This window comes from Singulisphaera rosea, from assembly GCF_054877945.1.
On sequence record NZ_JBTYIP020000024.1, the window covers coordinates 115,344 to 157,982 of the forward strand.

Below are 42,639 nucleotides of genomic sequence, written 5' to 3' on the forward strand. Positions count from 1 at the left end.
GGACGATCGCTCTGCGCGCCGGAGAGTTGAAGATCAGCTCGAGCGTGACGATCGAGAATGACTCGGGTCATGCCCTGACAATCCAGGCCGGGCCGAACTCGCGGATCTTCCACGTCCTGCTGAATCCGCGGACCACCTCGGTGACGATCCGAGGGCAGGATGCCGCCAGCATCCTGACGTTGACCGGCGGCCGGGTGTTGAATCAGAACGGCGGGGCGATCCTCGTCGACAACCCGTACAACGCCCTGTCGCTTTCGTATGTCAACGTGGTTGGCAACACGGCCGCCCAGGTCCGCTTCCCCAAGTCGGGCAAGAACGGCAGCGGCGGCGGCATTTATGCCCGAGGCACGGTGGCCCTCGACCACAGTTCCGTCACATCCAACGTCGCCCTCGGGCCGACCAGCGCCTCGGGCCTGGGCGGCGGCGTGTACGCGGACTGGGGCATCACGCTCAACGCCAGCCACGTCGACTCGAATTCGGCGAGGAACTACGGCGGGATCATCAACGTCTACGGGCCGATCAACATCATGAATCGCAGTACGGTCGACGGCAACTCGTCGATCGGCAACGCGCCCGCGACCGGCGACTACGGCGGCGGCGGGGTCGCCGTGATCGCCGGCAGTGTCACCGTCTCCGCCAGCGAGGTGAGCCACAACCGGGCCCTCGGGATGTTCAGCGGGGGGATCGTGCTCCTGCTCGGCGGGGCCACGATCACCGACGGCAGCCACGTCGACGACAACTCCAACAACGGCCCCGGCGGCGGGATCGCCGCCAACTTCGGCGGCGCGGTCGTCGTGACCGGTGGCAGCACGGTCAACGGCAACACCGGCGCAGGCCTGGGCGGCGGGATCGTGAACTTCTCCGAGCGGTTCTCGATCACCGTCTCCGACCACAGCCAGGTCGACAACAACACCTTGACGAACGGCGAGAACGCCGCAGTGACCAGCGGCCTCCTCGACGCGGTCGGCCCCGGGTTCCTCTCGGGAGGTCGGGGCGACGCTACCTTGCTGAGCGCCATGGTCCAATTTACCTCGGTCATCACCGAACGGACCGCGCTCATCCAGCAAGCCGATGCGGCCTTCCCGTCCGGCGGTAACACTCAGGTTGGTGGCGGCATCGCCTCGGCCCTGACCGGTCCTGTTATCATCACCGGCGGGAGCGAAGTCAGCGGCAATCGCTTCGCCCAGACCGTCCAGAACCTAGCGGCCGTCGGTGTCGGCGGTGGCGTCTTCAATAACCTCGGCTCGATCCTCATCGACGGCAGCACCGTCGCCGACAACGTCGCCACCGGCAACGGCGGCGGCCTCTGGAGCGGCCAGTCCCTCACCGTCAACAACAGCTCCATCCTCCGTAATCGCTCCGCCACCCGAGGCGGCGGCGTCTTCAACCGAGGCACGTTCTCCAACACCAATAGCAACATCGCCAACAACACCCCTGACAACGTCTATCCGGCTTCATGAGACGCCGAGACGAGGACATCCGTAAGTCACATCCCGCAAACTCGCGAGGCCCGATGCACGGTCGAGTTCCCTCCGGGACCCTCGCGGGGGCGGGATCCTGAGTTTCTGGAAAGGGTGAGATTTCCAACGACCCAACAGCGGGCTAGAATCTGCCGAGGGTGATAGACGGAAGGCATTTAGCCACGGATGAAACACGGATAATACAAGAAAGACTAGAGAATTAAATAACTTTAAGATATTGAGATATTTGGTTATTTAATTTGTTCGCTCTCTTGATTTATCTGTGTTCAGTCCGTGTTCAATCTCGCCGTGACTCTGCTGAAGCGTCATCCTGACAAGGATAGCCTCCGCGGCAAGATGAAGTCCTGCATGCTAAATACGGACTACCTTGCACAAGTCCTGTCTCCACAAGCGGTTTGATGTGCGCTGGCCTTGCCCCCTACCCCGATGAGCACGACCAGGCGGCAGCTCAATGGGACAAGGGGGCTTGGGCGGCCTGGCACGCGGCATGGAGGCTGAGATGGACCGTGAGTCGCATTGGAACAGAAAACTGGAATAGGTCAGTCGGGGAGGTTCAAGAGGCGGCGGCTTTGTCTGCTTCCAATTGATGGATCCTTGCTTCCAACACTTTGATGCGTTCTCGAGTCTGCTGGTGAGAGACGGCCGCGTAGAAGAACGCCATCGGTAGAAAACAGAGGAATGACGTCATCCCGGCGTCCGAACCTCCGGAGGCGAAACGACCGTAGACATTCGCCACTATGCTGATGACGCTGATGGCGGCGCAAAAGGCGGTGGCCATCCAAACGTCGTAAGCCTGGAGGGATTTCCTGATTTGGGTGGGTTTCATGTTCGGAGGTTTTCTCCTGTGGTCGCGCTTGGATTTGTGTTTGAAAAGTCTTTGCTCTAGCCACATCCATCGGGCAGACGCCGCAGGGCTTGGTGCCACGCAGTCTAGCTCTACGGTTTAGCGGACCCACCCGGCCGAGGCTCGCCGAAGAAGTGATGGGGCCGACTCGAGGCGAGGCACCCGAGTCGGCCCCATCGGATAATTGAACTGGCCCCCCCAGCGATTACTTCGGAATCTGGCCGAGCTCCACATCCTTCACGGTCAAGTCGCCGTAGATGACACGGTAGGTCTTGGAACCTTGAGGCCGGTACCGGAAGATCGGCGTGTCGGCTTGGCCGAACTGGACGCCCTTGCCGGTGTAGTAGGCGTCGGAGCCGGGAGGCATAGCCCAGACCAGACCGATGCCCTTGGCGACCTTGGCGATCCAGGCGTTGGTCGCCTCGTCGAGCCCAGCCTTCGTAACCTTGATGTCCTTGAGGACGTCGACGAGTGAGGGCATCTGGAGGTCGTTCGGGAACCGGCCTCCCGAGCGCTTGGAGTATTCGCCGAACAGATCCACAAGATCCTTCTCGACCGGCGGGGCTTGGTCGATGGCAAGGGGGATCGCCTGGGTCTTGTAGCCCTCCGGGGGCGTCATGCGGAACAGCGACTCGTCCAGGGGGGGGTCGAACACGAAGTCACTGTAGACCACCGTCTTCGTCCCGTCGGCGTTTAAGCGGATCTGGGACTCCATGCGCACCGGGAGGTCTGTCTTGGCGTCGACCCAGACGACGGACGTCCAGCCGCCTGCCGAGAGCCGGAATCCGCGGGCCGGCCGGCCGTCGACCAGTCGCTCCCCGAGATCCTCCTCCGGCTTGCCCCGGAAGTTCCGCAACTGGTCGATCTGGTCCTCGCCGCGTCCGGCCTGACCGTCGGCTTTATTCTCGAAGAGCGTGGCCATTTTGCCGGTCGTGTTGAGCACTAGACTCTTGCCCCGGATGCGGTCCATGATGGTGACACTACCGCCCGGCAGTTCGGTCCTGATCAGTCCGGGCTCCATCCGGGAGACGCGGAACGGTTCGGAGGTGTCGCCGATCCGCATGGTGTACGTCATCGTGCGGGCGGCCTGGACGTGTTCCAGGACCTCGGCGAAGGCGACGCCCGGACCCTTGCGGCCCGAGGTCATGACGATGCCGGTGGCGCCAGCGGCCACAAGCAGGGCGGCGGCGATGCGGAGGAACGGGGGCATGTTTCTGATCCTTCCGCGGAGTAAGGAAAGCGCGGGCCTGGACGTTTCGCGTTGCAGGGCTGCCAGGGTCCGAGACACGATCTCGGGGGGTGGACCGTCGGGGACGTCGCCGTCGCGGAAGGCGTGGAGGACTCGGTCGAGCCGTTCGTCGGGCGTCATGGCGGCACCTCAGCTTTCTTGTCCCGAGGACACGGAACTCAGGGCTTCTCGCAACCCGGCTCGGGCCCGATGGAGCAGGCTGCCCACGGCGTTGGGCGTGATTCCCAGATGATGGCCAACCTCCTGGTAGCTCCACTGGTCCAGATAATGCAGGCAGAAGGCCTCAGCCTGATGGGGCGGCAAATCGGCCAAGGCGCGGCGGATCTGCTCGTTCAGTTCCTGAGCCTCAGCCTCAAGGGACGGGCCGGGCACAGGGCATGGCACGGTCGCCTCGTCGAAGAGGTGTCCGCCCCGCCCGGATTGTCTCAGCCGGTGCCGCAGCCGGTCGAGCGCCCGGGCGGTGGCCAAACGTTGCAGGAAGCCGCCCCAGTTCTCGACCCGCTGCCTGCCTGCGGCCGACAGGGCCGAAAGGAAGGCTTCCTGGAAGCAGTCGCCCGCGTCGGCGTGATTGCCCAGGAGCCGATAGGCGGTGCGCCAGACGAGCCGGCCATGTTGTCCCACGATCGCGTCCCAGTCGGGCATGGGCCTCTTCCCTTCGAGCCTCGGGAGAGTCGTCACCCTGTATTGTCGCCGGGGCGGACCGTTTTCTTACGGAGGACCTCGGATAATGGTTGTGCTATGTGAACTAATGTATAGTATATCGCGCGAGGCGACGTCGCCTCGCCGCGTCCGCGGTCTCCGACGGAGAGCGGCCCGGGCCGGCGCGCGAACCGCCGACCCTGGCCATCTCGGGCACTTACCCTCCCGCCGAATAGCGGTTGGACGATCAACGAAGACTTGTCATCAACGAACTCGGCCAGATCCTCGCTCTGGCAAGCTCGACGACGGGCGGTGACGGAAGCCTGCTCCTTCTCTCGCCCGACGGAGTCACCGTAGTTCCGCCTGATTTTCCCGAACTCCCCATCGCACCCGTGCCGGAACCATCGACTCTCGCCGTTTTTGGCCTCCTCTCCGTCGCATTGGGCTGGGATACTTTACGAAGGCGGAATCAAGAAAGGTGACATAGAAATTGTTGATTATTTCGATAAAGTAGAGAAAGCAATTCTTAGTATCAATGGTTGCACGGGTACGTGTTATCAATGAATCTTTTGTCGATCACGGGACGAGATTTAATTCGTTGTGCCCGCCTTCTGGTCTCGCCGTCATAAGGTTGAGCCCAGCGAATCCGGCCCCATCGTCGGCCAAGGCTTTGCAGCCGGCGGTGACGGAGCGGTTCTGCGGCGTCGCCTGATTGGGGACGATCCGGTTCAGGGGAAGGTTGTTAGGGATTTGATGAAGGAGAAGATCGGCTGGAGATTCTTGACGAGTTTCTCATCCGCAGTCGCCAGGTCGCAGCCCTCCCGCTCGGCCAGTGCCACGTAGAGGCAGTCGAAGACGTTGTGGCGAGCCCGAATGGAGATCTCGACGGCTCTCGGCATGAGGGGGATGATCGGGAAATAGAGCGGCGAGTCGAGAATGTCCCTCTGGACGCCTATCTGCTCCCAGTTCTTCGGGAGCAAGAAGAGGGGGACGCAACAAATGAATGACCTCGGTTGGCCCGGTTTCCGGTGGGAGGTCACTCGGCCGTTCCGAGTTGTGGACCTCTCAAATCTTCGCGACGTCCATTGGGCCAACCGACGCCCCTCGCGATTCGGAGGACACGATCGTAGGGTGGCTGAGGATGCGTACCGTGATCTCTCACCTTCGTTCAATCCTTGAACGAGACCACGGCCTGTTGGGTGGTCGGCGGGAGTTGGTGGAACTCGCTTCGGGAGAAGCCGGCGCGGGCGAACATGGCCTGGAATTCGGCGAAGGTGTAGGCATCGCCGCGGGCGGTCGTGGCGAGCATGACCAGGGCGAAGCCGGCGGTCGGCGGCGGGGTGAGGCGGTCGGGTTCGGGGATGAAATCCAGGGTCAGGGCCCGGCCGCCCGGGGCGAGGGCCGCGTAGGCCTTGGCCGCCAGTTGTTCGCAGGTCGGGGTGTCGAAGTGGTGGAGGAAGTTCGTCAGGAGGACGACGTCGTAAGGGCCTCCCCAATCCACGTCGAAAGCGCTGCCGGGGCGCAGGGCGTATCTCTCGGAGACGCCGGCGTGGCGGGCATTTTCCTCGGCGACGGCCAGGACGTTCGGCCAGTCCAGGGCCGTGACGTGGGCCTCGGCATGACGCCGGGCGATGGCGATGCCGAATAGGCCGTGGCCCGCGGCGACGTCGAGCACGCGCAGGGGGCGACCGGCGGGTTCACCGACGAGATTGGCGAGCAACTCGGACGGCATCCGCATCAGGGGAGACATCGCGCGGGCGAACTCGACCCAGACGGGGTTGTCGTGGGAGACCGTCCCCTCGTCGGAGACGGCCGTGCCGCCCCGGCGCACGGCCTCGGGTAGCCGTTGGAAGCTCTCCCGCAATTGGGGGGAGAGCATGAAACGCGTGGCATCGCCCACGTAGGCCGGCGACGAGCGATCGAGGAACACCTTCGTGTCCTCGGGCAGCGCGTAGCGGTCGCCGTCCTTGCGGAGGAAGCCGCTGATGGTCAGGTAGTCGGCCAGGATGCGCACGCCTCGGGGCGAGGCCTGGCACGCTTCGGCCAGGGCTGTGGCCGTCTGGTGTCCCGCCGCCAATTGTGAGAACAGGTCCAGCTCGATCGCCGCTCGGAGGGCTTCCGTGCGCTGATAGGCGCTGATGGTTTCGAAGAATAAGGCGGGGGACGGTCCTTGTGTCGCCATGATCGATCTCGACTCGAAAGGGCTGGAGCTCGGCCGACGGGCCGTGGCTCGATCCCGCGTCAGGTGATACCGGGGTGGAATGCCTCCTTCGTTATCCGAAATCGCGTCGGGGGTCAATCGTCGAGGGGTGAGCGTTCGAGCGCCCGCCCTCGATTCGGGCGCAGAGTTCGAGGCAAACGTCTTCGATTTCTCCGGTGTATGATTGCGTCGGTCATCACCGTAGTCGTGTCGGGAGTTGGCCGCGTCTCCTCAACGATCGAAGGGCGAGCTCATGGCGAAGGTCGCGAGGCGAAGGCGGGTCTGGGCCGCTCCGGTTTGCGAGGCCCTGGAAGGGCGGCAGCTTCCTTCGGCCGTCGGTGTCGGCGTCGGGGGCCGCGCGGCGGAGGTCCACGTCCTTGATGCGAAAGGTCCCCGGGCCGGGACGCCGTCGCTGTTCATCGAGCCGCAGGCGGGGCGGGGGCCGATCCTCAAGGCGATCAACTCGGCGCGGTCGCAGATCCGGCTGGGGATCTGCAACCTGAGCGACCCCGTGATCGGCGACGCGCTGGCCGCCGCGGTTGCGAGGGGGGTGGATGTCCGGGTCATCGTCGACCAGGCCGACTACCACGCCAAGCCGCCCGAGCAGCAGGAGATCGCCCGGCTGATCGCCGCGGGGGTCTCGGTCCACCTGAGCAACGCGGTCTTTCCCCAGAGCTTCGAGAAGGAGCTGGTGATCGACCGGCGCAAGGTGCTCATCATGACGATGTGCCTCGTCCCTGAGACGTTCGAGGACACCCGCGACTACGGGCTCGTCGTCTCGGACCGTCGGGTGATCCGGGAGGTCACGTCGGTCTTCGACACCGACTGGGCGTATTCCGCCCCGCCGGGGGACGCGACGCCTCCTTACAACCCGACGCCTCCCCTCCACGTCGCGAGCCTGATCTGGGGCCCGACCGACGCGACGGCCAAGCTCTCGCAGTTGATCCAGTCGGCCAGGCGCACGATCGACGTGACCACCGAGTTGCTCGACGACCCGTATCTCGAAGGGCAGTTGATCGACGCGGTCAATCGAGGGGTCCGCGTCCGCCTGATCACCCCGGTCGTCCCTCGAGGGGGCCCGTCGAACGTGCCCCAGATCGCCTTCCTCGATGGCCAGGGGATCCAGGTCCGGGTGACGACCGACCAGTCGCCCCCGCCTGGGGCGATGCCATACATGCATGCGAAGACGATGGTGGTCGACGGCCGGACGGCCTACCTCGGCTCGATCGACATCGAGACCACCGAGGCCACCCAGGATCGGGAGCTCGGCATCATCTTCCGGCAGCCCGTCCCGGTCCACCAACTCCTCGGCCAGTTCCGGCAGGATTGGGCGAGGGCCCAGGGGCCCACGGCTTGAGCCGATTCCTCCCGAGCGACGCTTGATCGGGAAATACCGACTCGGCGAGATCGATTTCACAATCCCCGCGAATCGGTTCTATGGTCTCGATGGAGGGTGCGCCGGGATTCCGGCGGCCTTGACGTTGCCACGTTCGCGACAGGGCAATGGCACCCGGCCGATGGCCGGGTCTCGGTCTTCGGGGGAGCGGTTTTACGACCTGGATCGGGAGGGGCGACATCGGCGGTGTCCCCATGTCGGGCGGATCGGCGTAGGAGTTCTTCGGAGCCGGCAATCGCCCAGGGGTGTCGTCGGAGTCGGTCTCGAGGTCGGCGGATTTTCTTAATTAGCGGCCTGCCGCTCACCGGATGACGCATATCCTGTTGGCTGGGCCCTGGGCTCCGCGGATGGCCGCAGAGGCGGCCATCCTGCCCGGGCCATCGGCGTTCGGCCCAAAAGATGCTAGGATGCTTTGTTGAGGGGATGGTGCGGCGAGTTCGTTCGAGGTGGTGCCGGGAATTCCTTGAAAGGCGGGGTTTTCCGATGGGTGGACGGTGATCGTGAGGTGATCGCACGGGCCGCGGGACGATTCGCGGCCCAGGGGCGTTGCCGAATCGAGGAGGGACGCGGATCATGGCCGAAGTGGAGCTGGCGCGACGACTCGGCGATACGACCGAATGTGATCGGGAGCCGATCCACATCCCCGGGGCAATCCAACCGCACGGCGCCTTGCTCGCCCTCCGGGCCGAAGACCTGACGATCCTCCGTGCCAGTGCCAACGTACCCGATCTCCTGGGCCTCGACCTCGAGGACCTGCTGGGCCGGCCGCTTGCCGATTTCGTCGGGCCCGGCCCGATCGAGCACATCCTCGACGCCTTGCGAGGGGATGTCGAGGGGAACAACCCGATCGAGCTCGACGTCCTCGCCGTCCCGGGCGAGACGTTCGACGCGATCCTCCACCCTGGCGACGACGCGATCCTCCTGGAGCTCGAGCCGAGGTCGCGCGCCGAAGAGGATCGGAGCCGTGCGCCCTCGGCGACGCTCCGCGGGGCGCTCGCCCGACTCCAGGCCAGCCGGGGCCTCGACGAGCTCTTCGAGACCGTCGTCGGGGAGATCCGCCGGCTGACGGGTTACGACCGGGTCCTCGTCTATCGGTTCGATCCCGACTGGAATGGCCAGGTCATCGCCGAGTCGCACGCCGAGGGGATCGAGCCCTTCCTCGGCCTTCATTTCCCCGCCGCCGATATCCCGGCGCAGGCCCGTGAGCTCTACACCCGCAACCACATCCGGCACATCCCGGACGCCGCCTACGAGCCCGCCGCCCTGGTCGGGGGCGACGGCACGCTGGACATGACCGCGTGTGCCCTCCGTAGCGTCTCGCCGATCCACCGCGAATACATGCGAAATATGGGGGTCGTCGCCTCGCTGAGCATCTCCCTCGTGCGAGAAGGGAAGCTTTGGGGGCTCATCGCCTGCCACCACGCGTCTCCGCGGTTCCTCTCCTACGGGACGAGGCAGGACTGCGCGTTGCTCGGCCAACTCGCGTCGGCCCAGGTCGAGTCTCGCGAGGCCATGGATACCTCCCGCGACCACGCCGAGCGCACGGCCTTGCAGGCGAGGTTCCTCGAGGCGATCTCGACCTCGGAACATTTCGGGGAGGCCCTGGCCGGGGCCAGCCCGAACCTCCTCGACTATATCGACGCGGCCGGGGTCGCGGTCCTCTTCGACGACCGGTGTTCGACCGTCGGGCAGACACCGAATCGCGCCGCCCTGGAGAAACTCAGGCGTTGGCTCCTGGCCGAGGCCGAAACCCCGGTGTTCCACACCCAGGCGTTGGCGACGGCCTACCGGCCGGCGCGAATGCGGCGAGGGCTTGCCGGGGGGCTCCTCGCGATTGAGGTCGCGCGTGAGCGAGGCGGATACGTCCTCTGGTTCCGCCCCGAAGTCGTCCGCACGGTGACCTGGGGGGGCGACCCTTCGAAGCCGGGCCGGGGTGACGAGGCCGGGCGTGTCGGGCCCAGGGAATCGTTCGAGGCGTGGGCGCAGGTCGTGAAGGGGCACTCGCACCCCTGGACGCCCCAGGAGATCAACGCCGCCTTGTCGCTGCGGAACATCCTGGTCAGCGTCGCCGACGCGGAGATGCAGCGCCAGGGTGCCGAGGCCCGCTTGCTGCACGAGGCGACCCACGACGCCTTGACCGGCCTGCCCAATCGGCTGCTCTTCCAACTCCGCCTCGAGCAGGCGATCGCGGTGGCCTCGGCCTCGGAGCGGCCCCTGGCCTTGCTCCTGATCGACCTCGACCGATTCAAGGAGATCAACAATACCTTCGGCCACCACTACGGCGACATCGCCCTCCGGCAACTGCGGCCGAGGCTCCAGGAGGCGGTCCGCTCGACCGACACCATCGCCCGGCTCGGCGGCGACGAGTTCGGGATCCTGCTCCCCGGCCGTGGGGAGGAGGGGGCCCTCGAGGTGGCGAAGCGGGTCCAGGGATGCCTGGCCCGGCCGCTCGACGTGGACGGGTACCACCTCGACGTCAGCGGCAGCGTCGGCATCGCCCTCTTCCCGCACCACGGACCCGACGCGGTGGCGCTCGTGCAGCGTGCGGACGTGGCGATGTACGCGGCGAAGCGGGGCCGCCGGGGCCACGCCGTCTTCTCCGCCGAACAGGCCCAGTACAGCCCGCGCCGACTGGCCTTGATGGCCGACCTCCGCCAGGCGATCGAGCGGAGCCAGCTCTTCCTCCAGTTCCAACCCAAGGTCGACCTGACGACCATGCGACCCCACGGGGCGGAGGCCCTCATGCGCTGGTCGCATCCTCGGGAAGGGCTCATCCCGCCCGGCGAATTCATCCCCTGGGCCGAGCTCACGGGGCTGATCCGGCCGCTCGACCTCTGGGCCCTGGACGCCGCGCTCGCCCAGTGCCGGGCCTGGCAAAGTGCGGGGCTCAAGCTCGACGTCGCGGTGAACCTCGGCGTGGAGAGCCTGCAGGACATCGAGCTCCCCAACACGATCGGCCGTCTCCTGAACGACTCGAAGACGCCCCCCTCCTGGCTGACGGTGGAGGTCACCGAAAGCGCCATGATGGCCGAGCCCGCCCGGGCGATGGAGGTCCTGGGCCGGATCCACGAGATGGGGGTCCGGATCTCGATCGACGACTTCGGCACGGGCTACTCGTCGCTCGCCTATCTCAAGGATCTCCCCGTCGACGAGGTCAAGGTCGACCGCGCCTTCGTCAAGGGCATGGCCGTCGACCCGAAGGACGCCCAGATCGTCCGCACCGTGATCGAGCTCGGCCACAACCTCGGCCTCCGCGTCGTGGCCGAAGGCATCGAAGACCGCGCGACCGTCGACCTGCTGGCGTCCATGGGTTGCGACGACGCCCAGGGCTATTTCTTCAGCCGACCCCTCCCCCCCGAAAACATCGCGGGCTGGATGACGTCGCGATCAGTCGATTGAATAAGTGTTTGTAAGTTTTCTTATGCCCGGGGCGCGGCGAGCCGGTCCATCGTGCACCGTTCGGCGTCGTCCTCGCGTGATCAGGCGTCGGGGCGATCCAGGATCACGTCCCCGCTTCGCCGTTGGCGAAGCGGGGACGGACAGGGTGGGCTCGCATCGCGTGATCAGATCAGGCCACGTCGCCAGGTCTTCACGTCGATGTTCTCGCCATTGTTGATGGGGGCCCCTTGCGGGCTGGTCACGAGGGAGACGTCGACCATCAGCCGCTCGAGGCGAGGCAACGAGACATTCCCCCGAGGGATAAGGGTGACCTGGTTGTTCAACGCGTAGTAGACCGCCCAACAGAGCGAAATGCGATGGTCAATAATCACGACTGAGGCGTCGTGAACCCTGACCAGCCGGCCCGCGAAGACATTGTAGGCCAAGGGGTTCTGGGCTCCGGTCGTGCTCAAAGCGCCGTTGAAATGAACGACCAGGGCCAGCCTCCTTCTCAGGAAGGGCCTGGTGGAGATCACGACCGGTTGCACCTGAATCGCGGTGACGGTGGTCGGCGAGGTGGGGGGCGCCGACACGTTCAGGCTGAGAGCCGCTGAGGTCCCGTTGAGCGTGGCCACGATCGTCAACGACCCGGGCGCGACGCCGGTCGCCAGGCCAGACCCGTTGATGGTCGCGATCGCGGGGGCGCTCGAAGCCCAATGGACCTGATTGGTCAGGTTCTGGGTCGAGCCGTCGGAATACTCTCCGGTCGCGGTGAACTGGACGTTCTGGCCGGTCTCGATGCTGGAGCTCGGCGCACTGATTATGATCGACATCAGCTTCGCCGCCGTCACCGTCACGGCCGCCGAGCCGCTCACCTCGTCAAGCCTGGCGGTGATCGCCGAAGTCCCGGTGGCCAGGCCCGTCGCGACCCCGTTCGCATTGATCGAGGCGACGGACGGAGCGGCGGAGGCCCACGTCACCTTGCTCGTCAGGACGACCGTCGACTTGTCCGAGTACGTCCCGACGGCGACGTACTGCGTCGTCAGTCCCTTGGCCACGCTCGCCGAGGCGGGCGTCACCGCGATCGACATCAACACGGGGGCGGTGACGTTGAGACTGGTCGAAGCGTTCACACCCCCGAGCGTGGCGGTGATGTTGGAGGACCCGATCGCGAGCCCCGTGGCGAGGCCGCTCGCGTTGATGCCGGCGACGGCCGACGAGGCCGAGGCCCACGTGACGGACCCGGTCAGGTCCTTGGTGGACTTATCCGTATACGTCCCGACGGCGGTGAATTGCTGCGTCAGCCCGTCGGCGACGCTGGGGTTGGTCGGCGTGATGGCCAACCCGGTCAGGACGGGGGCCGTGACGTTGAGCGTGGTCGACGTGCTGACGCCGTCGAGCGATGCGCTGATGCTCGAGGAGCCAATCGCCAGGCCCGTCGCGAGTCCCGCCGCGTCGATGGTCGCGATGGACTGCAAGGCCGAGGCCCAGGTGACGGACCCGGTCAGGTCCTTGGTGGATTTATCAGAATAAGTGCCGACGACCGTAAACTGCTGGGTGAGTCCATCCGCGACGCTGGGGTTGGCGGGTGAGATCGCCAGCGCGGTGAGGACGGGTGCGGTGACGTTGAGGGTGGTGGAGGCGTCGATCCCGTCGAGCGTGGCGGTGACGTTGGACGTCCCGATATCGAGTCCCGTCGCCAGTCCCGCGGCATCGATGCTGGCGATGGAGGCCGAGGCGGACGCCCAGGTGACCGTTCCGGTGAGGTCCTTGGTGGACTTGTCGGAGTACGTCCCCGTGGCGGAGAACTGCTGGGTCAACCCGTCGGCGACGCTCGGGTTCGCCGGGGTGATGGCCAACGAGGTGAGGATGGGAGCGGTGACGTTGAGGGTGGTCGAAGCGTCCACGCCGTCAAGGGAGGCGGTGATGTTCGAGGTGCCGACCCCGAGCCCCGTCGCGAGTCCCGCCGCGTCGATGGAGGCGACCGCTGTGGCGGCCGAGGCCCACGCGACGGACCCGGTGAGATCCTTGGTGGACTTGTCCGAATACGTCCCCGTCGCGGTGAATTGCTGCGTCAGCCCGTCGGCGACGCTGGGGTTGGTCGGGGCAATCGTGAGCGAAGACAGGACGGGTGCGGTGACGTTGAGCGTGGTCGAGGCGCCGACGCCGCCGAGCATCGCCGTGATGTTGGAGGTGCCGACGTCGAGACCCGTCGCCAGACCGGTTGCGTCGATGGAGGCGACGCTCGTCGAAGAGGAAGCCCAGGTGACGGAACTGGTGAGGTCCTTGGTGGACTTATCCGAGTATGTCCCGGTGGCGGAGAACTGCTGGGTGAGTCCGTCCGCGAGATTGGGGTTGCTCGGGGTGATGTCCAGGGAGGAGAGGACGGGAGCGGTGACGTGGAGGGTGGTGGAGGCGTCAATGCCGTCGAGCGCGGCGGTGATGCTCGATGAGCCGATCGCGAGCCCCGTGGCGAGCCCGTTCGCGTCGATGCTCGCGACGGAGGTCGTGCCGGACGACCACGTGACCTGGCTCGTCAGGTCCTGGGTCGAGCCATCCGCATACGTGCCCGTGGCGGTGAATTGCTCCGTCAAACCGCTGGCGACACTGGGGTCGGCCGGGGAGACGGTGATCGACGTGGGCGAGGGTATCGTCTCGGTGAGATTATCGGCGGCGAAGTATGCGGGGGTGTTCATCCCGAACGTCGGGTCGTTCTGGGACGACTCGAGGCCGAATTGCAGGCTCTGGGCCCCCGCGAGCGAGCTCAGGTCGACGGTCTGCCAGGTGTTGACGATGTAGGCGTTCGTCCCCTGGAAATTGGCCAGGTAGAAGTCGACCTCGCCGACCTTGGTCCCCGTGCCGCTCGCCCCGGTGAACCCGTCGATCGTCAGGAGGAAGAAGTCCCCCGACCCGAACTTCGGCGTGAACAGGTCACCATTGAGCATGGTGAGATAGGTGTAAGTGGTGTTCGTCACCTGGATCGACTGGGGAGTCGCGCCGTTCGGCAGGTTGACGAAGGTGTCGGCGGGATGGAAGGGGTCGGCCGTCGCCCCGAACGTGAAGCCGACGCCGTAGGTCGAGGAGCCGTCGGCCCCCGAACCCGTGATGGCGCTATATTGGTTCGTGAATCCGGGGGTGGTGGTGTCGGTCATCGTGGACAGGGCCCACCCCGACCAGATCCCTCCGAAATCGCTGCTGAATTCGTTGAGGAACGCGTTGCCCGCGTCGTTGAAGCCGGTGGACCCCGCATTGTTGTTGAAAGAATTCGGAGGGACCCCGAGTCCTTCGAACGTCGCGACGGTCGTCGCCAGGAGTTGCCGGGCTTCGAGCGACTCGAGGTCCGCGGTCCCGAGGAATCCCCCCACCGATCGCCGGTTCCTCCGGCGATTCCCCGTGGTATTCCGCAGCGATGTCAGTCGTCGAAGCGCGTGCATGGCGAAATCCCTGGCTCATTTCGGATCAAGTAATTGGTGTCGTATCGTCGTTGAGGCGGTCGTGTGGTCTTGCGACCGACGTGGCGATGTTTGCGGCCTGGAATGAAACCCGAACACGCGGGACACTGTGGTACTTGGAGGCTGTCTCAAAACCCGGTTTTTAAGGAAATATCCAGAGAGCCGGGTGCCACGGGTTCCGTCTTCGGACCCCGTGGCACCCTCGACCTCTGCCAACTCGCCGGTTTCGCTCCATGAGCCTTAAGAAAGAGCCTGTTTTGGAACCGGTGGCAACGCGATGCCAAACGGAAGCTTGTACGTTATTATAGCGGATCACACACGCGTTGCGCACGTCGGAGGAAAACGGGGACTGGCTCCCGGCAGGATCAGGCTGGGGTTTTCGCGAATGAACATGGAGGCCGGGTGCCTGTCCCCATTTTCCGGGCCGGCGTTCGGCGTGCGTGCATGACAAGCCGATCGCGACTCCGGGATTTTCTGAGCAGGCACCTACGCTTCGCTGCGGAGCCAGTCCCCGTTTCCGCCTCCGCTCTCGGGTCACAGACACGCCGTACCGTGTGCAACCCAACCGTTTGCCGCTCTAGTATTGAGAAAAGGATTAAATCCTCTTTGGGATGCGACGGACGCTGACTACAGGGGTGCACGAGTCGGTCCAGGGCAAAGACGACCAGTGCGGATCTCGGATCAAGGTCGTCCGGAAGTGAAGCACGTACGGCGACGATGGTTTGGCTGAGCCTTCTTTGAGGAAGACTCTCGCGGCCGGCCATCGCCATGATTCGTGCGCTACGAACTTCCGAAGGTCGATGCCGACCCGTAGTCAGATTCGCCGCGACTCGCTCGTCCCTCGCAGAGCGTCGCCCACAATGGTGTTGGTAGGTCTTCTGACTTTCGAGCTGGGGAGACGAGCCTTCTCATCAAGCGACCCAGGGGGCCGGCTCGACAATGGCAGATGGAGGTGCGTCGCCCGTGATCACTCGGTTACAGCGGCGGGGCCGTTCCGGATTCGCACCGGATTCCCTGTTTCCCGGTCGTGGTAGGTTGTTCACGACCGGTGACCAACACCTGTACGCAGGGACGAATTTAAACGATTGTTGAGACTGCTGTCAATCGGCCCGACCTGGATTGCTGCGAAAGGTTGGCCGTTTGAGTGAAGTCGGTCGACTGCGTGGATTTTTTGGTTATTGCATTCTCGGGGGTTGAAGATGAGCACCCCTCCCTCGATTCTCAAGGCTCGACGGAATCGTGGGCCTTCGGGACTTCCTGGTGTTCCGTCTGGCTTTCATTCGCCACGATTCGGCGGCGCGAGGAGAGCTCGGCCCAGATGCGCCGTTTGGTGTCCGGGGATGCGTCGCGCCAAGTGATGATCTCGGCGATCGTCCGCGCACAGCCGATGCACAGGCCGGAGGTGCTGTCCATCCGGCAGATCCCCACGCAGGGGCTGGCCACGAATTCGGGCATCGTCGGCGCACCTTCGCGAGGGCGGGGATCAGAGTTGGTCGGCGCTGATGATCTCGCCGCCGCGTTGGGAGAGGACCGCGGCCAGGACCTTCGGATCGAGGTTGTCTTTCAGGAACCGGGCCGATCCGTCGCCGAAGGCGAAATAGGCCCCGCCGACGTGGTAGCTGGCGAACTCCTGGCCGAACTCGCACCCGATCTTGCCGAGTAACGGCGAGGTGCTGGTCACCTGGCACGACGCCCAGATCGTCCCCGGCACGGTGCCGTTCCGGGCGCTGATGGGGGCGCTCTGGTCGAGGAAGTTCTTGTGGCCGATCCAGTAGCCGAACGAGGCCTCGTGGGCCTCGCCGACGAGGATGGTGTAGGTCGTGCCGTCGGTCATGCTGAGGACCGAGCTATTGGGGAGGGACGAGGTCAGCAAGACCCCGCGAGGCGTCCCCGAGGTATCCCCCTGGTTGGCGTAGTTGTTCTGGCAATTTGTGCCGGGGAAGCATCGCAGGGCGCGCTCGCCGTAGTTGCCCGAGTAGTCGTTGCGCCCGAACTGCAACGGCGATGACGGGGCATCGCCGTTGGGCCTCGTGAGCGACGAGTATTGACTGGTGGGGCAGAGGAAGAGGGACAGCGAGGTGGCCCCGGCCGTGGTGTTTTGGGGCTCGATGTACCACAGGCTCTGATTAATGCTGTTGTAGAGCGGTGATTGTTCGGCAAATGGGAGGATGGCCGTCCCCCAACTGGCCATGCGCCTGGCCCGGGCCGCGGGGAGGTTGGCGACCGTGACGCTGGCCATGCTCAGGCCGTAGCCGCCGGCGGGGAAGACGTTGTAGGTGCCCTGGTACGACTGGAAGGCGATGCCGATCTGCTTGAGGTTGTTCGAGCACTGGGCGCGCCGGGCGGCCTCGCGAGCGGCCTGCACGGCGGGCAGGAGCAGGGCGATCAGCACGGCGATGATGGCGATCACCACCAGCAATTCGATGAGCGTGAAGCCACGATGGGGCGTGGCCAGGGGACGAGGGCGCACGAGAGACGCAGCCTTTCCGCCGGGTCGGGCGTGAAATCCGGCTTCGGTGTCCCGGCTCGCGGCCCATCGCAGACGTCCTGCGTGCGGGCCGCCCGGAAGCTCCGGGTCCGAAGCGTCGGAACCGATCTCGACGGGCAGGTCTTCTGGCTCTCGGCTCGTGGCGGCGTCCGGATAGCCTTCCCGCCTCGCGGCAGTGGCAGAGGATCCGGAATCCTGGCCGATCACAGCGGCGGCCCCGCGACGGATTTGCACCGTCTTCCCTATTCTCCCCCGGCCCTTGGCAAAAGGCCGGCGGCACCCGTCGAGCGTCTGTATTACAGCGACACCCCGGTTTCGCTGTCAAGGACCGCCGCCATGAATTCGTTAGTCGATATGAATGCGTCACAAAGCAATAAATGAGGCAGGCCCGCATGAAGGGCCAAGCCGACGGTCCCCCTCTCCGCCTTGTCGCTCGAGTCCATTCTCGCCGGGATCTTTGCCCTGGGCCCTCCGCGTCGACGGCCAATTGCCCCGGAATCCACGCCCTTCAAAATGTCGATCTGGAAGATTTTTTTGGGATCATGTCCGGTCGGTGTGGAGTCCCTGATAACCCTGTCGAAGGGGGTCGTGAGACGGCCCCGCGAGGAACACGACGAACGAAACGATGGGGGACCCGACGATGAAGACCGTTTTGCTGAAGCTGGTGGTGGCGGGCACGGCGGTGGCGGCGATGACCTCCGCGGCGGATGCAGGGGAACGCACCTACGGTGGCTCGTCCTCGAACGCGTCGCAGTGGGGGTATCCGCAGTGCCGTCCGGAGTCGGCCCCCTGCGACTACCCGCCTCCTCCCAGCGACGGCGGCTACTGCCCGCCGAGCTATCCGCCGACCAACTGCGGGTATCCCAGCGGTGGGAATTGCTACCCCGGCGGCGGTCGTCCCGGCTACCCCGGCTCGGGCGGCTACCCGAGCGGTGGCAATGGCTATCCTGGTGGCGGTTACCCCGGCTCGAGCGGCTACCCTGGTGGCGGTTACCCCGGCTCGAGCAGCTACCCTGGCGGGGGTCGTCCCGGCGGCTATCCCGGCTCGAGCGGCTATCCTGGCGGGGGGCGCCCCGGCTATCCCGGGTCCGGCAATGCGAGTGGGTATCCCCAATCCGGCCACGGCCCCGTCTGGGGACAGTCGGGCGGCAACTACCCCCGGCCCGGCGGGAACAGCTACCCCAACAACGGCGGGTCGCTTCCCCCGAATCGTGGGCCGGTCTGGGGGCAGTCGGGCGGCTACGGCCAGCCCGTGAGCTACTCGGGCGGCGGGTACGGCGGACACGCCGGCGGGCATGGCGGGCACAACGGGGGTCGGCGATAAGGCCGATCGAGACGGCGAATCTTGATGATGGTCGCCCCGGGGGGAACCTCGGGGCGTCTTCGTTTGTTGAGGAGCCCAATCATTCGCTCGGCGGGGTGAGCGTGAAGACGCCGAACGGGCGCGACGACGTTTCGAGGCCGACTTCCCACTTGTTGAAGCGGACGAGCCAGCCGTCGGCTTCGAGGGCCTCCAGGAGGCGGAGGCTCATGGTGCGGAAGGGGTCGGAGAGGAGAACCCGTCCGCCTGCCGCCAGGTTGGTCTCGAAGATCCGGCGGAGCTGCGGGTGGAGCGACTCGCCGTAGAGGATGTCCGAGCCGAGGATCCAGTCGTAGCGTCCGGCGTCGTCCCAGGCGGTCCAGTCGGCGAGGCGAAGCTCGACCGCCGCGACGCCGTTCCGTTCGCCGTTGCGGCGGCAGAGGTGGAGCGCCAGCTCGTCGCGGTCGGTCTGAACCACCTTACCGCCGAACGACGCCGCGACGATGCCGGGGAGGCCCGTGCCGGAGCCGAGCTCCAGGACGCGCTTCCCCACGAACTCTCCCGCGAGTCCGACGATCTCGTGCACCAGCGCGATCGAAGACGGCCAGAGGGAGACGCCGTAGGGCAGGCGGTTCTCCTGCGGCTCGATGACCCGCGACTCGTCCTCGCGGGTCAGGACTGCACCCGTGTGGAGGATCGTCCACTCGCGGCCTCCTTGCCTCGTGCGGTACTCCTGGAGCCGGAAGTCGCCGCCCGTGGTGCCGAGCGTCTGCTGCGTCGTTGTGCTCTCGTCCATACCGCCACTTTACTGCTCAGGTCTCGGGCGGGTGAAGACGAGGCCTTCGCAAAAGTCCGATCGAAGCCTCGGCGCGATTTCTCGCCAGCCATTGACTTGTGTCGCAGGCTACGCAATGATGCGTATCGATCGACACGTCGGACAAATGGAGGACCAGGATGGCGGGTCGGAAGACGATCGCGATCACGGACCGGCAATTTGCGGTCCTGAAGGTGCTCTGGGCGTCCGGGCCGTTGACGGTCCGGGAGCTGATGGGGCACCTGCCTCGCGGGGACCGGCAGCCTTATACGACGGTGCTCGGGCTCTTGCAGGGGATGGAGAAGGGGGGCCTGGTCGCCCACGAGAAGGAGGCCCAGGCGCACCGCTACCGGCCCACGCTCACGGAGCGCGAGGCCACCTCGACGTTGTTGTCGGACTTCCTCGGCCGGTTCTTCCAGGGGTCGGCCGAGCGTCTGGTGCTGGGGCTGGTCGACTCCCAGCAAATCGACCCCGAGATGCTCAAGTCGATCGAAGCGAAACTCGCCGACACGTTTGAGCAAACCCCGGAGGCGGGGACCTCCGAGGCGAAAGGCCCCTCGAAGCGAGGAGGGCGGAAATCATGATCCGGTTCGTCGATGGCACGATCGACCCGTTCTTCTGGTTCCTGGCCGATTGGTCCGTTCGCTGGGGGGTGGTGATCCTCGCCCTCGCGGCGTGGTTCCGGATCCGGCCCCCGCGCCGGGCGGCGACCCGACACCTGCTCTGCGCGTCGGCACTGGCGGCGGGGCTGGTGCTGCCCCTGGCACCACGGTGGTCGATCCCCTGGCGACGGCCCGCACCGACGCCTTTGCCGGCCGCCTTGCCGACCGTCGCAAAGGGGCCGGTTGTGCTCGATACAAGACTGCTCGTCCCGAGGACGAGCGCGCCGGCCGAGACCCCGGCCTCTCAGCCGCCGACCCCGGTCGTTGTCCGTGCCGGGGTGCGTACCTCGGAGGTACCGGCACGCATTGAAAGGTCCGCGATCCCCGAGCCCGAGGTCGCCGAAGGCCTGGGACCCTGGCGCCAGGCCAGGGTCGTCCTGGGGGTAGCCTGGTTGGCGGGGATGCTCGTGTCCCTGGTCCGTCTCCTCGTGGGTGGGAGGATCCTGGCCCGGCTGCGGTCGTCGTCGAATCCCGTCTCCGGTGAGGCCCTGGTCCGATACCGGTCGGAGCTCGGCGTCCGCAGGGGTGTCGTGATGGCGACACACGAGGCGGTCGGGTCGCCGGTCCTGCTTGGCGGCCTCGCGCCGACGATCCTGGTCCCAGACGACTGGGACGCCTGGCCCGAGGCGACGAGGCGGGCCTGCCTGCTCCACGAGCTGGCCCACTTGGAGAGGTGGGACGACCTGGCGAAGCTCGCCGCCGAGCTGGCGCGGGTCCCGTTCTGGTTCCACCCGGGGCTCGCCTGGCTCCTGGCCCGGCTCGACCGCGAGGCCGAGCTGGCCTGCGACGACATGGCCGTCGGCCGAGGCGTCGCGCCGGCCGAGCTCGCGAAGTTGCTCCTCGACTTCGCCGCCCGTCCGCTCCGGCTCGATCTCCGGCGGCTTGGCGTCGGCGGCCAAACCCTGTCCTTTTTCGACCGGAACACGGTCTTGACCCGGATCACACGACTTCTGGAGGACGACATGTCTCGAGCGATCATCCCTCCGTCGAAGCTCCGCTCAATCGCCCTGGTCGTGGCTGTCGCCGCTCTGGCGTCGGCGATCGGCGGGGCCCAGGGCCGGGCGCTGGAACCCGACGCCCCGCCGCAACCGGCCGCAAAGCCGAAGGATGCCGGCCAAGGGCAGGGGACTGCCCCCAAGTCGTTCTCGGTGGTCGTCAAAGACGCGGAGGGACGACCGGTCGAAGGGGCGACCGTGGTCGCCGGACTCATCCCGACGAATCCCGGACAGGAGGGTGTGGCCACCGACGTGACCTCCTCAAGCACCGGCGTCGATGGCTCCGCCCGGTTCGATCGCGAGCCGAAGCCGGGGATCTGGGTCATCGCGTTCAAGGAGGGGCATTCCTTCATGAGCCGAAACCTGCTCGACCCGACGGGGGCGATCCCGACCTCGCTGGCCCTCCCCCGCACCCGGGTGCTTTCGGGAACGGTCGTCGACGCCGCAGGCCGGCCGATCGAAGGGGCCGAGGTACGAGTCGAGGGGGCGTATCGGACCTCCGGCCGGACGCCGGTCTTCTATTTCGCCCCCGCCCTCCAGGCACTGACGAAGGAGAAGCCGATCCAGCGGGCCTTCGTTACCCGGTCGGACGCGAGCGGGAGCTTCCGCTTGGAAGCACTCCCCGAGCAGGCCCAGGTCGCCCTGGTGGCCTCGGCGGAGGGGAAGGCGACGACACAAACCGCGTTGCGGAAAGAGGGGCCCCGCGCCGCCGACAAGGCCGAGGATCCCGTCCGCATCGTGCTCAACGACGAGGCGCGGGTGTCGGGGCGGGTCGTCTCGGCCGTGTCCGGCGTCGGGGTCTCGGGACGATCGGTGACGCTCCGAGGGATCGCCGAGGGGGCGAGCGTCTCGCTCCGAGGGAAGGCGACGACCGACGCCGAAGGGCGGTTCGAGATCCGAGGTCTCGGCGCGGGCCGGGCGAACATCCTCCTCGATGACGTGCCCGCCGACGGGCCCTGGACGTTCATCGCCGCGACCGACGTCCGCCTGACCCCGGGCTCGACCGCCGCGGCGAGGATCAAGCTGGTCGAGGGCGTGAAGGTCACCGGCTCGGTGACCTCAACCGACGGCAAGCCGATCCCCGGCGCCTCCGTCACCGTCTACGGGGCGAGGAACCCGATGAACGGCGGCTCGACGCCGGTAACGGTCCTCAGCGACCCCTCCGGCGTCTATCGCTTCCGGATGCCGCCGGGGAACGCCTATGTCATGCTGAATGGCAGCGTCCCGGGATACACGAGCCTGGGCAATACCGAGTCGAACCGGAGCGTGCTCATCCCGGACGGCCAGCCGACCTTCACCCTCCCGGTATTCGCGATGGCGCCCGGAGTCAACCTGACCGGTCGGATCGTCGACGCGACGGGCAAGCCGCTCGAGGGGGCGAAGCTCGTCGGCGTCTGCAACCAGACCTATTGCTCGCCGCTGAACCAGCCCTCGGCAACCGCCGACGCCCAGGGACATTTCCGCCTCGACATGCAGGCGGACGGGCAGCCCATCCCGCTCAATCAGGGGGTCACGTTCCAGGTCCGACTGGCAAGCGGGCAGGAGTTCGACGCCTCGCTCGTCCCGACGGGCAAAGGCGAGGTGACGATCAAGCTGCCGACCCTTCGGGACGGCGGGCCGAAAGGACCCGAAACGGTTGCCCCCGACGAGATCGCCGGGGTCGTCACCGACGTCGAGGGGAAGCCCCTCGAAGGGGTTTTGGTCCATCCTTATAGCTGGGTCCCGTTCATCAAGACGAAGAGCGACAAGGAGGGCAAGTTCCGCGTCAAGGTCCCCGAGCAAGGCAAGGTCGAGGTCCGGCTCAGCAAGGACGGATTCGAGCCTCGCGAGTTCCTGGCACATCCCACGGGTCAGCCGGGCTGGGTCGTGGTGATGGGGAGCCGGACCTACTTCGAAGGCCGGGTCCTCGGGCCCGACGGGGGACCGGTCGCAGACGCCCCGATCCGCGCCGACGCCGGTCCGAGACAGATGGCAGGGGCCCGCATGGGCGAATGTTGGACCGAGGGACTCTCGGGCAAGGACGGCCGGTATCGGCTCTATGTCGAACCCGGGATGTACGAGTTCCAGATTCGTGTCCCGGGCGTTGGCGTAATCCGCTCGCCGAAGCATGCGATCGCCACCGACGAGGCCCAGACCCTCGACCTCTCGCTCGGGTCGGGAGTTGATTTCGAGGCCCGCGTGGTCGACGCCCAGGACGGCAAACCGGTCGCGGGCCTCGTCCTGAAAGACTGGCGCAACCCGACCGTCTCGGGGACCTCCGACTCCGAGGGGATCCTCCGCATCCCCTCGATGTTGCCGGGCGACTTCAAGTTCGGCTCGATCGAGGCCGAAGGCTACGCGCGGTGGTGGTCCGACGCCTGCCTCAATGAGTGGAGCCGCTATCAGAAAGCGGACCGCTTCGGCTTCCAGCGCAACTTCGACGGGCTCGACTTCGCGATGAAGCCCGGCATGGCCCGCGTGACGATCCAGGTCGAGAAGGCCGCCACGATCCGAGGCCGGGTCATCGACCCCGACGGCAAGCCGGTCGCCGGCGCCACCGTCGCCCCCGCCCTGACCGGCTCCGGCAACTCGCTGACCGGCGACACTCGCTTCAGCGTCGAGACCAAACCGGACGGCACGTTCACCATGCGGCTGCCGGCCAGCGGCGAGATCGCCTACAACCTCGTCGCCCACGACGGCAAGTACCAGCAATGGCGGACCTGGGCCAACGGCGTCGTCGACCCGTTCCGGACGACCCCCGGCCAGGTGATCGAGGGGATGACCCTCCGACTGTCGAAACCGGCGACCGTCCGGGGCCGCCTGGTCGACGCCGAAGGCAAGCCCGTCGCCGGCCGGGAGGTCCGCGCCAGCGCCGTGGACAAGCGGGAGAACCGCTACTACGACCCGACCACCAAGTCCGGTGCCGACGGCACGTTCGAGCTCCACTTCATCCGCGCCGGCGAGCAGTTCGTCCAGGCCGCCCCGTTCTATCTCGACGCCAGCCAGGCCCCGCCCGGGACCAGCGGCAGGCTGACCCTTGCCGAGGGCGAGACCAAGGCCGGGCTCGAACTGATCGCGGACCCGGAACGCTGAATGGCGGCCGGGCGCGACGACGTTCGGATCCTCGCCGGGCGGCCGTCCCTCGGGGCGGTCGTCACGGTCGCCAATCCGCCTGCGGGCGGGGCGGTGGGCCGCGCGGATGTCTTCGGGGTCGATGAGCCGGTTGTTCCAGAACCGATAGGTGGCCTCGGTGGCGGCCCAACCGCCCGAGGCCTGCCGGCCTCCGGCGCGTCGAGCAGGTCGTTGACCCGTCTGACCAAACCTCGGTTCGAGCGTCGCTCTCCGAGGTCGACATGGCAGAGTTCGAGCGATGATCGCATGGTGCTCTCACGAACATTCAGGCAAGCAGGATTGAACTTATGGCTAATGGTTGGTAAGGGACCGTGAGAACGAGGGATTTCACGACGTGGGGGTCATTGGATCGCTTGCGATGCCGGGGGAGACTGTCCTTAGAGCCGATCCCAGTAGGCGGGCTTGAGCCTTGAAAACAAGGCGTTTTTCAGCCTGCTGGGATCAGCTCTCGGTACGGCTCACCGCAATCAAAGGTCCGGAATTCAAGGAGCGTCAGGACTTCGACGAGTCGGCTGGGCTGATCGCCTTAACTTAATGGACTGTTTGGTTTTGAATTCCGAACCATGTTTTGCGGTGAGGGGTGCTTAGGACACTCCGTCCTTGCCCTCTCCGGGCCCGACGGCCGGCCCCAGCCTCGACAGTCGGGACGACGGCGACGGATTCCCTGACCATGTTGGCCAAAGGCGACGCATCCCGGTTCTATAATAAGGGAAATGACGTTCATCCTGTCGTGGAGCCACCATGAGCCGATGCGCTCGTTGCTTCGAGTTGCCAGCACCGGTCCCCCAGACCGGGATCCTCTGCATCGCCCCCCCGCTCGCCCATACGCTCGGTACCGTGCGTGGCTTCCTCCGTCGATCCGACCTCGCGTACGCCGAGCCGGATGACAACGTGTTGGCCATCCCCTTGTCGGCCGGCGTCCTCCTGGGCCTCGCCCAGGGCCTTGGCAAGATCTTGAGCCAAGCCGAGTTGCGCGATACTCGTTCGTTCGTGACCGATGCCGAGGGGGGGCCGAGCCTGGCGGACCTGGCGTCGGTACAGCCCTTGGCCACGCTCTTCGCCCAGGTCCAGGGTGGAAGGTTCGCGACGATGATCGAGGAAGGCCGGTTGACCAGCCACTTCCAGCCGATCGTCCATGCCGTCGACCCGGAGAAGGTCTTCGGCTACGAATGTCTCCTCCGAGGCCTGGAGCTTGACGGCACCCTGGTTTACCCGGGCCTTCTCTACAAGGCCGCCCGGGACGCGGACTTCCTGTTCTCACTGGACCGGCAGGCACGCCTGACGGCGATCCGCACGGCGGTCGCGCATGGGCTTGACGCCACCCCGAATCGCCTTTTCATCAACTTTAACCCGACGTCGATTTATGACCCTACCTACTGCCTCCGCTCGACCGTTTCGGCGATCGCCGAAACCAGACTGCAACCCGATCGGATCGTTTTCGAGATCGTGGAGAGCGATCGGATCGAGGACGTGGAGAGCATGGTGAGGATCGTCGACTTCTACCGGCAAGCCGGATTTCAGGTCGCTCTCGACGACCTCGGTTCGGGCTTTGGCTCGTTGGACTTGCTGATCCGGCTCAAGCCCGATCTCGTCAAGCTCGACATGCAACTCGTGCGCAACGTGGATCAAGACTCCTACAAGGCAGGTATCCTAGCCAAGCTCCTGGAGATGGCCCGAGGGCTGGGGATCAAGACGGTCGCCGAAGGGATCGAGACGGAAGGAGAGTGGGGCTGGGTCCGCGAACATGGGGCCGACTACGTGCAGGGCTATTTGTTCGCACGACCTGACTGTCCACCGGGACGACCGCTCGTGCCCGCAGGAGCGAAGGCTTCCGGAAAGACCGGGTGATCGGGAGGGCGATCGAGCCGAGCGGCGTCGCGCTTCCCGAGCCCGACCGAAAATCGATGGGGGACGGAATTGAGCGGGAAGGGCCGACGACGTAGCCTTGGGGGGTGGGCCTCTCATCCCCCGGCGGCGTGCGGACACGGACCAATGACGATGACAAGAGCCGGATCCCTGGGCTTTTGGATGGCCTTGATCCTGGCGGGGACGACGGCCTCGGCCGATCGGCTCGCCGATTCCGTCGTGTTCGAGGTGGAGGCGGGGCCGCTAGCCAGGCGCGAGACGCCGGTGACCGCCCCGCTACCGGAGGCGTTGCGGGCCTCCGCCGGGCTCGTGCTCGAAGACCTCGAGGACCATCGGCCCGTCCCGGTTCAGCGCACGGCCGACTCCCCGGGGGGGTTGCCCGGGGTGGCCTGGATCGTCCGCGGCCCGCTCGCCGCGGGTGAGTCTCGACGTTATCGGTTGTCGGTCGCCGCAAATCCTCCAGTCGAGCGGCCCGAGGGGGGCATTCGGGCGTTTGCGGGCGGCAAACTCCTGGGTCCGGGCGGTGGCGCCCTCGACGGCCACGAGGCTGTGACGCTCCTGGTTGGCGAGACGCCCGTGCTGACTTATCAGGTCGCGATCCTCGAGCCGCCCGCAGGGATCGACCCCGTCTTCCGGCGGAGCGGGTTCATCCACCCGCTACGAACCCCCTCGGGCCTCGTCGTCACCGACGACTTCCCGCCCGACCATGCCCACCAGCACGGCCTCTTCTCGGCCTGGGTGAATACCACGTTCGAGGGCCGTCGCGTCGACTTCTGGAACCAGATCGGACGCACTGGTCGGGTCTCTTACGCTCGAGGTGTCGCGAATAAGGTGAGCGGAGGACCCGTTTTCGGCGACCTCGTCGCCGAGACCCTCCACGAGGACCTCACCGCTCCGGGAGGCCCGAAGCCGGTCCTCCGGGACCGCTGGCGTGTCCGGGTCTACGACGTCGGCGGGCCCTTCCTCCTCGACATCGACTCGACCCAACACATCGTCGACGGTGCGCTGACGATCAACAAATACCACTACGGCGGTCTCGCCCTGCGCGGGAATCGCCAGTGGTTCTCCGAGGCGTCGGAGCCCACGGACCCCGGGGCCTCGGCCGCGAAACCTCCCGGCGATTTCCTGACCGGCGAGGGGAAGGCCCGGATCGAGGGCAACCACACGCACCCGCGCTGGGTCGACCACTCGGGGCCCGTCGACGGCAAGGTCGGCGGCGTCGCGATCCTCGACAGCCCGTCCAACTTCCGATTCCCGCAGGCCGTCCGGCTCCATCCGACCAAACCGTACTTCTGCTTCGCCCCGATGGTCGACGACGCGTTCACACTGACAAAAGATCATCCCTATCGTTCGCGATACCGGATCGTCGTCCACGACGGGCCGCCCGACGCGAAGGCCCTCGAGCGGGCCTGGCGCGACTATGCGGAGCCTCCCCGAGTCCGGGTCGTCGCGGGGGCACATTGAGTTGAAGCCGGTTGGGGCCGTTACCGAGGACCGCACGAATGCGAGTGATCGACCTGTCGGCGACGATCGCGCCGACGCATCCCGAAGCGTTGCCGTTCGAAAAGGTGGAGATCCGCTACACCTCGCACCTCGAGGGGGCCGCCCAGGTGGAGGCCCTCTTGAAGGTGCCGCCGGAACTGCTCCGCGACCGCGAAGGGTGGGCCATCGAGACCTTCTCGACCCTCGGGACCCACAGCGTCACCCACGTCGACGCCCCTCGGCACTACAACAGCACGATCCAGGGCAAGGCGGCCGAGGCCATCGACGAGCTCCCGCTCGAATGGTTCTTCAACGACGGCGTCGTGCTCGACATGACCTACAAGGCCGACGGCGAGAAGGTCGAGGCCGAGGAGGTCCAGGAGGCCCTGGCGACGGTCGGTTACACGCTCAAGCCGTTCGACATCGTCCTGATGCGAACGGGCCGGGACGCCTTCTACGGCCATCCCGATTATCTCTGGCGGGGCTGTGCGATCACCCCGGGCGCGACCCGTTGGCTCTTCGACCAGGGCATCCGCGTCATGGGGATTGATGCCTGGGGCTGGGACGGTCCCCTCGATCGCCAGGCCGCCGAGGCCTTGGCCCGTCAGCAGCCGGGGATCTTCTGGGCCGCCCACCAGGCCGACCTCCCCTATTCGCAGATCGAACGCCTCGTCAACCTCGGCGCCTTGCCCCCCTTCGGATTCAAGGTCGCCTGCTTCCCCCTCAAGATCCGAGGCGGCAGCGCCGGACCCACACGGGCCGTCGCGATTTTGCCGGATTGATCGAGGCATCGCAGGCGGTCCAAGGGGGGAGGATTCACCACAAACTCACAGAGGACACGAAGAGTATTCAAAAATAGGATTGTTTGATTCTTGTATTTTCCCTTCGTGCTCCGTGTGCCTTTGTGGTGAATCCTCCCCGCCTCCCGAATTGCAAGCCGCCCGCCGACGACTCTCCGGTCTACCGTTCCCCGGTCGGGCGTTCCGGCTTCGACGACGGCTCGTTGTCGCCCGTCGCTTTCTCCGCCCGCCGACGGAAAAGCCTGAGGTTCTCTCCACGGTCGAAGTCCGTGGGCCGTGTCTGTTCCAGCCTCTTCGGCCCGAGGAGGATCAGCGTGTCCTCTTCGACTCGGTAAATCTCGGGGATGCCGTCGGGATGATCGTCGTCTCCGACCGTTGATCCGAGCGCTTGGAACGTGATGTGCGAAGGATCCTGGCTCGGATCGACGAAGAGCAGTTGGTTGGGTTTGGGATCGGTCTTGCCGGGATCCTTGTCGGTCCAGGTGCAGACGAAGGGGGCATCGAAGCCGAGCCCCTTGGCCAGGGCAGGGTCGGCGGAGAGGACTTTGATGACGACGACCCGTCCTCGTGGCCCCTGGATTGCTTCCCAGGTCCCCAACAATGGGGCGAGCCGCTCGAGAGATTTCCTCGAGTTCTCCTCCGCGAGTCCCGACGCCGGGGGAGGAGCACTGCCGACAGCCCGAGCTGCCGGCCAACTCGCATAGAGAATGGCGGCACCGAGGGGTACAAGGGCGGCAACCGCGGCGCTCCGGATGGTTTGTCTGAACATTTCTCTGAAACCCTTTCGTGTGAGTGCGACAACCGAATCTGGGACCATGCCGAATACGGCCTGGCCGGTGGCGATTTTCGTCGCGGACCGGCAGATGGCATTGGTGACGACTTCCGACACGGCCGCGTTTGCCGATCCCTCCACGACCATCGCCGCCGAAGCGACCGAGGGGGCTAGACCTCGTCGTATGAGGTGGCCGCGAAGTCGTTCTCGCCCACGCGCCAGACGACTGCGGACGGTCCCTACGGGCCACCCCAGGTCGCACGCCGCCTGGTCGATCGTCAGGCCGTCGAAGTAGCAAAGGACCAGGGGTTTGCGGAATCGTTCCGGGAGGCGGACCATTTCCTGGTGGAGGATCCCCTTCCAGTCGTCCGAGGCGGATTCCGCATACGACGGGTCGTTCCTGGCGGCTTGACCCTCGTGCTTCTTCCGTCGCGCCGCCGCCGACCGGGCGTCCTTGGCGACGCGATAGGCCACGGCGTAGAGCCAAGGCGCCAGCGAGTCTCTCACCCGGAGGCCCCGGGCTTTGTGCGCCAGCAGCAGGAACGTGGCCTGGAAGCTGTCCTCCGCCGCGTGTCCGTCGCGGAGCAAATCCCGGCAGACGCGGAGGACCATCGGACCATGCCTCGCCACGAGCGCCGCGAACGCAGGCTCCGCCGAATCCGCGTCCCCGTTCCCAAATCGCTCGATCAGTTCGGCATCGGTCAACGAGACGAAGGTCCCATGGGCGAATAGGGTGCAGACATCCCGGAGTGAACCGCCGTTTCGACACTTCGCCATGGGCCCCGACCCTCGCGACCGTATTCGTTTTCCATAGAGATATGGAACGGGGGCCGCGGGCTTATCCCGGATTCTCGAAGACGTGGCCCGGCGTCGGGGATCCGATTTCCGTCGCCGTAATCACACTTGTTTTTGTAGTTCGGAAGTGTTCGTTTGATTAAATAATTCGACCCGGTCCCGATATTTGGGGCTGGCGAAATGCAACTGGAGGATCCCCCGCGAGGCGTCGGCGACCTTCACGCGAACGGGTTTGGTTCGCTCATAGGCGATGGTCGCACCGACGATGGGTGCCAGCCCGCACAAGACGACGAAGAGAATCCAGAAGATGTCCCAGTCCGGGCAGAGGGTGAGCAGCACGAGGGCCCCGATCGTGAGCGTCAACCCGGCAAGGAAGAGGCTCGCTCGCCACTTGCGGCGCCTCAACGATCGGGTGCAATCCTCACACAGGGTGATCCCAAGTTCCACGCCCGGGAAAAGGGGTTTGACCTCGGGATCTTGGAGTGGGGCGGGCTGAAGGCATTCGCAGCAGATCGGCGGCATCTCGTGACGGCCGACCTGGAAGACGATCGTATCCGAGCCCTTCTCCGTAGGCTCCGGATTCGGAGTGGCAGGCTCGAGTTGACCCGTCACCGGGTTCGCCATCAAGGGTATCGGAGAACCGATGGGGACGATCGGGGCCAGCGGATAATCCCGGTTCGGTTGGATTCGGCTCCTGAGCCATCGTCGGCCCAGAAGGATCAGGATGGCGAAGGTTGCGGAGAGAGAAAGTCCGAAGCTCATGACGGTCGACGAGGCGCCCGGGTCGGCGCCGGGTCCTCGCGACAAGAACCATGCGATGACAAGCGACGTCGATGCCCCGATCAAGCCGCATGATGCCGAGGCGACGGACCACCCTCGGTAGCGTCCCCGCCGGTATCCCGCGACCATGCTTTCGTTGATCCAGCCACATTTGGGACAGGGTACGAGCTCGTCTTCCTCTTCGAGACGTCTGGCCAGATCTTGCTGCGCCAAGACCTCGGCCTTTCGTGTCGCCCGTTCGCGACCAATCTCGTAGAGCGTGCTCGTGGTCCCGGTGCCGACGCGAGCCAGTTCGTAACAATACGCACACCCGCATTGGTGGCAGGTTATGTCGATAAGCCGAGCCCCGGCAGTCGATGATTCGTATCGCTGAATGTAGATAAAAACCATTTCGAGACCTTGATCCGGCGTATTGTTCGTATCATTGGTCGAACAACGTCGAGTTTCCGCCGGTCTCTGCTTGATCGCAAGGCACGTCTTTAGATTTCTCTCAAGGCCCGGAGACGATCTCGAGGAAGTTCTTGCCGGCCGTGCTGAAACTCCCCTCCGTGTCGACATCTTGCCGCAGGAGGTTGTTCTTGGTGTCGAGGGAGCCGATCTTGCGGTCGGGGTCGGTCGTGAGGGTGAAGATGCCCATGTACTCGCACGTCTTGGGCCGGTTGTCCCCCGGGATGCCGCCGGTGTACTCGAGGAGGGAGCCGCCGCCCCAGGGGTCGATGTACATGAAGCTGGTCGCCCCGTGGTCGCAGCCGACGATGAGGACGGTGTGGCCGCCGGGCCAGTAGGCGTAGAGGCTGCCCGAGATCACGGTCATGTTGACAGGGTTGTCCAGGACCCCGACCCTCACGGGGGTCCCCTTGGCGAGGATCCCCTGGATCTTCTGGCAGGCCTTCCGGAGCGTCTCGGGCTTGTACTTCACGTCGCTGCGACTGGTCGCCTTCCGCGAGAGGGGCTGGTGGTAGGGGTGCTCGTAGTCGATGGGGCTCATCGACCCGAAGAGCTCCGTCCCCCGCTTCTTCGCCACGATGCCGCAGGCCATGTTGCCGTACTTCGGGTCCTTGTTGGCCTCGGAGCCCTGCTCGAAGATGTTGGTTGCGCTGTTGTGGAGCATCTGCACGACGTCCCGGATCTTGACCGGGTCGCCCTCGTTGCAGACCTTGGCGATCAGGTCGATCTCCATGCCGTCGTGGTTCTCGAACTTGCCGATGACGACCGTGAGCGGATTGTGGGAGGGCCTGCCGTCGTCGAGGACCGTCGAGAGTTTCACGGTCCCGGCGGACTTGGCCTTCAACGTGAACGTCATAATGGTGTCGGTCGCGCTCACGACCGCGATCTCGATCGACGCGACATTCCCCGAACAGTGGATCGACTTTCGCGAGGGGCTGCTGATCCCGGTCAGTTGGAGCGTGACCTGGACCCCAATCGGGAGCTCGAGCTTCTGGAGATTCGAGTCGTCGTCGACGGCGAAGTCGCTGCCGTCCGGGAGCGTGAATTTGGCCATGACGTCCTCATCTTGGTCGGATCGAGCCTTACCGCAGTGGCTCGAAGGGGGGAAGCCGGGGACTCGTGGACTTGGGGCGAGCTCCAAATCAGCTTTGGAAAGCTATGAATCTGTTACGAAATCTGATTCATTCTTGAAAAACAGGCGTCTGGCTCCCTCGACATCGGTGACCCCTCTCGAGGAGTTGTCGTCGTGGATCTGCAAGGAAACCTGGGTTTGAAGAAAGCTTGAGAGTTGCACTGCAAAGGCACGAAGACACAAACGGTCCCGGGTGAACGCCTGAGAGGGATCCATTCCTTCCGGATTCTGTCCTTTGTGTCTCGGTGCCTTTGTGGTGAAAAGAATCCTCGGCTCAGGGCTCGTTGGAGACCGGCGAGGAGTGCCAAGAGTCCGGTTTCGAGGCAGGCTCTCAGCCCTGAAGGGTCACCTGATTCATGATCGCGTCGATCCAATCCTTGCGAGTGTAGACCACGATGTGATACTCGTGCCCGTCCTTGGTCGTGACGGCGATCGAGTTCGGGACGATCGGGAAGAGGTTCAGGAGCTTGGTCCAGCACTCTTTCACGTCGGTAATCGTCGGCAGCGGGATGACGGTCTTCCCGGATTGGATGTTGAACGGGTGCGATTCGAAGATGAGTCGTCGGTCGGTGAGGGCCAGGCGCCCTCCCACGGCCTCCCAGCCGCGCTGGAGGTTGGCGAACCCGGTTTTCTGGATGGTCTCGTCGGGCAGTAAAGCCGTCTCCATCGGGATGTCTCCTGAATGAAGTCGCCGAATCGATCGATCGTCGGATCGTCGCGGGAGGCCGAGATCGGCGCCCCTTCCAATGGTGTATCAACAACACCATCCGGGAACGGACACAACTCTTCGATTTCTTCAGGCGAAGGCACGGGGTACCGGCCGGGGAGGTGGGGTTATTGGCCCGGCGGGTGATCGGAGCGCGGCAGGTCCCTGGCGAACATCCGCACCGCCCGGGCTTTTGATAGGTGCTTGGTGGTGACGGCGATCGCGAGCATCTCGACTTCCGAGGCCGAGCGGAGGATCGAATCTCCGGTCGTCCCTCGCGCATACAGCGGCGCGAGGTTGCTGATCACGGCGAGCATTTGCGTGCAGTACAAAAGGTAGGTCTCGTCGATGGCGAGATTCGTCGGCGTCGCCCCGAGGCGGGACCGGTAGAGGTCGGGCGTGTAATAGAGCTGCGTCACGTCGATGACGTGGATGAACTCGCGCAGTTCCTCGATGAAGGCAAGGGCCTCCTTGCGCTTGATGCGGGCCTCCAGGGTGAGGCAGAACCAGAGGGCCCCCGCCAGGAAGAGCAGGAGGTTGGTCCCGGAATTGATCACCGCGACGAGCTCGCCGATCGTCCCGACCGACCACCTTGCGTGGACATGGGTTGCGAGGAGCCAGATTGCGAGCACGCTCACCGTGACGGCCAAGGCCGAGAGGGCCCTGACGGCGACGATCGGCTCGCGGGCCCGTCTCCCTCGCACGTCGGTCGCGATCGCGAGATCGGCCAACTCCTGGGCGAGGCCGGCCAGGCTACTCCCCGGCAGGCGGGCGCCGATGTCGTCCGACAGATTTTTCGCGGTCTCGATGATCCTGGGAGCATCCAGCCGATGTTTCGGCTTCTCCCTGGGACCGCGTCGTAACAATGACGGCTTGGGCATCGTGCGTCGGCCTCTCGCTTCGGCTGGGCCCGCCCCCCGGACGTCGCCATCCCCGCGTCGGAGTCATTCGGATTCGACCGGGGCGATGAACACGTCTTTCCTTGGGAATTTCTCGAAGAGAGAGGCCGGCTTGCCGAAATTCGTGGCCAGCACGTCGACGGGGTTCCCGGCGATCCATTCCGACAGGTCGATCTTCGAGTAGACCCCCGTGTTGAACCCGATGAGGATTCGGCACGGCTCGTCGCCGACGTTCTCGATCGAGTGCCCGTAGCCTTGAGGGATATAGCCGACGCCCCCCTTGGAGAGGGTCTCGGTCCGGAAGCGGCCGTGCGAGCCGAACATGGTCACTTGGACGTCGCCCTCGATGACATAGTGCCACTCGTCGGCCGTGGGGTGCCAGTGCAGCTCGCGGAGCCCGCCCGGTTCCAGGTCGAGGACCACACCGGTGATCGTCTCGGAGATCGGGAACGTCGTGGAGTCGACACGCCACTCGCGGCCCCCCTTGAACACGCCGTGCGGCGGGCGCTTGAGCAGTTCGTACTTATGGGTGAGCGCGGGCGTCTTCCATCCCTGGAGGGGCTTCGCGGGCTCCTCGGGGGGGAGCGATCCCTTGGCGAAGTAGACCTCCTCCTTGGGGAAGCCGTCGAAGGCCGACTCCGGCAGGTCGAAATTCTTCGCGAGGAGCGCCTTGGGCACGTGGCCGATCCAGTCGGAGATGCTGAACGTGCCGAACTCGGAGAAATACCCGTTGTCGAAGATGAGGATGAAGCGGCAAGGCGTGTCGCCGAGGCATTCGAGCATGTGGCCATGCCCTCGGGGGAAGTACCAGACGTCACCCGGCTCGAAGTCGTTCGTCTCGGCACCTCCCTGCGGGTCGATGACGGTGGTCCGGACCCTCCCCTCGACGACGAAGGCCCACTCGGCGGCGGTGGCGTGCCAGTGGAGCTCGCGCATCGTCCCAGGCTCGATCTTCATCGAGACCCCGGCGATCCCCTTGGAGATCGGGAGCTGCTCGACGGTGGCTTCCTTCCCGTAGCTCGCCCCGATGACCTTCCCGGTCGACTTCTCGAGCTCGAACTTGAAGGTCGGCAGCTCCGTCCCGGCGAGCGCCGGGTCGGGGGTGTTGTTCATGAAGCTAGGGTCGCCGGCCCCGGCCGGGCTCGAGGCCATGGTTGCGGCGGTCGCGGCCCCCGCAACGCTGATAAATTGCCGCCTCTGCATGAATTCAATCTCCTGAGGTTGGGGGGTAAGCCTCTCGAGCCCGGCCGAGGTTCCGGACCCGCGCCCCACGGACGTGGTAGGCCCTTCGGCGACGAATCTGGGGTGTCACTCCACCGTGGGGATTCCGGGGTGGTCCGCGGGTCGAGGGCCGGGGGCGGGCCAGAAGAACCGACGGTCCTGCTCGACGATCGCGACGTCGTTGATGCTGGCCTCCCGGCGCCTCATCAGCCCGCGCTCGTCGAATTCCCAGAGCTCGTTTCCGTAGCTCCGGAACCATTGGCCCGCCGCGTCGTGCCACTCGTACTGGAATCGCACCGCGATGCGGTCGTCGCCGAAGGCCCACAGGTCCTTGACGAGCCGATACTCGAGCTCGCGTTCCCACTTCCCGGCGAGGAATCGTCGGATCGCGTCGCGGCCCGTGACGAACTCGCTGCGGTTCCGCCACACCGAGTCTTCGGAGTAGACCAGGCTCACCCGTTCGGGGTTTCGCGAGTTCCAGCCGTCCTCGGCCTGCCGGACCTTGAGCCTGGCCGTCTCGACGGTGAACGGTGGGGCGATGATCGCCGCCGGGGTCGGTTGGTTCGTTGGCATCGTTCGATCCTTCGGGAAAGGGGCCAGGAATTCGGATCAACGGCCGTCCACGACGGACTTCGCAGCCCCCTGGGCGAGCCTCGCGGACAAGTAATCAGAGGCTGAAGACCGTCCGCAGATGACACGGAGTGACACAAATAAGATTATAAATAAAAATGATCATGTGGGAAAGTTTTGGTCGTCTGCGGATAGTCTTCCTAGCTCTGAGCGGAACAGGTTTGCGAAGTAAAGCGTGACCAGGGCGATCCCTGCTCCCCACCACATCAGGGCCGCGCCGAGCCCGTATCGAGCCGAGGCGGAATTGGTTGCGGTCAGGCTGAAGGAGGGGTCGATGGTCGACCGTAGCCAGTCCGGGTAGTTGCCCGCCAGGGCCGTGGCCACCAGGCCGAATAGGAACGCGGAGGACGAGAGGAACGCCGCAAGTCTTCGTCCTCGCCTCGTGAACGAGAAGACCCCCCATGCCCCGGCGAGTGATAGGGCGATGAAGGCGAGGCTCCACGGGCGCGAGGCGAGGTTGGCGAAGATCGAGGGGCGGATCCAGGCCGTCGCGGCCGTGGCGGCGACCCAAAGGGCGAGCGTCGTGAGCCAGGCGGGTCGGACCAGGGCGAGGCTACGTCCCAGGACCGGTCCGTCCGTCCTCCACGCCAGGTAGAGGGCGCCGTGCCCGGCCAGGGCGGTCAGAGTCAGGAGCGCGATGAGAATGGTGTACCAGTCGAGGATGCCCGGGTTGCTCCCCGGCATGAAGTTCGTGAACAGGGCCATGCCACGCAGGCCCTCCGCCCGCAGGGGGACGCCCCTGACGAGGTTGCCGATCGTCGCGCCGAAGACGGCCGCGAGAAGGGCCGAGGCGATCGAGAAGACCGTGTCCCAGAACTCGCGCCAGAGCGGGTTGTCCTGGTGTGAGCGATACTCGATCGCCACGCCTCGGAGGATCAGGAGCCAGAGCACGAGCATTAGGGCCAGGTAGAAGCCGCTGAACGCCGTGGCGTAGACCTTGGGGAACGCCATGAAGAGCACGCCGCCGGCGGCGATCAGCCAGACCTCGTTGCCGTCCCAGACCGGGCCGATCGCCGCCAGCGTCGTCCGGCGTTCGTCGTCGGTCCGCGCGACGATGCGGTGGAGGATCCCCACGCCGAAGTCGAAGCCGTCGAGCACGGCGTAGGCCGCGAGCATTCCCGAGACGATGGCGAACCAGGCCGCTTCCATGGAATGAGGTCCTGATTGGACTTGTGAGTCGCCGGACCTGGCCCGGCGACGTTGGGACGGTTCGATGGTCCGATCGGACGGTGAGAGACAGCATCGACGGTCTCGAAGGCCGTCAGGCGGTCGCATGCGAGGCGACCGGCCCCCGATCGATCTGCTTGAGGATCTGCACGACGAAGAGGGCCCCCAGCAGGAGGTACAGGCCCGCGAAGCCGAGCAAGGTAAAGACGACGTCGCCCTGGTTGACCAGGTCGGAATGGGCCTGATCGGTCCGCAAGAGCCCGTGGATAATCCAGGGCTGACGCCCCAACTCCGCGGTCCACCACCCGGCCGTGGTCGCGATGTAGGGGAACGGGAACGCCAGCATCAGGGCCCAGAGCATCGGCCGAGTCGTCGTCAGCCGCCCCTTGAATAGGAGGAAGGACGACAGTCCCATGAGGAGGATGAAGATCGTGCCGAGCCCCGCCATGATGTGGTAACTGTAATAGAGCAACTCCACATGGCTCGGCCACTGATCGGTCGGGTAGTCGTTCAGCCCGTGCACCGTGCTGCCGAACGAGCCGTAGGCCAGGAAGCTCAGGATCCACGGCACGACGATCGGGTTTTCCAACGCCCTCGCGGCGACGTCGGGCTGGCCGATGATCGCCAGGTCGGCTTTCGGCCCACCGTCGAAGAGGCCTTCCATCGCGGCGAGGGTCACCGGTTGGTGACGCGTCACCATCTTCCCGGCCCCGTCGCCGGTCGGGAAGGCGACCAGGATGCACGACGCCAGGCCGACCGTGACCCCCGCCCGCAAGCAGATCGCGGCGTGCCGCCCGTGCCGCCCGAGGAGCGTCCAGTAGGCCCCGACGGCGGCCACGACGAAGGACGCCGTGACGAGCGAGGCCGACATGTTGTGGGCGTACTGCCAAAGCGCCCAGGGATTGAGGAGGTACGCCGCGAAGCTCTCCATGTGGAGCACGCCGTCCTCGCCGAGCCGGTACCCGACCGGGTGCTGCATGAAGGCGTTGGCCACGATGATGAAGTAGCCCGAGAGCCACGAGCCCAGGGCCAGTGCGACCGTCACCGCGAGGTGCTTCCGGGGGCCGAGTCGCCGCTCTCCGTACAGGAAGAGCCCGAGGAACGTCGACTCCAGGAAGAAGGCGAAGACCCCCTCCATCGCCAGGGCCTGGCCCACCACCTCGCCCGAGAACCGCGAGAACCGCGACCAGTTCGTGCCGAACTGGAATTCCATCGGGATCCCGGTCACCACCCCCATCGCGAAGTTGATGGCAAAGATCCGCGCCCAGAACCGGGCGACCTCGTCGTACGACCCGTCTCGGGTCCGCAACGCCAAGGCCTTGAACGCCACCAGGAAGAGGGCCAGCCCCATCGTGAGCTGCGGGAACAAATAGTGGTAGGTGATCGTGAAGGCGAACTGGATTCGGTGCCAGGGCAGGCCGTCGCTCATCGTCGCTCCTCCGCGCGGGATTTGTGACCCCTTCTTGCAGATCCCCACCGAGGCCTAACCCGAAGAGTGAATTGATTCACAGCAAATTCAAATAAGTAAAAAAGCAAGCATTAAGGCCGGTCCGAGGAGGATTGGTTGATTCAGGCTCCTCCCCTTTGTGTCCTCTGTGCCTTTGCGATGAAATCCTCGCGCGGTGAGAATTCGGTGAGGATTCGCGAGTCGTGTCGGATTTGTCGCTCAGCAGGCGAGTGCAGGGTTCGGGAACGCGTGGGCGTCGTCGGCCTCCTCGCCAGGCGGGCGGTCGATGCAGGCGAAGTCCTTCTCGAGGAGCACTCGGACGACACCCTCGTCCATGTCCTGCCGGTGGTCGAAGCCCACGCGGTCTCCCTCGAGCCACTCCGCGGCGTCATCGGGATCGAGCCGGATCGTGAGTCGGCCGTCGGAGTAACTGGCGGTCGGGCGCTCGCGGGGTGCGGCCCCCGTCTCGATGGAGTCGGAGAAGGCCAGGCTGGGGCCGAACCGCAAGGCGTCGTCGACCCGGCCGGCGTCCACGAGTTGTTCGAGGTCGCGACGGTCCAGCCGGACGCGGATCGAGTTCCCCTTGAGCCGCAGCTTCATGGCAGACTCCTAGGCGATCGGGGCCGGTCGGAGCGTCGGACTTCGGCGGTCCGCCCGATATCGATCCACCCGTCGCAATGATTAAGCGTAGGGCGGTGGACACAATTCCTTCGGGCGTCGCGCGGCCGCGTGACAGTGTGCCACCGCCCCGATAGAATCGGCCCTGAGATGGACGAGAACCGTACCACAATCGTGGTTCAGCGCTACCTCGACGAGCTGGCTGTCGCCCGAGGCGACACCGACGCCGGGGCCTTGGTCTCGGCGCTCCTCGGGCGATCGGCCCGTCGGCTTGAAATCTTGTGCAACAGTCTTCTGAATCGTAGCTACCCCCGGCTGGTGCGGCCGCCGCTCGGGCTTGATGCCGGGGACTTGCTCGGTGCCGTCGTCGAGCGACTCCTCAAGGCGCTCCAGGAGATCCGGCCGGGCACCGTGAGGAGCTTCTTCGCCCTGGCCGGCCGGCACATGCGTTGGGAGCTGAATGACCTGGCCCGCCGCTTAGATTCACGAGAGATCCCCGTCGATGTCCACGCGATCGACGTGGCGGCGCCGGAGAGCAGCGGTTCGGCGTTGGGCCAGGACGCCAGACGGATGCTCGACGCCATCGAGGCGCTCCCCGGCGACGAACGCGAGGTCCTCGACCTGGTCCGGATCCACGGCATGACCCACGAGGAGGCGGCGGAGGTGCTCGACGTGTCGACCAAGACCGTCCAGCGGCGATTGAATCGCGCCTTGCACATCCTCGCGGAGAACCTGGCCGACCTCCGACCGAACCCTCCCGCTGCCGGTGGGGTCCCTCAAGCGAAACGGCCCTCCGAGTCGGTTTGACGTCGAGACGAGCCCCCCGAGCATGCCCATCGATCCATTGGTGTGGAAACTCCTGGAGGATGTGGAGTCCGGGAAGACGCCCGAGGACGCCTGCGCGGATCATCCCGAGCTGTTGGCCGAGGTGCGGTCGCGTCGGGCGCGATTCGAGCGAGTGGTCGACGAGCTCGACGCGCTCTTCCCCGAGCCGGGCGAATCCCCCGCCACGAGCCGTCACAAGGCGTTGCCCTCGACGCCCGTCATCCCCGGTCATGTCGTCGAATCCGTCCTCGGCCGGGGCGGGATGGGGGTCGTCTATAAGGCCCGCCACCTCCGGCTGAACCGCCTCGTCGCGGTCAAGATGATGCTCAGCGGCGGCTACGCGGGCCCTCCGGAACTGGCGAGGTTCTTCCGAGAGGCCGAGTCCTTGGCGGCGGTCGGGCATCCGAACATCGTCCAGATCCACGAGGTCGGCGACCTCGACGGCCTGCCGTACTTCACCATGGAGTACGTGGAAGGGCCGACCCTGGCCCGGCGGTTGGGCGGTGTCCCGCTCCCGGCGGTGGAGGCGGCTCCCTTGCTCGCGACCCTCGCCGACGCGGTGCAGGCCGCGCACGAGGTGGGGATCGTGCACCGGGACCTCAAGCCCGACAACATCCTGATCGCCCCCGACGGCACGCCCAAGGTCACCGACTTCGGCCTGGCCTGGAGGTTCGAGGGCGGAGCGGGACTCACCCGCACCGGCGTCCGGGTCGGCACGCCGAGCTACATGGCCCCGGAGCAGGCAACCGGCCGCCCCGACGGCTTTGGCCCCGCCACCGATGTCTATGCCCTCGGCGCGATCCTCTACGAGATGCTCACCGGCCGCCCGCCGTTCCGCGCCGCGACCGCCGTCGAGACCGAACGGCAGGTCGTCCAGGACGATCCCGTGCCGCCGTCGCGATTGAACTCGCGCGTGCCCCGGGACCTGCAAACCATCTGCCTGATGTGCCTGAATAAGGCCGTCCCGAAGCGTTATTCGACGGCGAAGGCCCTGGCGGAAGACCTGCGACGGTTCCAGCGCGGCGAGCCGATCGCCGCTCGGCCCGAGACCGGCTTGCAGCGACTGGCCCGGAGGATCAGACGTCGGCCTCGCTCCTCATTGGCAGCCGCGGCCGGTCTGTTGTTCGCGATGACCCTGGTCGCCGGCGGGCTCTGGCTGTTCTCCGAGCGAATGGCGACGGAACGCGACGCGGAGAAAGACCTCCGCGAGATGGCCCGGTCACTGGAACGATCCGCTTGGCCGGAGGCCCGTGCCGCGCTGGAGCGGGCGAGGGGCCGGTTGGGCGGGCGAGGCGCCCCGTCCCGCCTGCGACCGCTCTTGGTGCAGGGGGACCGCGAGCTGAAGCTCGTGTCCCGACTCGACGCCATCCGCCTGGATCGCGCCAGCACCGTCGGGGGGATCCTCTATGACTACCCATCCGTGCGGGAATACCGGGCGGCCTTCAAGGCGGCGGGATTCGGCTCGCCCGACGAGTCGCCCGAGGTCGTCGCGCCGCGCGTCGCGGCGTCGAGTATCAGGAAGGCCCTGATCGCCACGCTCGACGACTGGGCCCTCCATGCCGAAAACGGCCGCCAAGAGCAGGCCTGGGCCCTGGCGGTCGCCCGACGTGCCGACCACGACCCGACCGGCTGGCGCGACCGGGCACGCGACCCGGCGACGTGGAACGACAAGGCGAAGCTCGAACGATTGCTGGCGGAGGCGCCGGTCGCCGACGTGCCGGTTCCCTTGCTGTTGGCGCTCGAGAGGCACTGGAACGCGCTCGGTGAGAATTCGGTCCCGTTCCTGAAGCGGATCCTGCGGGACATCCCCGGCGACTTCTGGGTCAACCTCCGGACGGGGGACGTCCTGCGCGTGCGCGAGGACTTCGCCGATGCGGCCCGGTTCTACCAGGCGGCGATCGCCCTCCGTCCGGAAGCCGGCATCGCCTTCAGCGATCTCGGCATCATGTTGGACAGAACGGGGCATTCGGAGGAGGCCGTCGAGTTGTTCCGCCGGGCCCTGCAACTCGATCCGACCTCGGCCCCCTATCATCATAATCTTGCGGAATCGTTGTGGGCTCTTGGTCGTACGGAGGAGGCCGTCGCCCACGCCCGGCTGGCCGTTCGGTATTCCCCCGACGTCGCGGCCATGCATCGTATGCTCGGCCGATGTCTCTATTTCTACGGCCGGCACGAGGAGTCGCTCCTCGCATATCGGCGGGCCCTGGCCCTCGATCCGAACTTTACGGGAGCCCGGCTGGAATTGCGGGCGTACTTGATCTACCAACGGCAATACGAGGAGTCGATCGCCATCTGGAAGCCGGTCTTCGAGACCTCCCCCGGGAATCACGAGGACTGGTACGGCTACGCCGAGCTTTGCCTTTACCTCGGGCGGGAGGAGGAATACCGCCGCGCCCGGCGGGAGCTCCTCGCGAAATTCGCCGGAGTCGACGACCCGATCATCGCGGAGCGGACCGCTCGGGCCTGCCTGATCCTGCCCGATTCCGACGAAGGCCTTCGCGGGACCGTGGCCCTCGGCAAGCGAGCCTGGGAGGCGGATCGCCAGACGTATGCGCCGACCTTCCCCCACTTCCTGTTCCTCCAGGGGCTGGCGGAATATCGCGAGGGCCATTTCGCCCGCGCCTGCGAACTCATTCAAGGCGATGTCTTGAAGGTGCTCGGTCCCGCACCTCGCCTCGTTCTCGCCATGGCCATGCAAGGGGATGGACGCGTCGACGAGGCTCGGAAGACCTTGGCCGCGGCACTGGAGTCCCACGACTGGGGACCTTCCGCGGTGCGCGATCAGGATGATTGGATCGCTCATGTCCTCCGCCGAGAGGCCGAGAAACGGATCCTCCCCGCCTCTCCCGCCGATCCTGGCGGATAGCCGTGATGGTTTTGGTCTTTATAAAGGTTTATTCTAGAATGACACCTCTTCAACCTATGTTCCGCACATCCGCCCTTCATTTTCTCTGAATTTCTTTCGCCTGTACTCGCGATCGGTGCACTCAACGAAGACTCGCCGTGCCAGCCTTCGGCGGGCGCTGTCCCTATGGACCGTGGC

31 protein-coding genes and 2 riboswitches (1 of these 33 cut by a window edge) are annotated in these 42,639 nt (G+C 65.9%); of the genes, 12 read left to right on the plus strand and 19 right to left on the minus strand.

The window, feature by feature from the left end:
* A protein-coding gene (locus ACYOEI_RS30385) for a hypothetical protein (RefSeq protein ID WP_462853431.1) crosses the window boundary here: on the plus strand, positions 1–1,460 show its 3' portion. Its footprint begins 214 nt before the window's first position; the window shows 1,460 of its 1,674 coding nt (coding positions 215–1,674); its start codon lies beyond the left edge, outside the window; it ends in the stop codon at positions 1,458–1,460.
* Positions 1,461–2,034: 574 nt separating this feature from the next.
* On the opposite strand, the gene ACYOEI_RS30390 is transcribed toward ACYOEI_RS30385, so the two are convergent.
* From ACYOEI_RS30390 to ACYOEI_RS30400, 3 genes are all read right to left on the minus strand, one after another.
* Positions 2,035–2,307, minus strand: coding sequence for a hypothetical protein (locus ACYOEI_RS30390; RefSeq protein ID WP_462853433.1), 273 nt, complete (start codon positions 2,305–2,307; stop codon positions 2,035–2,037).
* 223 nt (positions 2,308–2,530) lie between these two features.
* Positions 2,531–3,694, minus strand: a complete 1,164-nt coding sequence (locus ACYOEI_RS30395; protein WP_462853434.1) for a LolA family protein — start codon at positions 3,692–3,694, stop codon at positions 2,531–2,533.
* Positions 3,695–3,703: 9 nt separating this feature from the next.
* Positions 3,704–4,216 (minus strand): RNA polymerase sigma factor, encoded by a 513-nt coding sequence (locus ACYOEI_RS30400; protein ID WP_462853436.1) that lies wholly within the window; start codon positions 4,214–4,216, stop codon positions 3,704–3,706.
* Positions 4,217–4,605: 389 nt separating this feature from the next.
* Here ACYOEI_RS30400 and ACYOEI_RS30405 point away from each other — a divergent pair, with 389 nt between their 5' ends.
* Entirely contained in the window at positions 4,606–4,695 is a 90-nt protein-coding gene (locus tag ACYOEI_RS30405) for a PEP-CTERM sorting domain-containing protein (protein WP_462853478.1), read from the plus strand.
* A 246-nt stretch (positions 4,696–4,941) separates the two neighbouring features.
* Here the strand turns inward: ACYOEI_RS30405 and ACYOEI_RS30410 are convergent, their stop codons facing one another.
* Together ACYOEI_RS30410 and ACYOEI_RS30415 are read right to left on the minus strand one after the other, a co-directional pair.
* On the minus strand, positions 4,942–5,253 hold the full coding sequence (locus ACYOEI_RS30410) for a type II toxin-antitoxin system VapC family toxin (protein ID WP_462853437.1): 312 nt from the start codon (positions 5,251–5,253) through the stop codon (positions 4,942–4,944).
* A gap of 128 nt (positions 5,254–5,381) precedes the next feature.
* Complete coding sequence (locus tag ACYOEI_RS30415; RefSeq protein WP_462853439.1) at positions 5,382–6,395, minus strand: methyltransferase; 1,014 nt, start codon at positions 6,393–6,395, stop codon at positions 5,382–5,384.
* Between the two features lie 271 nt (positions 6,396–6,666).
* On the opposite strand from ACYOEI_RS30415, the gene ACYOEI_RS30420 reads away from it, so the two are divergent.
* A complete protein-coding gene (locus ACYOEI_RS30420) occupies positions 6,667–7,770 on the plus strand; it encodes a phospholipase D-like domain-containing protein (protein WP_462853440.1) in 1,104 nt (367 codons plus the stop codon).
* Between the two features lie 612 nt (positions 7,771–8,382).
* Positions 8,383–11,208 (plus strand): bifunctional diguanylate cyclase/phosphodiesterase, encoded by a 2,826-nt coding sequence (locus tag ACYOEI_RS30425; RefSeq protein ID WP_462853441.1) that lies wholly within the window; start codon positions 8,383–8,385, stop codon positions 11,206–11,208.
* Positions 11,209–11,372: 164 nt separating this feature from the next.
* Here the strand turns inward: ACYOEI_RS30425 and ACYOEI_RS30430 are convergent, their stop codons facing one another.
* From ACYOEI_RS30430 to ACYOEI_RS30440, 3 genes are all read right to left on the minus strand, one after another.
* Positions 11,373–14,621, minus strand: coding sequence for an Ig-like domain-containing protein (locus tag ACYOEI_RS30430; RefSeq protein WP_462853443.1), 3,249 nt, complete (start codon positions 14,619–14,621; stop codon positions 11,373–11,375).
* 869 nt (positions 14,622–15,490) lie between these two features.
* Positions 15,491–15,711, minus strand: a riboswitch (cobalamin riboswitch).
* A 149-nt stretch (positions 15,712–15,860) separates the two neighbouring features.
* The gene (locus tag ACYOEI_RS30435; protein ID WP_462853444.1) at positions 15,861–16,094 is read right to left on the minus strand and encodes a DUF1289 domain-containing protein; all 234 of its coding nucleotides are present in this window, start codon (positions 16,092–16,094) and stop codon (positions 15,861–15,863) included.
* A 28-nt stretch (positions 16,095–16,122) separates the two neighbouring features.
* Positions 16,123–17,109 (minus strand): DUF1559 domain-containing protein, encoded by a 987-nt coding sequence (locus ACYOEI_RS30440; protein ID WP_462853446.1) that lies wholly within the window; start codon positions 17,107–17,109, stop codon positions 16,123–16,125.
* Positions 17,110–17,225: 116 nt separating this feature from the next.
* Positions 17,226–17,426: riboswitch (cobalamin riboswitch) on the minus strand.
* Positions 17,427–17,767: 341 nt separating this feature from the next.
* Between ACYOEI_RS30440 and ACYOEI_RS30445 the strand changes: the two genes are divergently transcribed.
* Positions 17,768–18,451, plus strand: coding sequence for a hypothetical protein (locus ACYOEI_RS30445; RefSeq protein WP_462853448.1), 684 nt, complete (start codon positions 17,768–17,770; stop codon positions 18,449–18,451).
* A 79-nt stretch (positions 18,452–18,530) separates the two neighbouring features.
* On the opposite strand, the gene ACYOEI_RS30450 is transcribed toward ACYOEI_RS30445, so the two are convergent.
* Positions 18,531–19,223: a class I SAM-dependent methyltransferase gene (locus ACYOEI_RS30450; RefSeq protein WP_462853449.1), complete on the minus strand. Its 693-nt coding sequence runs from the start codon at positions 19,221–19,223 to the stop codon at positions 18,531–18,533.
* Between the two features lie 158 nt (positions 19,224–19,381).
* On the opposite strand from ACYOEI_RS30450, the gene ACYOEI_RS30455 reads away from it, so the two are divergent.
* The 5 genes from ACYOEI_RS30455 to ACYOEI_RS30475 all read left to right on the plus strand — a co-directional run bounded on the left by ACYOEI_RS30455 (position 19,382) and on the right by ACYOEI_RS30475 (position 28,139).
* Positions 19,382–19,825: a BlaI/MecI/CopY family transcriptional regulator gene (locus ACYOEI_RS30455; RefSeq protein ID WP_462853451.1), complete on the plus strand. Its 444-nt coding sequence runs from the start codon at positions 19,382–19,384 to the stop codon at positions 19,823–19,825.
* Positions 19,822–23,970 (plus strand): carboxypeptidase regulatory-like domain-containing protein, encoded by a 4,149-nt coding sequence (locus ACYOEI_RS30460; protein WP_462853453.1) that lies wholly within the window; start codon positions 19,822–19,824, stop codon positions 23,968–23,970. Before ACYOEI_RS30455 ends, ACYOEI_RS30460 begins: the two co-directional genes overlap by 4 nt.
* Positions 23,971–24,750: 780 nt before the next feature.
* Entirely contained in the window at positions 24,751–25,857 is a 1,107-nt protein-coding gene (locus tag ACYOEI_RS30465; RefSeq protein ID WP_462853454.1) for an EAL domain-containing protein, read from the plus strand.
* Positions 25,858–26,001: 144 nt separating this feature from the next.
* On the plus strand, positions 26,002–27,339 hold the full coding sequence (locus tag ACYOEI_RS30470; RefSeq protein WP_462853456.1) for a DUF6807 domain-containing protein: 1,338 nt from the start codon (positions 26,002–26,004) through the stop codon (positions 27,337–27,339).
* Between the two features lie 38 nt (positions 27,340–27,377).
* Positions 27,378–28,139 carry a cyclase family protein gene (locus ACYOEI_RS30475; protein WP_462853458.1) on the plus strand — a complete coding sequence of 254 codons (762 nt, stop codon included), beginning with the start codon at positions 27,378–27,380 and terminating at the stop codon, positions 28,137–28,139.
* Between the two features lie 178 nt (positions 28,140–28,317).
* On the opposite strand, the gene ACYOEI_RS30480 is transcribed toward ACYOEI_RS30475, so the two are convergent.
* The 10 genes from ACYOEI_RS30480 to ACYOEI_RS30525 form a co-directional block, all read right to left on the minus strand.
* On the minus strand, positions 28,318–29,706 hold the full coding sequence (locus tag ACYOEI_RS30480) for an RNA polymerase sigma factor (RefSeq protein ID WP_462853459.1): 1,389 nt from the start codon (positions 29,704–29,706) through the stop codon (positions 28,318–28,320).
* A gap of 120 nt (positions 29,707–29,826) precedes the next feature.
* The gene (locus ACYOEI_RS30485; protein WP_462853461.1) at positions 29,827–30,633 is read right to left on the minus strand and encodes a hypothetical protein; all 807 of its coding nucleotides are present in this window, start codon (positions 30,631–30,633) and stop codon (positions 29,827–29,829) included.
* Between the two features lie 361 nt (positions 30,634–30,994).
* Positions 30,995–32,005, minus strand: a complete 1,011-nt coding sequence (locus ACYOEI_RS30490) for a hypothetical protein (protein WP_462853462.1) — start codon at positions 32,003–32,005, stop codon at positions 30,995–30,997.
* 409 nt (positions 32,006–32,414) lie between these two features.
* Positions 32,415–32,750 carry a GRAM domain-containing protein gene (locus tag ACYOEI_RS30495; RefSeq protein WP_462853464.1) on the minus strand — a complete coding sequence of 112 codons (336 nt, stop codon included), beginning with the start codon at positions 32,748–32,750 and terminating at the stop codon, positions 32,415–32,417.
* Between the two features lie 167 nt (positions 32,751–32,917).
* A complete protein-coding gene (locus ACYOEI_RS30500; RefSeq protein WP_462853466.1) occupies positions 32,918–33,670 on the minus strand; it encodes a hypothetical protein in 753 nt (250 codons plus the stop codon).
* A gap of 63 nt (positions 33,671–33,733) precedes the next feature.
* Positions 33,734–34,891: a cupin domain-containing protein gene (locus tag ACYOEI_RS30505; protein ID WP_462853467.1), complete on the minus strand. Its 1,158-nt coding sequence runs from the start codon at positions 34,889–34,891 to the stop codon at positions 33,734–33,736.
* 105 nt (positions 34,892–34,996) lie between these two features.
* Positions 34,997–35,482: a nuclear transport factor 2 family protein gene (locus ACYOEI_RS30510; RefSeq protein WP_462853468.1), complete on the minus strand. Its 486-nt coding sequence runs from the start codon at positions 35,480–35,482 to the stop codon at positions 34,997–34,999.
* A 159-nt stretch (positions 35,483–35,641) separates the two neighbouring features.
* The gene (gene cydB, locus ACYOEI_RS30515; protein ID WP_462853470.1) at positions 35,642–36,688 is read right to left on the minus strand and encodes a cytochrome d ubiquinol oxidase subunit II; all 1,047 of its coding nucleotides are present in this window, start codon (positions 36,686–36,688) and stop codon (positions 35,642–35,644) included.
* 112 nt (positions 36,689–36,800) lie between these two features.
* A complete protein-coding gene (locus tag ACYOEI_RS30520) occupies positions 36,801–38,135 on the minus strand; it encodes a cytochrome ubiquinol oxidase subunit I (protein WP_462853471.1) in 1,335 nt (444 codons plus the stop codon).
* 237 nt (positions 38,136–38,372) lie between these two features.
* Entirely contained in the window at positions 38,373–38,753 is a 381-nt protein-coding gene (locus ACYOEI_RS30525; protein ID WP_462853472.1) for a DUF7009 family protein, read from the minus strand.
* 168 nt (positions 38,754–38,921) lie between these two features.
* On the opposite strand from ACYOEI_RS30525, the gene ACYOEI_RS30530 reads away from it, so the two are divergent.
* Together ACYOEI_RS30530 and ACYOEI_RS30535 are read left to right on the plus strand one after the other, a co-directional pair.
* Positions 38,922–39,578 carry a sigma-70 family RNA polymerase sigma factor gene (locus ACYOEI_RS30530; protein WP_462853473.1) on the plus strand — a complete coding sequence of 219 codons (657 nt, stop codon included), beginning with the start codon at positions 38,922–38,924 and terminating at the stop codon, positions 39,576–39,578.
* A 22-nt stretch (positions 39,579–39,600) separates the two neighbouring features.
* On the plus strand, positions 39,601–42,462 hold the full coding sequence (locus tag ACYOEI_RS30535; RefSeq protein WP_462853474.1) for a protein kinase domain-containing protein: 2,862 nt from the start codon (positions 39,601–39,603) through the stop codon (positions 42,460–42,462).
* The last annotated feature ends 177 nt before the right edge of the window (positions 42,463–42,639 follow it).

What these genes read in the sequence shown, in the direction of transcription:
- ACYOEI_RS30390 (WP_462853433.1), bottom strand. Translation starts at nt 2,307, where the DNA reads ATGAAACCCACCCAAATCAGGAAATCCCTCCAGGCTTACGACGTTTGG.
- ACYOEI_RS30395 (WP_462853434.1), bottom strand. Translation starts at nt 3,694, where the DNA reads ATGACGCCCGACGAACGGCTCGACCGAGTCCTCCACGCCTTCCGCGAC.
- ACYOEI_RS30400 (WP_462853436.1), bottom strand. Translation starts at nt 4,216, where the DNA reads ATGCCCGACTGGGACGCGATCGTGGGACAACATGGCCGGCTCGTCTGG.
- ACYOEI_RS30415 (WP_462853439.1), bottom strand. Translation starts at nt 6,395, where the DNA reads ATGGCGACACAAGGACCGTCCCCCGCCTTATTCTTCGAAACCATCAGC.
- ACYOEI_RS30420 (WP_462853440.1), top strand. Translation starts at nt 6,667, where the DNA reads ATGGCGAAGGTCGCGAGGCGAAGGCGGGTCTGGGCCGCTCCGGTTTGC.
- ACYOEI_RS30425 (WP_462853441.1), top strand. Translation starts at nt 8,383, where the DNA reads ATGGCCGAAGTGGAGCTGGCGCGACGACTCGGCGATACGACCGAATGT.
- ACYOEI_RS30430 (WP_462853443.1), bottom strand. Translation starts at nt 14,621, where the DNA reads ATGCACGCGCTTCGACGACTGACATCGCTGCGGAATACCACGGGGAAT.
- ACYOEI_RS30435 (WP_462853444.1), bottom strand. Translation starts at nt 16,094, where the DNA reads ATGCCCGAATTCGTGGCCAGCCCCTGCGTGGGGATCTGCCGGATGGAC.
- ACYOEI_RS30445 (WP_462853448.1), top strand. Translation starts at nt 17,768, where the DNA reads ATGAAGACCGTTTTGCTGAAGCTGGTGGTGGCGGGCACGGCGGTGGCG.
- ACYOEI_RS30450 (WP_462853449.1), bottom strand. Translation starts at nt 19,223, where the DNA reads ATGGACGAGAGCACAACGACGCAGCAGACGCTCGGCACCACGGGCGGC.
- ACYOEI_RS30455 (WP_462853451.1), top strand. Translation starts at nt 19,382, where the DNA reads ATGGCGGGTCGGAAGACGATCGCGATCACGGACCGGCAATTTGCGGTC.
- ACYOEI_RS30460 (WP_462853453.1), top strand. Translation starts at nt 19,822, where the DNA reads ATGATCCGGTTCGTCGATGGCACGATCGACCCGTTCTTCTGGTTCCTG.
- ACYOEI_RS30465 (WP_462853454.1), top strand. Translation starts at nt 24,751, where the DNA reads ATGAGCCGATGCGCTCGTTGCTTCGAGTTGCCAGCACCGGTCCCCCAG.
- ACYOEI_RS30470 (WP_462853456.1), top strand. Translation starts at nt 26,002, where the DNA reads ATGACGATGACAAGAGCCGGATCCCTGGGCTTTTGGATGGCCTTGATC.
- ACYOEI_RS30475 (WP_462853458.1), top strand. Translation starts at nt 27,378, where the DNA reads ATGCGAGTGATCGACCTGTCGGCGACGATCGCGCCGACGCATCCCGAA.
- ACYOEI_RS30480 (WP_462853459.1), bottom strand. Translation starts at nt 29,706, where the DNA reads ATGGCGAAGTGTCGAAACGGCGGTTCACTCCGGGATGTCTGCACCCTA.
- ACYOEI_RS30485 (WP_462853461.1), bottom strand. Translation starts at nt 30,633, where the DNA reads ATGGTCGCGGGATACCGGCGGGGACGCTACCGAGGGTGGTCCGTCGCC.
- ACYOEI_RS30490 (WP_462853462.1), bottom strand. Translation starts at nt 32,005, where the DNA reads ATGGCCAAATTCACGCTCCCGGACGGCAGCGACTTCGCCGTCGACGAC.
- ACYOEI_RS30495 (WP_462853464.1), bottom strand. Translation starts at nt 32,750, where the DNA reads ATGGAGACGGCTTTACTGCCCGACGAGACCATCCAGAAAACCGGGTTC.
- ACYOEI_RS30500 (WP_462853466.1), bottom strand. Translation starts at nt 33,670, where the DNA reads ATGCCCAAGCCGTCATTGTTACGACGCGGTCCCAGGGAGAAGCCGAAA.
- ACYOEI_RS30505 (WP_462853467.1), bottom strand. Translation starts at nt 34,891, where the DNA reads ATGCAGAGGCGGCAATTTATCAGCGTTGCGGGGGCCGCGACCGCCGCA.
- ACYOEI_RS30510 (WP_462853468.1), bottom strand. Translation starts at nt 35,482, where the DNA reads ATGCCAACGAACCAACCGACCCCGGCGGCGATCATCGCCCCACCGTTC.
- cydB (WP_462853470.1), bottom strand. Translation starts at nt 36,688, where the DNA reads ATGGAAGCGGCCTGGTTCGCCATCGTCTCGGGAATGCTCGCGGCCTAC.
- ACYOEI_RS30520 (WP_462853471.1), bottom strand. Translation starts at nt 38,135, where the DNA reads ATGAGCGACGGCCTGCCCTGGCACCGAATCCAGTTCGCCTTCACGATC.
- ACYOEI_RS30525 (WP_462853472.1), bottom strand. Translation starts at nt 38,753, where the DNA reads ATGAAGCTGCGGCTCAAGGGGAACTCGATCCGCGTCCGGCTGGACCGT.
- ACYOEI_RS30530 (WP_462853473.1), top strand. Translation starts at nt 38,922, where the DNA reads ATGGACGAGAACCGTACCACAATCGTGGTTCAGCGCTACCTCGACGAG.
- ACYOEI_RS30535 (WP_462853474.1), top strand. Translation starts at nt 39,601, where the DNA reads ATGCCCATCGATCCATTGGTGTGGAAACTCCTGGAGGATGTGGAGTCC.